General features: G+C 39.1%; 50 protein-coding genes. 3 read left to right on the forward strand and 47 right to left on the reverse strand.

Annotated features, from left to right (window positions below; translation table 11 throughout):
- Window positions 1-128: 128 nt before the first annotated feature.
- From LJD61_RS18980 to LJD61_RS19015, 8 genes are all read right to left on the reverse strand, one after another.
- The gene (locus LJD61_RS18980; protein WP_255229154.1) at window positions 129-464 is read right to left on the reverse strand and encodes a hypothetical protein; all 336 of its coding nucleotides are present in this window, start codon (window positions 462-464) and stop codon (window positions 129-131) included.
- 130 nt (window positions 465-594) lie between these two features.
- Complete coding sequence (locus LJD61_RS18985; RefSeq protein ID WP_255229155.1) at window positions 595-1608, reverse strand: nucleoid-associated protein; 1014 nt, start codon at window positions 1606-1608, stop codon at window positions 595-597.
- A 109-nt stretch (window positions 1609-1717) separates the two neighbouring features.
- Window positions 1718-2155, reverse strand: coding sequence for a C-GCAxxG-C-C family protein (locus tag LJD61_RS18990; RefSeq protein ID WP_255229156.1), 438 nt, complete (start codon window positions 2153-2155; stop codon window positions 1718-1720).
- A gap of 63 nt (window positions 2156-2218) precedes the next feature.
- Complete coding sequence (locus LJD61_RS18995) at window positions 2219-2668, reverse strand: GNAT family N-acetyltransferase (protein WP_255229157.1); 450 nt, start codon at window positions 2666-2668, stop codon at window positions 2219-2221.
- Window positions 2655-3143 (reverse strand): GNAT family N-acetyltransferase, encoded by a 489-nt coding sequence (locus LJD61_RS19000; RefSeq protein ID WP_255229158.1) that lies wholly within the window; start codon window positions 3141-3143, stop codon window positions 2655-2657. The genes LJD61_RS18995 and LJD61_RS19000 overlap by 14 nt, the downstream gene beginning before the upstream one ends.
- Window positions 3130-4044 (reverse strand): sugar phosphate isomerase/epimerase, encoded by a 915-nt coding sequence (locus LJD61_RS19005; RefSeq protein WP_255229159.1) that lies wholly within the window; start codon window positions 4042-4044, stop codon window positions 3130-3132. The genes LJD61_RS19000 and LJD61_RS19005 overlap by 14 nt, the downstream gene beginning before the upstream one ends.
- A 334-nt stretch (window positions 4045-4378) precedes the next feature.
- Window positions 4379-6247 (reverse strand): ABC transporter ATP-binding protein, encoded by a 1869-nt coding sequence (locus tag LJD61_RS19010; RefSeq protein ID WP_255229160.1) that lies wholly within the window; start codon window positions 6245-6247, stop codon window positions 4379-4381.
- Entirely contained in the window at window positions 6247-8415 is a 2169-nt protein-coding gene (locus LJD61_RS19015) for an ABC transporter ATP-binding protein (RefSeq protein ID WP_255229161.1), read from the reverse strand. The genes LJD61_RS19010 and LJD61_RS19015 overlap by 1 nt, the downstream gene beginning before the upstream one ends.
- Before the next feature lie 213 nt (window positions 8416-8628).
- On the opposite strand from LJD61_RS19015, the gene LJD61_RS19020 reads away from it, so the two are divergent.
- Window positions 8629-9069 (forward strand): MarR family winged helix-turn-helix transcriptional regulator, encoded by a 441-nt coding sequence (locus LJD61_RS19020; protein WP_255229162.1) that lies wholly within the window; start codon window positions 8629-8631, stop codon window positions 9067-9069.
- Between the two features lie 67 nt (window positions 9070-9136).
- Here LJD61_RS19020 and LJD61_RS19025 read toward each other — a convergent pair whose 3' ends face one another.
- From LJD61_RS19025 to LJD61_RS19035, 3 genes are all read right to left on the reverse strand, one after another.
- Complete coding sequence (locus LJD61_RS19025) at window positions 9137-9859, reverse strand: amino acid ABC transporter ATP-binding protein (protein ID WP_255229163.1); 723 nt, start codon at window positions 9857-9859, stop codon at window positions 9137-9139.
- Entirely contained in the window at window positions 9852-10541 is a 690-nt protein-coding gene (locus LJD61_RS19030) for an amino acid ABC transporter permease (protein WP_255229164.1), read from the reverse strand. The genes LJD61_RS19025 and LJD61_RS19030 overlap by 8 nt, the downstream gene beginning before the upstream one ends.
- A gap of 66 nt (window positions 10542-10607) precedes the next feature.
- Complete coding sequence (locus LJD61_RS19035; protein WP_255229165.1) at window positions 10608-11393, reverse strand: transporter substrate-binding domain-containing protein; 786 nt, start codon at window positions 11391-11393, stop codon at window positions 10608-10610.
- Between the two features lie 483 nt (window positions 11394-11876).
- On the opposite strand from LJD61_RS19035, the gene LJD61_RS19040 reads away from it, so the two are divergent.
- Both LJD61_RS19040 and LJD61_RS19045 read left to right on the forward strand, forming a co-directional pair.
- Window positions 11877-13283 (forward strand): MurT ligase domain-containing protein, encoded by a 1407-nt coding sequence (locus LJD61_RS19040; protein WP_255229166.1) that lies wholly within the window; start codon window positions 11877-11879, stop codon window positions 13281-13283.
- Window positions 13284-13325: 42 nt separating this feature from the next.
- Window positions 13326-14075 carry a type 1 glutamine amidotransferase gene (locus LJD61_RS19045; RefSeq protein ID WP_255229167.1) on the forward strand — a complete coding sequence of 250 codons (750 nt, stop codon included), beginning with the start codon at window positions 13326-13328 and terminating at the stop codon, window positions 14073-14075.
- Between the two features lie 8 nt (window positions 14076-14083).
- Here the strand turns inward: LJD61_RS19045 and LJD61_RS19050 are convergent, their stop codons facing one another.
- The 36 genes from LJD61_RS19050 to LJD61_RS20845 all read right to left on the reverse strand — a co-directional run bounded on the left by LJD61_RS19050 (window position 14084) and on the right by LJD61_RS20845 (window position 48377).
- Window positions 14084-14560, reverse strand: a complete 477-nt coding sequence (locus LJD61_RS19050; RefSeq protein WP_255229168.1) for a GNAT family N-acetyltransferase — start codon at window positions 14558-14560, stop codon at window positions 14084-14086.
- 83 nt (window positions 14561-14643) lie between these two features.
- Window positions 14644-15510, reverse strand: coding sequence for a hypothetical protein (locus tag LJD61_RS19055; protein WP_255229169.1), 867 nt, complete (start codon window positions 15508-15510; stop codon window positions 14644-14646).
- 65 nt (window positions 15511-15575) lie between these two features.
- Window positions 15576-16094, reverse strand: a complete 519-nt coding sequence (locus LJD61_RS19060; RefSeq protein WP_255229170.1) for a hypothetical protein — start codon at window positions 16092-16094, stop codon at window positions 15576-15578.
- Between the two features lie 54 nt (window positions 16095-16148).
- Window positions 16149-16325: a hypothetical protein gene (locus LJD61_RS19065; protein WP_255229171.1), complete on the reverse strand. Its 177-nt coding sequence runs from the start codon at window positions 16323-16325 to the stop codon at window positions 16149-16151.
- A gap of 70 nt (window positions 16326-16395) precedes the next feature.
- Window positions 16396-16536: a DUF4368 domain-containing protein gene (locus LJD61_RS19070; RefSeq protein WP_255229172.1), complete on the reverse strand. Its 141-nt coding sequence runs from the start codon at window positions 16534-16536 to the stop codon at window positions 16396-16398.
- Complete coding sequence (locus LJD61_RS19075) at window positions 16529-16798, reverse strand: recombinase family protein (RefSeq protein ID WP_255229173.1); 270 nt, start codon at window positions 16796-16798, stop codon at window positions 16529-16531. Before LJD61_RS19075 ends, LJD61_RS19070 begins: the two co-directional genes overlap by 8 nt.
- Window positions 16799-17005: 207 nt before the next feature.
- A complete protein-coding gene (locus tag LJD61_RS19080; RefSeq protein ID WP_255229174.1) occupies window positions 17006-17971 on the reverse strand; it encodes a helix-turn-helix transcriptional regulator in 966 nt (321 codons plus the stop codon).
- 301 nt (window positions 17972-18272) lie between these two features.
- Window positions 18273-19094 (reverse strand): M55 family metallopeptidase, encoded by an 822-nt coding sequence (locus tag LJD61_RS19085; RefSeq protein WP_255229175.1) that lies wholly within the window; start codon window positions 19092-19094, stop codon window positions 18273-18275.
- A gap of 67 nt (window positions 19095-19161) precedes the next feature.
- Window positions 19162-20109, reverse strand: coding sequence for an ATP-binding cassette domain-containing protein (locus tag LJD61_RS19090; protein ID WP_255229176.1), 948 nt, complete (start codon window positions 20107-20109; stop codon window positions 19162-19164).
- On the reverse strand, window positions 20102-21151 hold the full coding sequence (locus LJD61_RS19095) for an ABC transporter ATP-binding protein (protein ID WP_255229177.1): 1050 nt from the start codon (window positions 21149-21151) through the stop codon (window positions 20102-20104). Before LJD61_RS19095 ends, LJD61_RS19090 begins: the two co-directional genes overlap by 8 nt.
- 11 nt (window positions 21152-21162) lie before the next feature.
- A complete protein-coding gene (locus LJD61_RS19100; RefSeq protein ID WP_255229178.1) occupies window positions 21163-22131 on the reverse strand; it encodes an ABC transporter permease in 969 nt (322 codons plus the stop codon).
- Window positions 22131-23075: an ABC transporter permease gene (locus tag LJD61_RS19105; protein WP_255229179.1), complete on the reverse strand. Its 945-nt coding sequence runs from the start codon at window positions 23073-23075 to the stop codon at window positions 22131-22133. Before LJD61_RS19105 ends, LJD61_RS19100 begins: the two co-directional genes overlap by 1 nt.
- Before the next feature lie 90 nt (window positions 23076-23165).
- Complete coding sequence (locus tag LJD61_RS19110; RefSeq protein WP_255229180.1) at window positions 23166-25007, reverse strand: peptide ABC transporter substrate-binding protein; 1842 nt, start codon at window positions 25005-25007, stop codon at window positions 23166-23168.
- A 113-nt stretch (window positions 25008-25120) separates the two neighbouring features.
- Window positions 25121-26410: a diaminopimelate decarboxylase gene (lysA, locus tag LJD61_RS19115; RefSeq protein ID WP_255229181.1), complete on the reverse strand. Its 1290-nt coding sequence runs from the start codon at window positions 26408-26410 to the stop codon at window positions 25121-25123.
- A gap of 247 nt (window positions 26411-26657) precedes the next feature.
- On the reverse strand, window positions 26658-28514 hold the full coding sequence (locus LJD61_RS19120; protein ID WP_255229182.1) for a sigma-54 interaction domain-containing protein: 1857 nt from the start codon (window positions 28512-28514) through the stop codon (window positions 26658-26660).
- Window positions 28515-28587: 73 nt separating this feature from the next.
- Window positions 28588-30549, reverse strand: coding sequence for an HD domain-containing phosphohydrolase (locus LJD61_RS19125; protein ID WP_255229183.1), 1962 nt, complete (start codon window positions 30547-30549; stop codon window positions 28588-28590).
- Window positions 30550-30690: 141 nt separating this feature from the next.
- Complete coding sequence (locus tag LJD61_RS19130) at window positions 30691-32028, reverse strand: DUF346 domain-containing protein (RefSeq protein ID WP_255229184.1); 1338 nt, start codon at window positions 32026-32028, stop codon at window positions 30691-30693.
- Between the two features lie 70 nt (window positions 32029-32098).
- On the reverse strand, window positions 32099-33382 hold the full coding sequence (locus tag LJD61_RS19135; protein ID WP_255229185.1) for an MFS transporter: 1284 nt from the start codon (window positions 33380-33382) through the stop codon (window positions 32099-32101).
- Complete coding sequence (locus LJD61_RS19140) at window positions 33369-34439, reverse strand: nitrilase-related carbon-nitrogen hydrolase (protein ID WP_255229186.1); 1071 nt, start codon at window positions 34437-34439, stop codon at window positions 33369-33371. The genes LJD61_RS19135 and LJD61_RS19140 overlap by 14 nt, the downstream gene beginning before the upstream one ends.
- 5 nt (window positions 34440-34444) lie before the next feature.
- A complete protein-coding gene (locus LJD61_RS19145) occupies window positions 34445-35242 on the reverse strand; it encodes a carbon-nitrogen hydrolase family protein (protein ID WP_255229187.1) in 798 nt (265 codons plus the stop codon).
- 1 nt (window position 35243) lies between these two features.
- Window positions 35244-37031 carry a glycoside hydrolase family 125 protein gene (locus tag LJD61_RS19150; protein WP_255229188.1) on the reverse strand — a complete coding sequence of 596 codons (1788 nt, stop codon included), beginning with the start codon at window positions 37029-37031 and terminating at the stop codon, window positions 35244-35246.
- Window positions 37032-37082: 51 nt separating this feature from the next.
- Window positions 37083-37502 (reverse strand): NUDIX hydrolase, encoded by a 420-nt coding sequence (locus tag LJD61_RS19155; RefSeq protein ID WP_255229189.1) that lies wholly within the window; start codon window positions 37500-37502, stop codon window positions 37083-37085.
- Between the two features lie 47 nt (window positions 37503-37549).
- On the reverse strand, window positions 37550-38050 hold the full coding sequence (locus tag LJD61_RS19160) for a GNAT family N-acetyltransferase (RefSeq protein WP_255229190.1): 501 nt from the start codon (window positions 38048-38050) through the stop codon (window positions 37550-37552).
- Between the two features lie 151 nt (window positions 38051-38201).
- Window positions 38202-38780 carry a hypothetical protein gene (locus LJD61_RS19165; protein WP_255229191.1) on the reverse strand — a complete coding sequence of 193 codons (579 nt, stop codon included), beginning with the start codon at window positions 38778-38780 and terminating at the stop codon, window positions 38202-38204.
- Between the two features lie 178 nt (window positions 38781-38958).
- On the reverse strand, window positions 38959-39405 hold the full coding sequence (locus LJD61_RS19170) for a GNAT family N-acetyltransferase (protein ID WP_255229192.1): 447 nt from the start codon (window positions 39403-39405) through the stop codon (window positions 38959-38961).
- 59 nt (window positions 39406-39464) lie between these two features.
- Window positions 39465-40649, reverse strand: coding sequence for a GNAT family N-acetyltransferase (locus LJD61_RS19175; protein WP_255229193.1), 1185 nt, complete (start codon window positions 40647-40649; stop codon window positions 39465-39467).
- Between the two features lie 225 nt (window positions 40650-40874).
- Complete coding sequence (locus tag LJD61_RS19180) at window positions 40875-41750, reverse strand: hypothetical protein (protein WP_255229194.1); 876 nt, start codon at window positions 41748-41750, stop codon at window positions 40875-40877.
- A gap of 94 nt (window positions 41751-41844) precedes the next feature.
- Window positions 41845-42543 carry a hypothetical protein gene (locus LJD61_RS19185; RefSeq protein ID WP_255229195.1) on the reverse strand — a complete coding sequence of 233 codons (699 nt, stop codon included), beginning with the start codon at window positions 42541-42543 and terminating at the stop codon, window positions 41845-41847.
- 83 nt (window positions 42544-42626) lie between these two features.
- Window positions 42627-43664: a serine hydrolase domain-containing protein gene (locus tag LJD61_RS19190; protein WP_255229196.1), complete on the reverse strand. Its 1038-nt coding sequence runs from the start codon at window positions 43662-43664 to the stop codon at window positions 42627-42629.
- 78 nt (window positions 43665-43742) lie between these two features.
- Window positions 43743-44180 (reverse strand): J domain-containing protein, encoded by a 438-nt coding sequence (locus tag LJD61_RS19195; RefSeq protein WP_255229197.1) that lies wholly within the window; start codon window positions 44178-44180, stop codon window positions 43743-43745.
- Window positions 44181-44355: 175 nt separating this feature from the next.
- Window positions 44356-45126 carry a sugar phosphate isomerase/epimerase family protein gene (locus LJD61_RS19200; protein WP_255229198.1) on the reverse strand — a complete coding sequence of 257 codons (771 nt, stop codon included), beginning with the start codon at window positions 45124-45126 and terminating at the stop codon, window positions 44356-44358.
- A 128-nt stretch (window positions 45127-45254) separates the two neighbouring features.
- Window positions 45255-45698, reverse strand: a complete 444-nt coding sequence (locus tag LJD61_RS19205; protein WP_255229199.1) for a hypothetical protein — start codon at window positions 45696-45698, stop codon at window positions 45255-45257.
- A 56-nt stretch (window positions 45699-45754) separates the two neighbouring features.
- On the reverse strand, window positions 45755-46795 hold the full coding sequence (locus LJD61_RS19210; RefSeq protein ID WP_255229200.1) for a S66 family peptidase: 1041 nt from the start codon (window positions 46793-46795) through the stop codon (window positions 45755-45757).
- A 144-nt stretch (window positions 46796-46939) separates the two neighbouring features.
- A complete protein-coding gene (locus tag LJD61_RS19215) occupies window positions 46940-47290 on the reverse strand; it encodes an SH3 domain-containing protein (RefSeq protein ID WP_255229201.1) in 351 nt (116 codons plus the stop codon).
- A gap of 35 nt (window positions 47291-47325) precedes the next feature.
- Entirely contained in the window at window positions 47326-47985 is a 660-nt protein-coding gene (locus LJD61_RS19220; RefSeq protein ID WP_255229202.1) for a class I SAM-dependent methyltransferase, read from the reverse strand.
- Window positions 47986-48035: 50 nt separating this feature from the next.
- Window positions 48036-48377 carry a flavin reductase family protein gene (locus LJD61_RS20845; RefSeq protein WP_408615912.1) on the reverse strand — a complete coding sequence of 114 codons (342 nt, stop codon included), beginning with the start codon at window positions 48375-48377 and terminating at the stop codon, window positions 48036-48038.
- Window positions 48378-48564 lie beyond the last annotated feature (187 nt).

Below are 48564 nucleotides of genomic sequence, written 5' to 3' on the forward strand. Positions count from 1 at the left end.
CCTGTTTTGTATGCTCGGTAATATATATTATACTATTTTCATCTTCAAGTGCCTTAAAAACGGTTTAAATGCGTCAATCGAAGAGTTACCGCCTTTATTTCTTAAAATAAAAAAGCAGGAAATTAATCCTACTTTACTTTTTTAATATTATATATCTCAGTTTCATTCTCCAGGGTAGCAGTTTCGATTCTTTCCAGTTTATCCAATATATTTTCGTTGATTCTTTCCTGTCCTTCCAGCTGGTTTTGTTGTATCTCTGCTAATTGTTCCAACCTTGTCTGCATCTGCTCCTGTGTTACTTGTAATTTTTTCTGTCCCTCTTGAAGCCCTTTTATATCTTCCTTAACGCTGTTTATATCTTTCTTAACACCGTTTATATCTTCCTTAACGCCGTTTATATCTCCTTTTAGGTCTATATACATTTTCTCTGCTAGGTCAAATAGTTTATCAATCTTATCTTCCACGGCTACTCCTCCCTTGTGGGTTTATTATACCCTTTTCAAGAGAAATATTGAAGCAGTATCTTCAGTTTATGAATTATTTACTTGGCATAGAATTTTAATCATACTTTTTTATATTATCATAGATTCTGATTCATCTTCCGATAAGCTTGCCTACATTCTTTATCAAAATTGATATAGTCCCATCTGTATTTGTTATAAATTCTAGTCTGTCCCTATCCCCATACTGATCAAGAGGAATGTTTATTTCAATTCCCGTATCGGTTTTGATGACTTGCCGCTCCAATTTCTTAAAGCTGCTTTTGCTCTGAATTTGAAATTCCTTTTTATCTAAACCCTGATTCATTATTTTTTCTTTAAATTCATTTTTTACATCTATATTGTTCTCAAAAACTTCGTTAATGACATTATCAACATTAACCGTACCATTGGCTTCATAATTATCTAACAGTATCTTTTTAAACTGCATTTTTTTCTCAATATCATCATTAAAATGCTTTTTATTGATTCGATCTGCTGTTTTTGTTACAATATCAAGTTTAGATTTGGAGGATAGCTCTGGCTGGCACCCAAGGTAGTATTGGGATAAATAATACTCCTTCTCACCGTTTATTAAATATTTTTTCTCAACCAATTTAACTGAAAAATCATCCAAATCAATAATAATAACCTCTTCCAGGCTTTGGGCTTCAGAGGGTAAAACTGTTTTTTGCTTTACTATCGTATTTTTGGTGCCTGTATCAATTGTTTCAACAAAATGGATATATGAGCTCTTGTAGTTCATTTTAAGCATCGAAAAATATGAATCGCCTTCATAATTAAACGTTGTGAAAATAATATCCGCGGCAGGTATATCAACGTTTTTCTTCATAAGGCTAAATAATTGCAACGAAAGGTTCTCAGTTGCAGCAATAAAGTCATTATTGCCCAGGTATGCTTTTAATTCCTTATAACAATAGTTATCATGATCATCTAATTGAGTAACTTTATAATTATCACCGCTTAGAATTTTAAATATATGGATTTTAATAAAGTCCTCTATTTCTTCATTTAAGTCTAATAATTCATTTGATAAAACCGGTACATCTAAGCTTGAATCCAAAATATGAACTATTGCATTTGTTACTTTTATATTTTCTTTATCCATTATATTCTGCTCCTTATCTTACCGCCGGATTCTTTCTATCCCTCTTATGAATTCCAATGAGAAAAACATATTTATATAGAAGGCTGCGTTTGGTATTTGTATAAATCCATTACAATATTTCTTCGATGATTTCTACCGCCCTTTTTACCAATCCGGAGCAGGTATGCTTGAAAGCTTCTGCCTCTTTGGCTTTATTTAGCTCTTCAGCTATGCTTAAATCATATTTGATCAATTCGGTGCATTTTACAGACCCGAACTCAGCTTTAAAACGTCTGGTAAATTCTTGTATAGCTGAATATGTCTTATCTTTGGATACATTATCCTCCGTCCTGTATTTTCCGTACTTAAGTCCAATCAGCATAAACGCTCCTGTGACAGCTCCGCATGTCTCACCGATATATCCCATTCCGCCTCCGAATGCTCCGGCTATCTTCAAAGCCCTTTCCTTATCCAGATTATAATCTTCACAATAGGATGTAAATACCGCTTGGGCACAGCTAAAGCCTTCGCCGAAGCATTTAACTGCTAAATCCGCTTTTTCACTCATAGAGATTCTCCTCTCAATATACTTTAAAACAATCAATATCCTTAATGCTTGTACATATTTATATCATATTATCTTTTCAAATGCAGTCAAATATATATTTCTGCCGATCTCAATATCTTCTGTTTTTTTATATCCATTTTTCAAGTATAAGTTCACCGCCGGTTTATTTTCCTTTCCGGTGCATACCACTACCTTATTTATGCCGGCTTCCGCTCCTTCTATAAAATTCACCATTTTTTGTGCAATACCCATCCTGAAAAAGCTTGGATGTACTGCGACGCGGTGAATATCCAGAGTGTTTCCTATAACTTTATAGGAAATTATTCCGGCTAAGGCCTCATCTTCAAAATATCCGTAAAAGATTTCGCCGGACTTTCTTAGGCTGTCTATAGTATCCTTTAAAGGCGGTATATCATAAAAATCTATGATCTGCGCCTCGATTTTATATGAAGCCGCCTGCAATTCCAGCACCTTCTCGGCTGTCTCTTTGTCTTGCAAATCAAGCCTTCTCATCATGTAGCCCTCCTTCATTCCTCTGCTCCAAAATGACTGTTCTTTTATAGAAGCCATATTTTTTATAAAAGCTCAATACCTCTTCATTGCCTTCTGCTACCCCGATTATCTTCTTTTTCGCATTATTGCAGTCAAGCCACTCTAATGCTCTGCCCATCAAGCGGTCACCCAAACCAAATTTGCGACATTCTCCGTCAACAAAAATAGAATCAATCTCTCCTTCCGATTTTTCATTTATCGTGCTTATGCAATAACCTATGTAAATATCGTTCTCGCTATCTTTTATTAAGTCTACCTTTATCGATGAATTATCATAGCTGTCAAATTTACTTTTTCTTTCCTCAAACTTAAAATTTCTATATTTATCAGAAAAATTCTCTGACTTAATCTCATGATGCTTGTTTAATTTTTCCCATAAGGGCTTTACAAAGCCTAACAGTTCTTTGCCTCCGCTCATGAATTCAAACCTGTTCATACATTATCCCTCCACTCCCTAGGCTGCACAGCCTGTCTACCCATTGATAGCATTCTTCCAGCTCCGCATCGCTTATCAAATGAGACTTATGCTCAAACAGAACCTTATAGCTCCCATTTACTTCATTCAAGGTCCTAAAGTATGCTTCCATATCGCCCCATCCATCTTCCGGCTTTAAAGAACTAAGTGCAGGGTAATGCCCTGTCTCACTGATCCTGGCATTCCATAAATGCACTAAATGAGCATACTTGCCGAACTTTTTAACTATATCCAATCCGCTAAAATTATGATCAATGCAATCCTGCAGGTGGATTCTTCCGAAATCAAGGCATAGCCTGATATTTGGATAATCGTCCAGCAAGCCTTCCAGAAGGTTTGTATCATATATATATCTATTCAGTGCATCCAACTCTAATACCGGGGTAAAATTATGTTTCATTCCTTTATCTGATAATATTTGAAAAAAATTTCTGCTTCTCTCTTCAAAATACTCATAGGGCATTTCGGATTCATAATAGTACTCGGTATCATCTGAAAACCTCCAGATTTTCCAATCAACATTATCATCTAATATCACCGGCTTTGGATAATGAAGCAAAATATAGTCCGGATTTAACTCTTCTGCTCTGACAAATTCATTTTCCATATAACTAATCGATTCTTCATAGGTAACATTGTCTTTAGAAAGATATTGGGGATCTCTGGATCTCCATTGATTCTTCAGCAATGGAAAATGAATGCCTACTTTCAGATTTCTCCTCCTTATATTATCCTTCAATATCTTCAGTTCCTCAACAGACTCCATTTGATTGACTTCAATTCCGAAGAAATAATCCCTGAAATCTCTGTTTTGCCTATCAATATCAAATTTGTCAAACTGACCGATCAGAAATCTTTTCATTTGCTCCTCCTGATAATCTATATAATATAATTCGCGATGCTAATACGACTAGATATTACCATAAATATATAATTTTTTCTACATGTTAATAATGACCTGATTTTCTAACTTAACTCGTTGTGTTGGCTGATAAAAGAGTATTTTGTGAAGAGGCGTAGAGTTTGTTAGTTTTGACACAGCCCTATACAAGCTTACAAAGTCTTAGCCTCGAAGCTCTATACTTGTTATCAGCTAACACAACAGCTTAAGTTAAAAGAAAGGACGCCCAAAGGGCGCCCTGCAAAATTCTATAAAACTAAGCCGTATAAACTAAGGCAAAATATGAAAATATATTTTATGCGCTTTCAAACTGGCTGTTATACAATGAAGCATAGAAGCCTCCCACAGCCAGTAATTCCTCATGATTTCCATGCTCCACAATATCTCCGTCCTTCATCACCAGGATCATATCTGCACCTCTTATGGTCGACAATCTATGGGCGATAATAAAGCTGGTCCTATCCTTCATCAGGTTTTCCATAGCTTTTTGTATCAGAACCTCGGTGCGGGTATCTACAGAGCTTGTTGCTTCGTCCAATATCAGTATTTTAGGGTCTGCCAATATTGCACGGGCTATGGTTAATAACTGCTTTTGCCCTTGAGATATATTGCCTGCTTCTTCATTTATCTCCATGTTATATCCGTGAGGCAAGGTTTTTATGAAGGGATGGGCATGGGCAGCCTTAGCAGCCCTGATAACTTCCTCGTCTGCGGCATCCAGCCTGCCGTAGCGTATGTTTTCCATGATTGTGCCGTTAAACAACCAAGTGTCCTGCAGCACCATGCCAAACATGCTCCTCAAATCATTCCTGCTGAATTCCTTGATATCATGTCCGTCGATCGATATTCTTCCGCTGCTGACATCATAAAATCTCATGAGAAGCTTTACCATCGTAGTCTTTCCGGCTCCTGTAGGCCCTACTATGGCAACTCTCTGGCCTGGTTTAATATCTGCATTGAAGCCCTTGATGATCATATCGTCCTGATTATATCCAAAGCGCACATCCTCGAAGGATACCTGACCCGCAATATTCGTAATATCCGTCGGCTCAAGATTCTCCTCGATTTCCTCCTGCTCCTCCAAAAATTCAAAAACCCTCTCTGAAGCCGCTGCTGTGGATTGGAGGACATTGGATATTTGAGCCACCTGAGCTATAGGCTGGCTGAACTGACGCACATATTGTATAAAGGAGAGTATATCCCCAACCTCGATAGCCTTTTTAACAGCAAGCCAACCGCCCATTATGCTCACTAAAACATATCCGATATTGCCGATAAATGTCATGATGGGCATCATCATACCGGATAAAAACTGTGATTTCCAGGCGGAATTATATAGTTTATCATTCAGATCATTAAACTTTTCTACGGCTTTCCCCTCTCCATTGAAGGCCTTGACTATTATGTGGCCGCCGTATACTTCCTCAACATGTCCATTTACTTGACCCAGATAAAGCTGCTGCTGCACAAAATATTTCTGAGACCTTTTAACTACCAAGGATATAAAGATAAGCGACAGGGGCAATATCAATATTGATGCAAGAGTCATTAACCCGCTGATAGAAAGCATCATAACAACAGTACCGATCAGCATGATCACAGATGTAATTATCTGCGAAATGCTCTGGTTCAGGGTTTGGCTCACAGTATCAACATCATTTGTTACTCTCGACAATACCTCTCCATGAGTTTTTGTATCAAAGTATTTCAAGGGCAGCTTGTTTATCTTTTGTGATATTTCTTTCCTTAAATTATAAGATACCTTTTGTGCCACTCCCGATAAGATAAAGCCCTGCACAAAGGAGAATACTGCACTGATAATATATAGCCCAAGCAAAAGAAGCACCGTGTCTCCGATATATTCAAAATCAATGCCGGCACCCTGGGCGCCTGAAACCTTGCCTATCAATCCCTCAAAAATCTTTGTCGTGACTTTTCCAAGTATTTTAGGGCCTATAATAGAAAAAACAGAGCTTCCCACTGCAAAGAGTATCACTACAATAATTGAAAAAAGATAGGGCTTTAAATATCCTATTAGTTTTTTCATTGTTCCTTTAAAATCCTTAGGCTTTTCCGGAATGCCCCTCATATGCCCTCCGCCCATTGGGCCTCCTCCCATTGGCTTCATGCCTGTTTTGGTTTCATTTTTTCTCATTTCACTCATTATGCAAGCTCCTCCATTGAAAGCTGTGATAAAGCTATTTGCCTATATACTTCGCATTCTTTCATAAGCTCTTTGTGGCTGCCTATGCCTGCAATTTTACCCTCATTAAGGACAATGATCCGGTCTGCATTTATGATCGTGCTTATCCTCTGTGCAACTATAAGCAAGGTGCTATGGGCCGTCTCCTTCTTTAGGGCCTCACGGAGCAGTGCATCGGTTTTAAAATCAAGGGCAGAAAAGCTGTCGTCAAAGATATATATATCAGGCTTTTTGACAAGCGCCCTGGCGATTGAAAGCCTCTGCTTCTGCCCGCCTGAAACATTGGCGCCGCCCTGAGAAATATCGGCTTTAAACCCTTCAGGCTTCGCTTTTATGAATTCCGAAGCCTGGGCTATGCCTGCCGCCTTAACCAGTTCTTCTTCAGATGCGCCTTCATTGCTATATTTCAGATTGCTTTCTATAGTCCCCGAAAAAAGAAGCGCTTTTTGGGGTACATATCCTATTCTGGCTCTTAATTCATGCTGAGGGACCTTGCTGATGTCCACACCGTCAATCAGTATTTGGCCTTCTGTTGCGTCATAAAAACGGGGTATGAGATTGATAAGCGTGGTTTTCCCGCTGCCGGTGCTGCCGATAAATGCAGTTGTCTGCCCGGGCTCGGCAGTAAAGCTTATATGCGAAAGGACATCCTCTTCTGCGCCGGGGTATCTAAAGCTCACATCCCTGAACTCAACATGGCCGCTTCTATTTTCCCCGAAATTCTGAGGCTTTTCAACATCTCTCACCAGTATCTCCGAGCTTAGGATTTCTTCTATGCGCTCAGCAGAAACAGCAGCTCGGGGCAGCATTATGGAAACCATGGAAATCATTAAAAACGCCATGATAATCTGCATAGTATACTGTATAAAAGCCATCATATCGCCAACCTGCATTGCACCCTGGTCAATCTGGTGAGCGCCCACCCAAACGATCAGTAAAGTAACTCCATTCATGATCAGCATCATTGCCGGCATCATGAGAGACATTACTCTATTGACAAACAGATTCGTTTTTGTCAGGTCTCTGCTTGCAATATCAAATTTTTTCTCTTCATGCTTTTGAGTATTGAATGCACGTATGACCAATATCCCCGTAAGTATCTCTCTTGTTACCAGGTTCAGCCTATCTACAAGCTTTTGCACAACTTTGAATTTCGGAATTGCTATATAAAACATAGCAGCCACTATGATCAAAATAGCAGCTACCGCCACTCCAATAATCCAGGCCATGGAGTAATCGCTTTTAAAAACCTTTATTATCCCTCCAATACCTAATATGGGAGCATAGAAAACAATTCTCAAAAGCATTACCGTCAACATTTGAATCTGCTGAATATCATTAGTGGTTCGCGTGATCAGCGATGCGGTGCTGAATTTATCAAATTCGCTGCTGGAAAAGCTTATGACCTTTCCGAATACATCTTTTCTAAGATTCCTGGAAAGCCCTGCCCCAACCTTTGAACCAAAATATCCTACAGCTACAGTGACGCCCATGCTCAGCAATGCTATAAGCAGCATAATTGCACCGGAACGCAGTATATAGCTTGTTTGAATCTTATCAGTATCCATTCCTAGAATTTTATATTCCTTACGGATATAGGAGGTTGCGCTCTGGGTTATCATGGAATCGGGCATACCCGCAAATCTCTCACCGGCGCTGTTTTTCATAGACTCTATCTGAGCCGGCGGTATGTTTGAAAGAGATATGCCCATTTTCTCCAAAGCTTCTGCGGCAAGGATGGGCTTGCTCATGATCAAATTAAGCCGGCTTATTTCATTCTTTGAATTTGCATTCAATGTGTAAATAGGTTCTTCTGATAGACGAGGGTAAATCTTTGTATAATAATTATAATCATTTTGAGATATGCTGCTTTTATCCAAAATAGTATAGCTTTTCGATACCTCCACTTTATCTTCTTCATTCATAAATAGCATAAGTCTATCAAGCTCGCTTTTGCGTATTGCTTTAGGCACTCCATTCTCTATTCCGCCTTGCTGAATCCCAATATTTACAATGTTGGAGGTGTAGCCAGGCAATGACAGATCACAAGCAGCCTGAACCCAAAGCAGCGCGATAATTGCAGTGATAGACACAATAAATGGCCTAAGATAACCTTTCAGCTTTAACATGTTTCATCTCCCTCGACATATTTTTGTAAAGGTGCTATAATATTATAAATTATATTTAATATATATTTATAATAAACAATTATTTACTATATTAAATTACACCTTAAGAATGTATTTGTCAATTGTTAAATTTGAGCTATTATATGAAATAGTATTTACAAAATCATTTGATTTCAGAGAAGATATTGAGTGCATAGAAGGGATTGTGGTAGAATGCCGGATAAAATAATTGAGCAGTTGGCTAACGACCTTTTTCATTTAATGCCCATGTTTAAAAATAATCTTATCAAGCCTTTAGAAAAAACAGCAAAAACCTTAAGCCCTATGCAAATTCACATATTGCTATATTTGAAAGGCAAGGAACCTATCTCCATGTCGGAGCTTGCTGCCGGTTTAAACATTTTGAAGCAGCAGATGACTCATTTGACAGACAAGCTGGAAGAGAACAATTTGATCGTAAGAATTCATGATAAAAAAGACAGGCGCTCTGTCAAGGTATCAATTACACAATCAGGAATAGACTATCTTAATGATTTTCGAAAAGAAGCGCTGGATATGATCATGAGCAAACTTGAGCAATTATCGGCTGAGGATATTGATGAGCTTCATGGGGCTATGCACAGCATATATAAGATAATGAAAAAGCTATCATAGATTATCTTGAGCATCAAAAAGACAGTTAAAGCTGTGTTAAGCTCCAACTGTCATATTTTCTATTGATTTAAAGGACTTTGCTTAGAAATTCCCTGGTTCTGGCGTTTTGAGGATTATTGAAAATTTCCTGCGGAGTTCCCTCTTCTGCTATAAGACCGTTGTCCATGAACAATATCCTGCTGCCGACTTCTCTCGCAAAGCCTATCTCATGTGTCACTACCACCATGGTCATGCCTTCTGCCGCCAGCCTTTTCATTACTTCCAAAACCTCTCCCACCATCTCGGGATCAAGAGCTGATGTAGGCTCATCAAAGAGCATTACCTCCGGCGACATGGCCAGCGCTCTTACTATTGCAATCCTCTGTTTTTGCCCTCCTGAAAGCTGGTTCGGATAACTGCCAGCTTTATCCTCAAGTCCGACCCTCCTCAGCAAATCCAGGGCTTCTTTTTCGGCTTCTTTCTGGCTCTTCTTTTTTAGCTTTATGGTCGCTAAAGTTATATTTTTCATAACAGTCATATGAGGAAAAAGGTTGAACTGCTGAAATACCATGCCCATCTTTTCTCTTTGTTTATCTATATTTGTTTTTTTGCTGTTCATTATCGTGTCTTTAAATAATATTTCGCCGTCATCCGGCACTTCAAGCATATTAAGGCATCTGAGAAAAGTGCTCTTTCCAGAGCCGCTTGGACCTATAACAACAACAACCTCTCCCTTTTCTATATGAGTATTGATGCCTTTTAAAATATGAAGCTTTCCGAATCTTTTATGCAAATTTGATACTTTAATCACTTACTCTCATCCTCCTCTCAAGCAAACCAACAAGCTTGGATGCCGTAAAAGTGATGGAAAAATATATAACCGCAGCTACTATGAGGGGCTCAAAGCCCTTCGCCGTAGCGCCTCTTACAATATCTCCGGCCTTAGTAAGCTCCATTATCCCAATTACTGATACGACGGAGGTTTCCTTAATCAAGGTAACAAATTCATTTCCCAATGCAGGGAGTATATTTTTGAAGGCTTGGGGTACTATTACATACCGCATTGCCATCGACTTTGTAAGCCCCAATGATCTGGCGGCTTCCATCTGCCCTTTGCTGATGGATTGTATGCCTGCCCGGATGATCTCAGCTACATACGCTCCGCTATTGATTGCCACCGCTGCGGCTCCTGCCATAAAATCCGATGAATCATAACCTATCAGCTTTGACAGTGCAGGTATCTCCGGAAAACTGATATATTGTGTCACACCAAAATAAAGTATCATTATTTGAATCAATATCGGTGTGCCTCTGATGATTTCAATATATGCCACTGCGACATATTTCAAGGCTTTATTATCCGACAATCTCAGCAATGCAAACATAAGACCCAATATTATGCCAAAGAATAATGCTATACAAGTAAGAAGTATCGTATTTTTTGCACCGTTTATATAATACCAAGCGTATTTATCTAAAAATAAAAAGCTCAAAGTTTCTCCCCCTACAACTGCTTCCTCACATTTTCAAAAAATTATAATTATTCATTTAAATCAGCCTTATTCTGCAGCTTCAGAAGAAAGCTTTATTGCCTTTGTCACATACTCGTCTATTTTGCCCTCATCAGCAAGTCTTTTTAATGTTTTGTCAACCTGCTCAAGCAGCTTTGTGTTTCCTTTTGCAACGGCTGCCGCTGCTCCCCCGACTTCATCCTGCACCTGTACTTCACTTATGATGAGTTCAGGATTTTCTTTGACATATGCTTTTGCAACAGGCAGCTCCACAATAATAGCATCGCATTTTTTTGATTTAAGATCCAAAACAAGATCTCCAACCTTTTTTAGAGTTTTTAATTGGCATCCTGCCAATTGAGTGCTGGCTATTTTTTCTTGGGAAGTGCCTTGCTGTACTGTCACCTTCACATCTTTGAAATCCTCGGCAGTTTTATACTTATCTTTGTCTTCTGCTCTGATAACGACTCCTTGTTCAGCCTTATAATATATCTCTGAGAAATCTGCATTCTTTCTTTTTTCATCATCAGGAGTCATGCCCGCTAAAACCATATCGATCTTCCCCGCTTCAAGGGCGCCTAACAGTGCTGCGAAATCCATATCCTTGATCTCAAGCTCTTTTCCCATGTCCTTTGCAATCTCTGCTGCGATATCAATATCAAAGCCTACTATATTATCTTTTCCTCCATCCATCATGTGAAACTCGTAGGGTGGATAATCCGCACTTGTACCTACCACAAGTTTATCTGCTTTTTTCCCGCATCCCGCAAAAGATAAAGCTATAATTGCTACAACAGTTAGCAAAATTAATTTTTTTAACATCTTTTTCAACATTTCTTCCTCCTAACATCTCATCATCTATAATTTATTCACGAATCAACATTATACACTTAATCGCATTATTATGCAATACTTTTGTATAAATAATCGTACTTATGTTTGAGGTCCTCGATCTGGAGATATTATTACCATGCTTGAACGAGACTTCATTCAGAGGGGGATTCAACCCCCACTGAATGTTAGTCGAGTCCATAGAAGGTGAATTGCCCCACAGGGGCAAGAGAGGCTGCCCTGGGGCACTGGACTTAGCGGCTCTTGACACCCGCCGCCTATAGAGGCGGGTGTCTTAGAGCGGGTTAGTTCAGTGATCAACAATTAAAAGTGCAATTAAGGGCTTATGGCTGTCACAGCTAATGTTAATCGTACATAATATGGTAGTACTTAGATACTTATTTTCTTAATGCTGCACACTTAAGATAATTCATCGAATATATAGGGATTCTGCAGCAAAATATCAAACTTTTGGCGGTGTTTGACGTGAATATTAAATATAAGCTTGCATCAGTTGTATCAAAGACATTATGCAAGGTGTGCAGAGCTGTGAGATTCGGAGGCACATCTTTTCCCGGTAAAGCCGCATCTATAATATATCCGAACGCATTAAAAGAAGCAGCTAAAAATTATAAAATAATCATGGTCACCGGAACCAATGGCAAGACAACAACAACCCATATTATAGGCCAGATCCTTGAAGAGAACGGCATCAAATATATAACAAACAAGTCAGGGGCAAATTTAACGGCGGGAATTGCCAGCACTTTTCTCAATTCAATAAAGCTTTTAGGAGAATCGCCTGTTCGGACTGCATTGATTGAAGTTGATGAGGCGGCATTCAATAAAATATGTGATTTTGTCGAGCCTGACATTTTGATCGTTACAAATTTCTTCAGAGATCAGCTGGACCGCTATGGAGAGCTTTATTCAACTCTGAATAATGTCAGGCTCGGGGTGCAGAAATTAAAAAACACCAAGCTCATATTAAATGCGGATGATTCCATGTGTGCGTCCCTCGGCAGAGGCAGCGATAAAAAGCTTGTGTATTTCGGGATCGGCCCCAATGCATACAAGAATGCTGAGAAGCCAGCTTATTCGGATGCGATGTATTGTATCTATTGTAAAAATAAGTACATCTATTCTAATTATATATATGGACATCTGGGTGGATTTAGATGCACTAACTGCGGCTATATGAGGCCGCCTTCCAGCATTACATGTTCCAATATCGATGAATTGAACAGTTCTGACTCTCTGATTCAGATATCAATTGAAAGCTCGGAAGGCAATAAAATTAAAAAAGAGTTATATAAGACCAAGATAGGCTTGCCAGGGCTTTATAACATATATAACTCTTTGGCAGCTCTATCTTGTGGGGTTGTTTTGGGCTTGCCCGTAAAAAATTCTTTAAAATGTCTTGGCAGCCTGAAAAGTGGATTTGGGAGAATGGAAGAAATTGACGCAGGGAATAAGAAAATCTGGATAATTTTAGTGAAAAATCCCTCCGGCTTCAATCAGGCTATTGATTTGCTTACAAAAGCAGAAAAACAAAGCCAAATTGCCCTCATAATAAATGATAAGGTTGCCGACGGAACCGATATTTCATGGCTATGGGATGTGAACTTTGGAAAGCTGCAGCGGGCGTCGGAGGAAACCGGCAATATTTTTGTTTCCGGCATCAGAGCAGAGGACATGGCCCTAAGATTAAAATACGATGATTTCAATACAGCGAAAATAAGTATAATAAAAGATTATGACAAAATGATATGCGAAGGCTTAGATAATTCATTGGAGGACAGTAGTTTTTATATATTGGCGTCCTATACTGCAATGCTTGATATCAGGAAGCACCTGAAGGACATGTTTGGGCTCAAGGAATTCTGGGAGTAAAACGGCAGGCTGCGTACTTAGGAAATATAGAGGTGTAAAAATATGTATGAACTCAGGATATGTCATCTTTATCCAAACTTATTGAATTTATACGGAGATATAGGAAATATTAAAACTTTAAAAAAACGTTCAGAATGGCGCGGAATAAGCGCAAAAGTAATAAATTTGACTATTGGCGAGAGTTTCGTCCCCGAAAACTATGACATAGTTTTTCTTGGAGGCGGTCAAGATTATGAGCAAGAAATTGCACAAAATGATTTGCTGAAGCAAAAATCCAATGAAATTAAAAATGCAATAAAAAATGATAAAGTCTTTTTATGCATATGCGGCGGATATCAAATGCTCGGCAAGTTCTACAAAACCTGGGATGGCAAGGAGATCGAATTCCTCGGTGCACTAGATCTCTGGACGATAGGAAGCAAAAAAAGGATGGTAGGAAATATCGTATTTCAATGCGACTTCCTTCAATCAGAGGATTGTGACGGAAGAATAGTGGGTTTTGAAAACCATTCCGGGAGAACCTATCTTGGCCCGGAAGTTAAACCTCTGGGAAAGGTCTTAAGCGGATACGGAAATAACGGCGAGGATGGATACGAGGGTGCAATCTATAAAAATGTATATTGTTCATATTCTCATGGCAGCTTGCTTCCTAAAAACCCTGCATTAGCCGACCATCTGATCACAAAAGCACTGAAGCAGAAATATAAAGATTTCACCTGTTTATCACAGCTTGATGATAAATTTGAAATTTTAGCTCATGATTCAATGATCAAAAGGGTGATAGGTAAATAAAATGCCTATCACCTTGTCCTTTTTATTTCCAGCCACTCTGTTTTCAATAAATCCATATATACTGCATCACTAAAAGCTCCTTTTCTGCTGTCAAAAAAACCTTCTCTGATAATCCCTATTTCCTTAAAGCCCAGCTGCTTATATAATTTATGCGCTCTTTCATTGTCTATCATTGAGGTCAGCTCAATCTTGTTGAGATTAAGCGATCTGAATAAAAAATCTATAAAATGATATAGAGCATCCTTCCCATAGCCTTTCCCCTGTTCCACCATCTCACATATCTTAATGCCAAATTCACATTTCTGGTTTCTTGGACTCCAATCAGCATAATTAATTTCACCTATCGGTTCCATAGTGGCTTTTTTGCAGATGATAAACCTTTTCTTTTCCGGTAAAATATTGTAGTTTTCAATCTCATTAGTGATATTTCTTCTGATCGCTTCTTTGCTTTGCATTGTTCCAAAAGGAAAAGTTGCATGAGCCATCATCTCCCCGTCGTTTCACCATTTATATAGATAATCTTCATCTCCCAGCTCTAATTGTCTGATAATAACATTCTCTCCTATTATCATAGTACACTCTCCTCCCACTCTCTCCATGCTTTCTTAATCTCATTGATCAACCATTCTCCGTAAAAATAGTAATAGCCTTCATGATCCTTTATAATTACCCAATCTAACTGCTCCGTACACCAATAAATATCAAATCCATCTATATAATAAGGATCAAATACAGACAAATCCATTATATATGAAGCAGTACCTATACCCCCCGTATTTATTTCATAGATTTGACTTGTTTCCTGCTGTCTTAAGATATTAATGATTTCATCTGAACCAATCTCTATTTTAAGATCTTCTTCCTTAAAGCACAAAGTCATTTCTTTTTCCAGGCCAGGTTTATAGCATACTGCATGTATTTTCCTTTTTATTTCACTTATTTCATTTTCTGATAATGCCCTTCTATAAAATAAAGGTGCTGCGTTTATTAAATCTTCTTCACATATATTATTGATATACTCATAAAATTTTTTCTTTTCCGCATTACAGATTTCTATTTTTACTTCATCCGAAATATCAAAATGTTTTCGTCCATCTATTTCAGATTCATGACATGAATGTATGACTGATTCTTTAATTTGACTTAAAGAGTAAAAGTTTTCCGGCGTATTGCCCTCTATTTTCCTTAAGATTGCTTCTAATATTTCTATTTTAATATTCCAATAAGGATGGCTTTCACTAAGTTCATCAATCAATCTTTTTACTTCGACATCGTCTTTGAATTCATTCGTTGACTTAATGTAATCGCAATTATTTTTTTTATAGATTTTATTGAACCGCTCACCTATTTCCATGTTTCTATTTTTTATATCAGTCAATATATCAATCAGATATCTTCTTGATATTGTATGAAATCCGGCAATTCTATCCTTCACGCTTTGATCATCTCCTTATGAATTAATAAAAATCCGGGCACCGATGGAGCTGCATTACTCTTATATCAGCCTAAATCATGAGAATACACTATATCAAAATCATTTTCATTTACAATAGACAGTTCCATTTTCACAACTTTCCCACTGAATTGAGCAAATTTTTTTGCCATTTCACCAACAATAGCGCCCAGGTTTTCCGTTTCGCTATGATAAAGAGATATATGAGGCAGCCATAGACCGCTTTCTGCCCTTGTCCACTTATTGCAATAAGAATCATATTCTTGATGGTATTCCTCATAATACCTCAATAGTTTTCCTGAAGTAGAAGGTATACAAGCTATGCAGTCAGTTGTCAGTAATCCTAATGCCGTACAGCTGATATCGAAGGATTCTTTCCCTTCTACAAACTTTTTAGTGTATTGTATAATCTCCTCTACATCAATATCAATAAAATTAGCACAAGTAATATGTCCATAGATAGGGTTATATTCAATATCAAATACTTCTAAAGCCTTTCTGAGCATTTCTAATTTCTGGTTAGTTGTCTCATCTAATACCCAAATAGCACATACCTCATTAACCATTTGTACCTCCAAACTTTATATAAATAATCCTTATGTCACGTAGTATACAAGGTACTAAACATAGTATTTGCTGTACCACCTTGGAATTTTATCTTGAAAGCAATCCTTTAAATAATGCACTTTCTCCGGCTTTATCGACATATCATCGGCTTCCATCATTTTACTTACATATGTAGATATTACTATATATGTTTCGCTATTTCTACATACTATTGCTATTAATCTGATCAACGTAAAAGGACGCCCCTTAGTTAGTCCTTAATAAGACAGTAGTATTCCGAGGTATGGCATAGCGTAAAAGCTACGCCATTTCTTCATGTATCGGGGTATTCAATTCCGGCAAAATCCCCACCAAATCATAGCTGATGTGAATATTCTGCCTGCGCTTTCCGTCCGACTTATTCGGTGCTTCTACAAACACCTTGCTAACCAAATCATTCAAGATGGTGGGCGTTAGTTCCGTTGTTGATGGCAATGAAGCGAATGCCTTTTTCAACAAACAGAACCTCGGTGTAAAATTCTACCTTTAAGTAGTCACGCCCAAGTCTGGACATATCCTTGACGATAAGTGTTTTGACCTTTCCCGCTTCAATCTGCTCCAGCATATCGTTCCAGCCAGGGCGGTCAAAGTTGGTTCCCAAAAATCCATCGTCCATGAAGAAAACCGGGTTAGAAAAATGATTGTCCTTTGCGTACTTACTCAAAATGGCTTTCTGATTGACAATGCTGTTGAAATCCCCTTACAGTTCATCGTCACGGGAAAGCCGAAGATACAAGGCTGTGATTGTTTCAGACTGCCGCATGTTTTCCTCCTTTTCCGGGCAGTTTGCCAAATGACGGCTTTTTTTTATATGCCGTCACAGGCAGAATAGCTATACTATTTCAATTAGCGTTTAGGCAGTAGATTTTATTTACTTCCGCACTGGTCTGATATACTTAAAATGCCGTTCTGGATTAAAATAAAAGTAAATTATTCTACCGGGGGAAGTATCAAAGCAGTAACCAGTACCTGCAAAATCAAAGGTTGCCATTGCCTTTTCAATCTTTTCCTCCACACTACGATTTTCCTGCTCATAGTCGAATGGTCCATGTTCAAAAACAATATACTCTGCTTCTGGAACATCTATCATAAGCATTTGTGGTGGTACTTCGCCTTTATAATCAAAAGGAAGGCGTACACCATGACACTCTGTACGTGGAATACCCCAATCGCAAAGTCTGCCGTTCGGGTCATTGATATACGCCATAATTTGACCACTGCCGCTGTTAGCTTCGCTCCCTCCATCGTCGTCCAATTTGCCCTTGATACTATCGAGCAAGCCGCAAATTGTTTCGTAGTCCTGTCCCGGAATAAGACTTTGCTTTTGCCAAAAATCCCAATACCCATTACTCTCATAGTTTTTAATGTGCAAAAATTTGTGTGCGGGAATGGTTACAAAATAAATTTTAACATCACCTGTAGATTTTATCATTCCAATCTCTCCTAATCCTAAAAAGTAACGGTCGAAAGGGTTTATTTTTGTACGAAGAACGACAGGCGTAGGCTTTTTTCGGTATTCACTTGGAGCTACACCATATGCTCCTTTGAAAGCTCTTGTAAACGCTTCATGTGATGAAAAACCATAATCAAAAGCAATATCCAAAAGGCTTTTTTCACCATCCCGAACCTCTTTTAGTGCAAAGGCTAATTTTCTATGCCGCAGATAATCCCTAAATTGCATACCCGATATTTCTTTGAATTTTCTCGTTGTATAAAATTCGGAATAACCCAGCCTGCGAGAAAGAAAGCGTAGTGTCAAGGCTTCATCATTATAATTTTTAATACATTTGTCAATTTCATCAACGATTATTTGAATTTGCTTCTGCCACTCGTACATTCATCTGTTCACCTCGTTTCAACCACCCTACATTTATTATAAAGAAATAGAGAGGTTACTGCTTGATTTTACTTGCTGTTATTCATATTATAAACGGAGAATTAGTTTGTGACAACAACTAGAGAAAGTGCAGCTTTGTGTATCTTTACGGCTCTATTTCCACGTTCCGCTAAACGGCAAGCAGGGCAAGTGTGCACACACTTGCCCATTTTTAGACATTTTACTTGGCAGCCACCCATAAATAATATAGTTTTCTTATACTGTCTTATGCAGGACTATCTTTGGGCGCCCTGATTAAGCATTATGAAATTGAGCCTCCCAGGTTAAGACATGCTCTAAACATCATGAAAAGCTTTAAATAATCATCGGATTCAAGTCTGATGGTTTTTTCATCAAGCCTCAGAGCTTCCGGAAAAAGCATGGCGCTCTCTGCCATAACTTCTCTATTGAACTCGATGTCCATAGTGATATTTCCTTCGTATTTTACAACAGGTTTTTGCTTTATATTTTTTAAAGCTTCTGCAAGCTTTGCTTTATAAAGCTCTCTTACTGCTTGCTGAGATAGATTGTGAGCACAATATCTTGATATCGCCTTTTTAACTATTATTGTTTCCAGATCACCGATTTCTTCTTTAGCTTGGGCTGCAAGCTTATCATCGCCTGCTATGGCAAGGATCGGCACCCCCCAATATCCAGCCACACCTGAATTTATGCCGCATTCTCCCATCTTCTTGCCGTTTACAGTTATATTGGCTATAGTCTTGCCGGAGTATGTATGGTTGAATAATCCGTTTATTGTGCCGGCCCTTGAATGATATCCTACATATATGACTCCGTCGAAGGCTTCATTTATTCCTTCCATCATGCTTAAAGGCTTTGGACTTCCGCTGATGAGCTGGGCTCTGGGGTCCAGTTCCTCAATAATAAGATTGTCCATATTGCCGTGGGAGTCATTGACCACTACTTCCGTTGTTCCATTATTAAAAGCCTCTTCTATAGCCCAATTTGCTTCCTGTGTCATCAGCCTCCTGGCGCGGTTATACTCCTTTGAGTCCCTGTCCACATGTGTTGAAGAGACTAAACCCCATATCCCTTCCATATCAACAGATATAAATATTTTCATTTAGTTATTGCTCCTTTCGTCTGCATATATACTTATATAGTCTTGCGGAACGCATGCAATGCGCTCCCTACCGCTGGCATAATCTTGCCCTGTATTGCTCTAATTCCTTATGATTCCCCAGCACAAAATGCTCCGGCTCAATCTGTATCCATTCAGGCGGATCATCTTTGTAGTCATGGCAGCCCGGATCGTATATCTCAAGGACCTTTTCCTTCTCGCGCTTCGGGTCAGGCAATGGTATAGCCGAGAGCAAAGAACGGGTATATGGATGCAGCGGATTTTTAAAAAGCTTTTCCGTTTCGGCAAGCTCTACGATCTTGCCTTTGTGTATTACAGCCAGCCTATCAGTAATGAAACGTACTACAGATAGGTCATGGGCTATAAACAGGTATGTCAGGCCCTTGCTTTTTTGGAGCTCAGACAACAGGTTCAATACTTGGGCCCGGATGGAAACATCCAGGGCGGATATAGGTTCATCCGCAATTATGAGCTCCGGCTCCATGACTAAGGTCCTCGCAATTCCGATCCTCTGCCTTTGCCCCCCTGAAAACTCGTGAGGAAAGCGGCTCAAAAACTCCGGGAGCAGCCCGACATCCATTAAAGCTTTCTCTACTTTTGCTTTCCTTTCTTCCTCACTTTTATAATTTTTTATATTATAGAGGCCCTCGGATACTATATAATCAACTTTTGCCCTTTCGTTTAAGGAAGCCATCGGGTCTTGAAATATCATCTGGATTTTTCTAGTCACTTCTTTATCCAATTCCTTGCCGATATCCCCATTTATCTTCTTTCCTTTAAAAATTACTTCACCGGCAGTTGTTTCATTCAAGCGTACAATGGCTCTTCCTATGGTGGTCTTGCCTGAACCTGATTCTCCCACCAGTCCAAAGGTCTCTCCTTTATAAATATGGAAGCTTACATTATCTACGGCGGCAAATCTATTCTTTTTTGACTTGCCGAACTCCACACGCAGATTCCTGACGTCTAATAGGATTTCTCTTTGACCATCATGCATCTTTGCTCAACCTCCATTGCTTTCGAAGTATAGCAATAGATTCAGGCGGCTCCACCTTTGGCGCACGCGGATCCAGCAGCCAGGTCTTTGCCTTGTGGGTAGGGCTTACGGTGAAATAGGGAGGCTTCTCTACGAAATCCATTTTGAGGGCTCTAGGGTTTCGAGGCGCAAAAGCATCTCCTTTTATATCGTAGAACAGGTTCGGCGGCGTACCCTTGATAGAATGCAAGGGCTTTCCCTTGACTCCCAGTTGGGGCAGCGATGAAAGAAGGGCCCAGGTATATGGATGCTGGGCATTGTAAAAGACCTCTTCGCAATTTCCTATCTCTACTATATCCCCGGCATACATTACTGCTATTCTATCGGCCACATTAGCCACAACGCCTAAATCGTGAGTAATATATATGGTAGTCAAGTTGTATTTCTTTTTCAATCTTTTTAAAAGATTCAATATCTGTGCTTGTATCGTTACATCCAAAGCCGTAGTAGGCTCATCACATATAAGTATCCTGGGCCTGCACGCCACGGCTATGGCTATGACGACTCTTTGCCTCATGCCTCCTGAGAATTCATGAGGGTACTGCTTATATCGCCTTTCCGGTTCAGATATGCCTACATCATTCAGTATTTCAATCACAGCTTTTTTAGCTTCTTCTTTTTTCAGGCCTTGATGGAGTTCAACAGCTTCTTGAACTTGCTTTCCGATCGTCTTCAGAGGGTTTAGAGAGGTCATAGGGTCCTGAAAGACCATCGCGATATTCTTGCCGCGAATTTTAATCCAATCATCTTCCGTTTTAAACCTTGCCAGGTTCTCTCCATTATAAAGTATGCTTCCCGAAGCTACCCATCCGTTTCCATCCAAAAGGCCCATAAAGGTCTTGGTAAAAACCGATTTGCCTGAGCCTGATTCCCCCACTATTGCCAAGCTTTCTCCCTCGTATAAATCCAGTGAGGCTTCTCTGATTGCCGTTAAAACCCTGCCCCGCAGCTTAAACTTTACAACCAGGTCTGAAACAGATAATATGATCTTTGAATCTATCATATCAGCACCTCCTAAACATGGTTTCGCGGGTCAGCTGCATCCGCAAATACATTGCCCATCACATAAAATGATATTGTAACCATGGATAAGACTATGGCAGGAAAGATCAGCTGATATCTCAGGGATTTGACCATCATAAGAGCCCTGCCCTCGTTGATAAGGTTTCCCAGTGATGGAATGCTGACAGGCAATCCAAGGCCTATATATGTCAAAAAAACTTCATATCCTATTGCTGCCGGAATAGCCAAAGCCATCCGAAGCATGATAACGGATACTAAATAAGGGAGCAGATTTTTCGTTATTATCCTGCCTGTAGGGGTTCCAAGACACTTTGATGCCAGATTATACTCCCTGTCTCTTATTATGACTATCAGGTTCCGCACAAAACGCGCCATTCCCAGCCATCCTGTCATACACATGGCAATGATCATGGTTGATAAGCTGGGTCTCATTATATATGTCATAAGGATCAATATAATGGTTACAGGTATATTGTCCAGCACGTTATATATTTCGGTTATGGGGCGATCCAAAACCCTCACATACCCCCAAAGAGCTCCTATCATTATTCCTGCTATAGCTTCCCAGATTCCTACCGCAATCCCTATCAAAAGCGAAGTTCGGGTTCCGCTCCATATACGGGACCATAGGTCCTGGCCGATAGAGTTGGTTCCAAACCAGAATTCAGAATCCGGCGGATGGTTTCTTAGCTGCATATTGGTTTTCGAATCGATATATATTTTGGTGGGAAGCTTCTGATCCGGCAAATATGGCTGTATTATTGTGAACAATATCAATACTGTCATCAATACTAAAAGAAACAAGGCCACTTTATTTCTTATAAATACTTGCCATGTAGAGCGCCAGTACGAATAGTTTGAGTATCCGGCTCTTTGAGCCTCTTTATCATCAAATTCCGCAAATTCAAAAAGGTTTTCATTGAGTCCGTCAGACAGCTTATTGACCTTTGCATTACTCATTACCTGGCACCTCCCTTTTTCTGAAGGTTGATTCTTGGATCAAATATGGCCATAAGTATATCTCCTAAAAACAAACCGATTATTCCAATGGAGGAATATATGAGCACCAAAGCCTGCACTACCGTATTATCCTGTCTTTGTATTACGTCAACCAGCAACCCTCCCATGCCAGGTATCGAATACAACGATTCAATATATATTGAGCCGGATATGGTATATAAAAGGGTGCTGGGCAAATACTGGGCCATGGGGACAAAGGCATTGCGGAAAACATGCTTGACCATGATTGTCTTATTTCTTAAGCCTTTGGCTCTGGCCAGCTTTACATAATCCTTATTCAATTCATCCACCATATACCGTCTCATCCACATTGCATAGGATGCCGTGCCTCCCAATGACATGGATATGGCAGGCAGAATCCAGCTGACAGGTTGATCCGGCTTGAACAGAATCGGAAGCTTCAGTATGTCTGTCACATACAACTGTAGAAACAGGTAATAAACTGCGGCGGGAACCGCATTGATGAACACAATATAACCGGTGCCCAGTTTATCCCATATCTTGGCCTTGCTTCGCGCCATTATGATGCCCAGAGATATGCCTGCCACTAAAGATATCGCCACAGCAGTCAGACCAAAGTATAGCGAATAAGGAACTTTAACTTTTAGAATTTCTGCAATAGACACCTTAGGCCTGTATATCATTGATTTGCCCAAATCCCCCTTTAATAAAGACGCATAAAAATTCTTCAGCTGTATAGGTATGGGATCTCTAAGCCCCATGGAGGTCAATATGGCCTCTCGCTGTGCCGGGTCAAGCTTTTCGTAGGCCTGGCCAAAATATCCTTCCTCGGGCATCAATCGCATGAGAAGAAACACGATGGTAAGAATTATAAGAAGCGTTGCCAAAGACTGAGCAAGCCTCTTCAGCGAATACCTTAACATTTTTCTCCCCCTTTAGAATGACTAAAGCCTGCATTTGCCGAAAGTATATTGCAGGCTTTAGTTTTAGAAGCTTAGAAAGGTCTGTCTAATTTATTTCGCTGCCTTCAATGCTTCAGCACGTTCTTTTTCCCAGATTGCAAGTCCTTCTGTATATTGCTCCGAATTCATAGGCTTCTCCATGACCTTTTGTCCTTTATATCTTTCAGAAGAAAGTCCAAAAGGTGAATATTGGGATTCAAATGGATTTAATTTCGAAGCTAAGTATCCGCCTCCGCCTGCTGCATATGGTATAACGAAAGCCTGATCTATGAAAAATGCTTCAGCTTCGGCAAACAGGGTGTAGCGTTTAGCCATATCCAATACTTCAGCCTTAGCTGCATTTACCATGTTCTCATAGGTATTTTTCCCGTTAGCTTCTTTATAACCTTCAGCCAGGTGAGGCCAATTGTAGTTATTGTCTGGAGTGAAAGGATCCGTATAGGTCTCCGGATCAGCATAATCCGGTCCCCAGTTGCACTCCAGGAAAGCATAATTGCCCGCACGTCTTACATCCTTTAAGAATCCCGTTGGGGGCTTGGGATCGAGTATTATATCTATATAATCTGTTCCCAGCAGGTTTTCCATCTGTTGTTCAATTACTTGTGCCCTATTTGTCCATTCAGTCATGCCGGTGTTGTAAGGCATCAGCACTTTGACCGGGAATTTGGCCTTGCCTTTTAATTCAGTTAGGACTTTTTCCTTGAATTCCAGGGCAAGCTTTGAGTTGAAAGAATCAGTATTTGTAAAGTCGGCCAGCTTTCCGATCTGGGTATAATCTTTACCATCCAGGTCAACAAAGTTCTTGGGTGTAATCGTGTTTAATATCCTCTTTTCCGGATCATAAGGCTCTGATGTAAGCATGGCAGCTTTCCTGTCCAGTGCATGGAACAGGGATTTTCTGAAATTCAGATTATTTACAACCGTTTTCCAGTTATCCGGCTCAAATTCCGCAGGGAACTTAGGATCAAAGTTGAAGCAATAGAAATAAGTATAGAAAGTCGTTCTTTGGGGACGCAGCTTATCTTTCTTTGTTTCATCCTTCATCCACTCATCGATTATTGATGAAGGCAGCTCTGCATAATCGATTTCTCCGCGCAGCACCAGTTCCGGGGCCAAGGTGGCGGCTTCTTTGTTATAGGTTTGAGTTATTTTCTTGATGTATATATTTTCTTTGTCCCAATAGTTCTCATTTGCTGCAAGGACCCTTCTGGTTTGAGGCTCATATGTTTCCATCATATAAGCTCCGTTGTACAGGATATTTGCATTGTCAGTACCGAATTTGTCTCCAGCTTCACTTAAGAATTTTCCATTGACAGGGAAGAAGCATACATAAGTAAGCATCGATAAGAAATATGGCGTTGGTTTTTCCAGAGTATACTCTAATGTGTATTTATCTTTAGCTTTTATTCCTACTTGTTCAAAATCTGTGATCTCTGCATTGTAGAATTTTTCAGCATTCTTGATAACGCTATAGGCAATATTGGCAGTTTGCGACTCATTTTTGCTATCCAGAACATACTTCATTGCATCTACAAAGTCTTGTGCCGTAAGCTCTGCATATTCCTTGCCTTCATGAGTCACCCATTTTACGCCTTCACGAAGCTTGAGTGTCCACACTAAACCGTCGTCTGATAGCTTCCATTCTGTTGCCAAGCATGGCTGTGCTACTCCATATCTGTCGTAATCGATGAGAGAATCCACAAAATTGGCTGCCAATGCAAATTCATTTGTGCTGGCAGTTGTAAGATAGTTAAGGGTGGTTATCTCTCCGGAATAGACCGTCCTATACTCCTGAGGTACCTCAGCAGGTCCTGCTGTTGTCGGCTGCTTCCCTCCCGTGCAGCCTGCCAAAACCATTAAAAGCGCCAACATTAAAGCTATTACCCTTTTCATTTTTACCCTCCTCATTTTTAAATTCCCTTGTGATTCGGCAACACACTGCAAGAATTTATCCTATTAACTAATCACCCTTATAGGGGCCTTAGCTTAGGAGCGGTTTGGTTTAGTTAAAACGGCACTACCTCTTTTCTTAACAAGTCTTCATAGGTTTCTCTCTCTACTATTACCTTTTCACCATCCTTGCTCAGCAAGAGCACTGCTGGTCTTGGTATCCTATTATAGTTGTTTGCCATTGAATAGTTATATGCTCCTGTGCTCAGCACTGCCAGTATATCTCCTCTTTTTATTTCCGGCACCTCAAGATCCCAAATCAATATGTCGCCTGTCTCACAGCATCTGCCTGCTATGGTCGCCAATCTATCAGGCTTTAAACCGTATTTGTTGGCTACTACAGCCTTATATTCAGCGCTGTATAATGCAGGTCTCGGATTATCCGGCAGGCCTCCGTCCACGCTGGCATAGGTCCTAATCCCGGGAATTTCTTTAACGGCACCTACGGTATACAGTGTGATTCCGGCCTCGCCTACTATCCATCTGCCCGGTTCTATTATTACTCCCGGCATATCCAGATCAAGCTCCTGGCAGCAGTCATATATAGCTTTCATGATGGCATCTGTGAAATATTTCAAAGGTTTTACGCAGTCTTTCTCAGTATAATATATTCCAAAGCCTCCGCCTGTATTTAACTCTTTTGCAACGAAGTTAAAATCATCCTTAAGCCTTTTATAAAGATTCATAATTGTTTTTACGGCAGCGACATATGAATCGTTCTCAAACAAATTTGAGCCGATATGGAAGTGAAAGCCCATCAATTCGATATGTTTGCTTGCAATAGCCTTTGATACGGCTTCATCAATAGTGACCTTATCTAAGGGTATGCCGAATTTAGAATCCTTCTGTCCTGTGGTTATATATTTATGGGTATGCCCTTCCACCCCAGGCGCCACTCTTATGAGTATTTTTACCGTTTTGTCCATTCTGGCCCCAATCTCTTCTATAAAATAGAGCTCGTCTATATGGTCAACTACTATTCTGCCTACTTCATTATTGATTGCCATCTCGAGCTCATCATAGCTCTTGTTGTTGCCGTGAAACATAATTCTGTCCATGGGAAAGCCTGCTTTTATTGCAGTATATAATTCTCCTCCGGATACCACATCCAGCCCTAGGCCTTCACTTTCAATGATTTTGCACATGGTCATGGTTAGAAACGCCTTGCTGGCATAAACGGCTTTGCTATTTTCATATTTCCCCAAGAAATCAGTGCTTATCTCTTTACATCTGCTTCTTATGCTCTCTTCAGAAAGCACATAAAGGGGTGTGCCGTATTTTTTTGCCAATTCCACAGTATCATAGCCTGCGAACATATAATTGTTTGTTTGCTTCATCTTATTCATAATGTTAACTCCTTAATATATTAGTGTAATATGAATAAGATTTTGCAATTATCATGCCAATATGACCAAGGTTGTAAAAAGGTTAAAAGAAGCAGTTAACTTTCCGTTTTTTCGGACTGGTTTTCTAGAAATGTTATTAAAAAGAATGAAAAAGTGTTTTTATATATTATAAATGAGTGTTTTTAAGGCGTGCAGGTTCTGTTTATTGTTTTCCGGAATATCGGACTGTTTCCGATATTCCGGACTATTATATTCCATATTTATTTATTTTTTCATAAAAGCTTGTCTTGCCTATTTTTAATGCATTCATAGCGGCTTTCTTATCACCGCCGCTGATCAATATCGCTTCGGCAATAGCTCTTTTTTCCGCTTCATCCATGACTTCCTTCAATGGTCTTATATCCGCCATTTTTGGTCTTGCATAATCCATTATCCTATCAATGGTCAGATGGGTTGACAGGATTGTGTTTCCCTCTGCAAGATTCACTGCCCTCTCCAATATGTTTTCAAGCTCCCGGATGTTCCCCGGCCATTCATATCCTGTCAGCACGCTCAGAGCTTCTCCGGATATCCGCTTTGTTTCGCAGCCGAGCCTGGAACATATCAAAGGCAGCATATTTTGAACCAAGGGATAAATATCTCCCTTTCTCTCTCTCAAGGGCGGTATCCATATTGGAAAAACATTAATCCTATAGTATAAATCCTCCCTGAATCTTCCCTTTAACATTTCTTCCTCAAGATTCTTATTAGTAGCTACAATAATTCTTACGTTTACTTCTATATTTCTATTACCGCCTATCTTAAAAAAAGTTTTATCCTGTAAAACCTGAAGAAGCTTAACCTGCAAAGATAAGGAGATTTCGCCTATTTCATCTAAAAAAATAGTACCGCCCTGCGCCAGTTCAAACATTCCTGCCTTGCCTGCCGCTCTGGCACCGGTAAATGCACCCCCTTCATATCCGAATAACTCGCTTTCCAGCAAGGCTTCGGGTATAGAACCGCAATTCACATGGATAAATGGTCTGCTCTTATTTTTGCTGCTGTCGTGTATGGCTCTTGCGAGCAGGCTTTTGCCCGTTCCGCTTTCTCCCAGCAGAAGAACTGTAGAATTGGTCTTTGATGCCTTGATAGCAAGTCTTTTTACATCGATAATCTCTCTGCTCTCTCCGATTATTTCGGGCATCAGCTTCTTTGCACTTTCTTCTTCTCTGAACCTTCTCTCCATTTGCTCCAGATTGAGCAGGGCCTCGTCTCTTTCCCTTATAGCCTTTTTGATCTCAGAAATATCTTCAACCTTTAGCACGGCCCCTACTCGGCCTCCATCCTTATTTACCGGAGACAAAGTGCAAATAGTAGGCCTGCCGTTTATTTCCTTAAACTCATTTACATAGCTTATATCTTTTCCTGTAGCTGCTTCATAGAATTCCTCAATGGTCGAGCCGCCTTTATGGATTTCGAAGATGTCCTTCCCGATGACATCAAAAAATTCCGAATCACCCTTAGCCCTATATCTCTTCCCCATCAGCAGGTCGTATAATCCTTCACCTCTGGCAGTATAGCCATGGGTCTGATAAAATTTCAGTTTTTTTGTATTTCCATCTATAACTACAATATGTCCGATGCTATTGATATAGTCCATGATATATTTTTCTTTTTTTACTTCCAAATTTATAAATTTATTTTTAAAGTCTATGATCCCGTATATCTCAGTGTCAAGGTAAGTATAACCAAGCTCCAATGCTTTGGTATCATAATCAGGTGTGATATGCCTGTAAACCGGTTTCTCACCTTTTCCGCTTTTATATGTCCCTATGGCAATCAGTGCATCTCCGTTCTGGATCCCGCTATCCCTGATGCCTATGCAGCTTAAAGCCTCAGGCGTCATATTTCCATCATCCTTGCCAAGACAATTATCGCCAATGATGATTATATCTCCTTCTTCGATTTTCCCGGCGCTATGACTTATTCCATAAATGTATGTGATACCGAAAATTTCTTTGGCCTTGTTGTTGTAGATTTGTATTTTCCCTTTTGTATCTATGAATATAAAGCCTTCGGACATCATGTCCGTAAATTTTCTGGCGTAGCTATCCGGCTCAAACATAAATATCATCCTTACTGCTAATGCTTATTTATAGATTCTACATGCCATATTCAAATTCCTTTTTTGTCATTGTCTATTTTTGATCAATGTCCTTAAAATTATTGTATACTTCAAATATTTCTCCTTTATGCTTTATAAAGGAATCTACGATATAAGGATCAAAATGCTTGCCCTTTCCGTCAATTATCATATTAAATGATTCCTCAAAAGAGAAGGCTTCCTTATAGGGTCTTTTGCTCGTTAGAGCATCAAAGACATCTGCAACCGCTACTATCCTGGCACTCAATGGAATATCGCTCCCTGATTTGCTGTAAGGATAGCCTGTGCCGTCCCATTTCTCATGATGCCCCTCTGCAATTTCAATTCCTGTCTTGAATAAACCTCTGTTTTGCTTTGCCATATTTTCTTCAGCGGTTCTCAATACTTCTGCTCCATAAATCGTATGCTTCTTCATATCGGCAAACTCTTCATGAGTAAGCCTTCCGGGTTTTAGAAGTATTTCATCTCTTATAGCCACCTTGCCGATATCATGCATAGGGCTGAATCTTTCTATTTCCTTTATAAAGCTTACTGAAATTTCATCTGAATATACATCATCTTCAAGCAAAAATTCTGTTAGCTTTGCTGCATATTGCTTCATTCTGTCAAGATGATCTCCCGTGTCTTCGTCTCTGGATTCGGCCATTTTGGCAAGGGCCAAAACCGTACTGTATAAAAGCTCGTCTATAAAAATATTTTTATTTAAACTAATAGCTATACTGCTGGAAAGGGTCTCCAAAAAAGCTATATGATGCTGCTTGTATGTATTTTTAACCGTACTTGAGAAAAATATAATGCCCACAGGTTTATTATTCAGCTTAAGAGGCAAGGTTATAGAAGCTCTTATTCCAGATTCCAGTAAAATTTTATTGTACAGGGCATTGCTGTTCTTTGTATACTCTTCAAGGTCATTGATTACCCTCGGAATTCCTTTAGTTACAATACCTTTCAAGCTGGTTTCATCAAGTCTGGCCTTTATGCCCACCAGCTTTTTGGGCAAGCCGTCCAATGCTGGATCTGAAATCCCATATGAGGCTTCTACAGCTTTTCCGTTATCCTTTAGCAATGCTATCCCTATGTGAGAATAGGGAATGAATTCTGAAAAGGATGTATATATGTACTTAAGTATTCCTTCAAAGGAGGTATCATGATTGATATTTTCTATCAACTCGATGAGCTTATTCAGCTTGCCGAAGGCCTCGTCCACTTCTTTGATTACCGGTGTCAATTCATTTTTAGTCGGTATGGATATGCCTGCACTCTTTTTTAACGACCCAATGTTGTTAATGCCTATGTATAGTTCATTCAAAGGTATTACGATATATTTATACAGTTGGAATATCAATACCAGCAATGAAATCAATAAAGCGGTAAACAGCCCAAAGGCAATCATTATGATAAGGTTTGCATTCTTCTTGTGAAGGTTTATAAGGCCCTGGGTTATTTCATCACTATACTGCAGCAATTGTTCCTCGTGTGTATTAATATATATTAGGGCTTCGGCAGTTTGCTTATCCACTTGCTTGCTTCCTATGACTTCACGAACAGCCTGACTGAAACCATCCCATGCATCATCCGTGATCTCAATGATTGAACCCATCTTATCAATTGAATTCTTGAGATTTATTGATATGTCACCCTTTTCCAGGTATCCGGTACGCAAGGAAGACAATGTATTTGAAAATTCATTATGCGCTTTGGCTAAAGAATTATTCAATAGCAAAGTTCTATCATTAAGGGCCTCATCTGTTTCTATCAAAGATCCATTTCGCAAGGACTGCAATATTGCATATTTACGATTTGCATCTTTGGACAGCTGTTGAGTAAGCATCCGCTGCCTGCCGAACACATCAATCAATACATATTCGTCTTTGCTGCTTTGGTTCATAAAAAATATGATCATCATGAGAAATAGCATCAATAGGCAGATCAAGGTAATCATAACTATAATTTTTTTACTCATCAGCTTGATAAAGCTTGTACTTTTAGCAGGCATATCATCACTCATCCTTTCCTTCAAGTTTTGCTGCTATCTATCCGGCGTTTCTAAAAATTATACCATTTATTGCAACATTTTGTCGATATAGTATGAAAAGCCAAGTAAAAAAAGGCCGGCACTTCTGCCGGCCCCGATATATTAAGGTCTCCATATATGCCAAAGGTGATTATCCTGGCCCCTTCCAAATACATCAAGGCGATTTCCGCCCCAAGATACTGCCGCAGGCTCTGAGGTGATGATGCCTCCAAGGGATTGCCAACCGCTCCACCTGGTTCCGTTCCATGTTCTCATGAGCAGTTCATTCCTTGGGCCTCGCGCAAAGACTTCCAATCTGTTCACGCCTGTTGATGAGGCTGCAGGCCCTGAGCTTATAGCTCCTCCGCCCAGATCTTCCCAATCACTCCACCTGGTACCGTCCCACCACTTATGCCATAGCGATTGATTCTGCCCTCTTCCAAACACATCTATTCTGTTAGGTCCCCAGGATACTGCTGCCGGAGCAGAGGTCAGCACACCTCCAAGATCCTCCCAATCACTCCATCTGGTGCCATCCCACCATTTATGCCATAATGCATTGTTCTGTCCTCTGCCAAACACATCCAACCTGTTGGGTCCCCAAGAAGCTACTGCAGGAGCTGAAGTCAATACACCGCCAAGATCTTCCCATTGACTCCAGCGGGCTCCATCCCACCATTTATGCCATAATGCATTGTTTTGCCCTCTGCCAAATACATCTATTCTATTGGGACCCCAGGATACTGCTGCGGGAGAAGAAGTCAGAACACCGCCTAAGTCTTCCCATCCGCTCCAACGGGAACCATTCCAGTATATGTGCCAAAGCGCATTATTCTGTCCTCTGCCAAATATATCAAGGCGATTAGGCTGCCAGGATGCCGCTGCAGGCGCAGATGTCAAAACGCCTCCCAGGTCCTCCCATCCACTCCAGCCGGTTGCCGGCGGCGTCGGTGGCGTCGGTACTCCCTGACTGATATTCTGGAGTGTAAAACGAATTATATCCCTGATTATCTGATTGATGCGATTGTTTGGTACACCAAATCCTCTTAGAATAGTAAATATCCAGGGCATATCCCTGCGTATCGCATTAAAAAGCTGATCTGTTCTTTGTTCGATCGTACCCGTGTAATTCTTCTCATTTCTCAAAACGTAGCTTACAACAGCCCTGAAAATATTAAGGCTTACAAATCGTTGCACACCATATCTTTGAAGCTCTGCATAGTAATTGGCAAACTCCCTGTTTATCAATTCCATTATTCGATTGATGTCCTGAGGGCTTTGGCGCATATACTCATCTTCACGAAAATCTTCATCCATATCTTCATATAGTTCTTCATAGTCATACATGTCTTCGTCTCTAAATACTTCGTCTGACATGTATGGATTCATATTGTTATACATCGGGCAAATGTAGTTTGGATTCATGGGACAAACAAAAGGCTGCCCATATAAATGTCTCATTTTTATCAACCTTCTTCCATAAAGAATCATTACATCATATGCAGAAACTTCATGGAAGGTTAAGGAAATATCAATAAGATATGGAGTACTTTTTCAAGAATATCAAGCCTATCATTATGGCTGCTGCTGCTATAGGCCCCCCAAGCTGTATTCCTAAATGCCTTGCGGAGCTGTAGCCAAACAGCCCGAAAAGCAGCGGTGTTACAAAGGAGGACAGGCCTATGACTATCTTGATCACAAGCCCTTGAGCGCCAAAAAACATGCCTTCCCTTCTCAATCCCTTTTCAATGCTGTCCAGCTCAGCAATATCGGCTATCATTGCATTTGGAATCACAAATATGACTGAGAGAGGTATGCCTGCCAGAATCACTATGGCAAAAGAAATGTTAAGCGGCAGGACAACTCCGAAAAATCCTGTAAGAAAAAGAATAAGAGCAAAAAGTACAGAAGTCATCATAAGAACTTTTTTCTTCCCGTATTTAACTGTAATCTTAGGAAGAAAAGGCATGCACAGCAATGCTGCAATAAAGGCACCGGCAATCATATACCCTGAATATTCCGCTGAAACTCCCAGCAATACCTCGGCTATATAAGGCATAGTAATGGTCAGGGTATTTATACCGAACCAGACGGAAATATAAGATACCAAATAGAATGCAAAATTTCTATTTTTTAAAGTGAGTTTTATTGATTCCAATAAGCCCATTGCAGGAACGCTGTCCTGCAGCGATAAATCTTCTTTGACAAATATGGGAGTCAGTATCAGCGACAAAAAGGCTATGGTTCCCATTACGATCCCCATGGTTCTGAAGCCGTAAAGATTCATAACAACACCTGAACCTGCCTCTGCCGCCATTACGCCTATTATCTGGGTGAGGCCCTGCATAGTGGTAAGCTTTATTCTGTCACTGTTTGTCTTTGACATCTCGTTGATAAGGGCTAGATAGGGAGCAACCACGATGGTGAAGAATATGAAAAATAGGCTGAGCATAGCTGTAAGGTATATAAAATTAGTTGTTGATTCATGATTTACAGGCGGGAACCAGAGCAGTATAAACGTCAATGCCAGAGGCAAAGACCCGAAAAGCACAAAGGGAATCCTTCTCCCCAATCTGCTCTTTGTTTTATCCGAATAGTAAGCTACCAGAGGGTCCGATATGCCATCAAATATCCTTGCTATGACCATGGCCAAGCCGATCATTCCAACAGGCACAAGGATTTGAAGCCCTCCTTTGTTCCCCTCCGGCGGAGTATAAAAGTATTGATACCATTTGACCGTAGTCTGTGTAAATATGGATATGCCCAAGTAACCCATGGCATACATGAACATGATGAAATTTTTATTCTTTCTCATCCTCAAAACCTCCTCCATAGGTTTTTTCATAATAATCTTTTTCAAACACAGGATTTATGTCCCCTGAGTATTCAGCCTCCTCTCTCAACTGATAAATATCTTCCAGGTTTATGCACCCTGTAACAACCTCATCGCCTTCGTGGTTTTTAGCAATTGATATGACGCCATTTCTTTTATCCGTTAAGTCTATGGGCGCAAATATACCTGCTTTTCCCGTAAAATGCAGCCCAAACAACCAACCGTTCAAAGAAGGCTTTATTCCGTAGACGCAGGATTCCTGCACTCTAGGCCAAATCCCTCTCATCGCTCTATAAAGATTATATTCTTCATTATTGGCGATAGGGAGAATAACTATATCGCACCCCAGATTCCTGGCAATTTTGAATGTCTCATAATAGGTGGCATCCATGCATACCGGACAGCATACTCTGCCAATATCCAGGGAATATGCCTCAAAGGAATTGCCTCTTTTTATTCCCAAAAGCTCCTCAAAATCAGTGAGATGAAGCTTCCTTTGGGTGCCGATCATTTTACCGCTTCCTGATATAAGGGAGCCCCCGTTATATAAGCCATTGCCTTCTCTAATAAAATAGCTGCCCGTATAGATATATATTCCGTATTTTTTTGCCAAAAGGCACATTATTAATTCAACAGCCTCTTGTATAGGCTTTGAAACGGCATAAAAAAAGCTGTGCATCAACCCACTGCTCCCACCCGTGCCCCCTCTGTCTGAAGCTCCGGCCTTTTTAGTATTCAAAAATGCATTTATGAGCTTAAAGCCGGGAAAAAGCCCTAAAAGGTCAAAAAAATTATACTCCGGAAAGGCAATGATGATGCTGCCTCTACCTGCTGCTATGGAAACAAAGCCTTCCAGCATATCTATATACTCCTCCACACTGCCCACAAGGCTAATGCTTCTTTGCACGCAAGAGACCAAAGCATCGCAGCCTGGCGTGCTTATCTCCGATTTTTTTGGACCTTTTGCCAAATCTATATGCTTCACTATCCTATTTTCATTCAATTTTCTTTTAAACCAAAGCTCAATAAAGTTACCCATGGCAATCACCTGAAAATATCCTTATACAAACCTATATTTAAGCTGGCAAGAGTATCGAATTTCTTTACAGCTTTTTTTCTTTTCTCATTATCCAATTCGGCAGTTATGATATTATCGATACAATCATTGCTTTCAAATTTTATAAACCCATTTTCTCTGTCCGTCATTTCCAGAGGGCCATGTATTATGGAGCGGCTGTAAAAATCGCTGTCAAACAATCTTCCCTTAAAGCCCGACTCTACGCCAAAGAAAAGATTCTGCTGCACATTCTGCCATAAGCCGCTTAGCTGAAAAGATGCATTAGTCCCACCCCTAATGGCTGCCGGTGCCAGCACCAGATCCGCACCGGATAAGGCCAGATGCCGGGATACCTGGGGATAGAACAGGTCTGTGGGAAGCATTATGGCTGTCTTAATGTTATTGATGTCCCTAATTGCCGCATATTCACCTCGGGACAAGCCAAGCTTTTTTTCCCATTTTGCCAGGTATAGCTGCCTTTGAGCCAGGCATATGTTCCCGCTCATCAAAACACAGGATGAGTGGTAGGTCTCTCCTCCTTGATATTCAAAATAGCTGCCCGGACATATATACAATTCTTTATATTCCAGTGATATTTTCAAAACAGCATCCAGATATTTTCCACCATCTGCATATATACAGCCTATAAGCCCCGGAAGAACAACTATATCCGCACTTTCCTTCATGCAGTTGTCCAGCCATTCCTTGATCTTATATTCCAATGCATGACCTTTTTGCAGTTCCTCCGCATCCCTTTCTTTGAATACCACAGAGGCAGCCTTCATATCAATCCTCTCCAATCAAAGCATGGTGCAAAGCAAAAGCGAGATAACCGCTTCCCGTAGCAAAGCCAACGCCTGTGCGGGCCTCGCCAGTGTCTCTGTCAAAGCTCTCACATAAAAGTCCATAATCCATCTCAGCCTCCATCAGCCAAGAAATGGCCTGGCTGCGCATCATTGGATTCAATATACTGCCGCACAATCCCAAGCCGGAAGGCGTATTGGGATGGTGATCGCAAGCAAGCTCTCTTATTCTGCTTTCCTCATAATAATACTTATAGCGGTTAGAGTAATAATATTTAATAGTATTTTGAAAAATTTCGTCCTTTTCATCTACAAAGCCATAATAGAGTAAAAGCCCCAAATTTCCCGGTGGATCGTTGTACAGCCTGTAATTGCCATTACCGTCTGTCGACCACAGAAACATCTTCGCTCCGTCTACTTCTCCTACAAGGTATTCATATATCCCGCTGCGTATGCCCTCAATCCTTTTTCGCAGCAATTCGACCTTGTCAAGCATATTTAGCTTCTCATATACTTCAAGGAGATTGATAAAGCCTTTCCACAATATTACATTATCAATGGTTACCAGGGGGTACATGCATGGATCATCCGAAGGCAGCAAAAACGTCTTGTAAAGACCTGTTGAACCGTCATATTCCCTCTCAATGCGTTTATAAACTGTATCCAGCGTTCTCAATAATCCCTCATCGTATTCTTCAATATCTTTAATCAGTATAAAATAGCTGGCTGCCTCATCCAGCTCAAAGCCAGGATACAGCACTGTTCCATCTATGTAATGTGCATGATCTCCGGCATTTTTGCCATGCATCAATATCATTTCTCTTGAAAGCTTCAAATACAGTTCCTCGTCAACAAGCCTTATCGCGGGGAAGGACCACAAAAAGCTGTCCCTCTCCCAAAAGGCGCCCGATACATAATATCTCGGACTTCTTGATGTCATCGCCACATATTGATCGCTTCCCATATCCTTTCCTATTGAAAAGAAGTAATTGAAAAAAAGATTCTCATTGATGATTTTCTCTAGTTTTGGGTCCTTAGAGTAAGCTATTTGCTTTTCCCTAAGCCAGCCGGCAAGCTGAGAATAAATATCATGAAAGCCTTTTCTCCTCAGGTGAATAAGCGTTGTAGAAGCTCCGTCCATATCGGAATTTACGGCAAAATAAAATGCATTTTTGTTTTCTTTTTCGAGATACAAATTAAGCCTCAAACCTTTTCCATCATCCGCCTGTTTGAAGCTGAAATTCCTATCTCCGCCAAAAGCCATGCTGAAGGATACATTGTAAGAATAGATATTCATAGCCGGATTTTCCAACCATTTGTCTACCTTGATTTCCTTTTTGAAATCGATGCTATGGGAATTGAACCTTAGCAAGCTCAATCTCTCAGCCCTGCAAACAAGCGCGGCATATATCTCCTCAGAGCTTTCAAGCTCATATATGAGGCCCTTTTCATTGATATCCGCATATATCCTTGCCTTTACCTCCAGTCCCCCTCCAAGCTTAATGTGAAACAAGGGTATGTAATTCAGCTCGATTTCCGTTTTTACAGATTCTACATCAAGGGGCCTGTCTCCCTTATAAAGCTCCAAGGATAAAAAAGCTTCTTCACCTGCCAGCTCAACCAACCCCTTATTGAACATGCTTATGATATTAAAGCTCCTGATAGATGCATCAGCAGAGCTTATTGCAGGTATGCTTATGTAATGATTTCCTGCATAAAGCACCCGTGAATCATTGTGTATTTCCTTCGGAACAGTAAGAATTTTGTTCATAGGCTTACCTCTCTTCACTTTTTGCCTTCAATATATCAGGACTCTTCATATCTACATGATCTGTCTAAAGTTATTTGATAAATATTCGAACAGCTTAGGGGTTATATCTTTATATGTCAGATTGGACGGCAATGTTTCAAAACATCCTATCCTTTCCATTTCGCTTTCCGGCAAATTTCCCAGTTCATTTATCTCCGCATAAAAAACCATTCCGTTTGCCTCCGAAGTTTCATCTGCCGCCCAATAATCGAATACAGGCTTTATATCAAATGAAACGGCACCTGTTTCTTCAAACAATTCTCTTTTGGCGGCGTCCATGGGAGTTTCACCTGCTTCTATATGCCCGCCGGCTGTTTCCCATGTGTCCCTCTTTTTATGTTTGCATAGGATCCAGTTCCCGCGGTACTTTCCTATTATTACTACATACTTGTATCTTTTCAAATAATTTAGCTCATAAGTTTCACATTTCATAATTTTCCCCTCTTTTTCTGCATAAGTATTCCAGCTATTTAAGCTTCTTATTCTTCAGTTGCAGCTGCAATCATAATACTAAATATTGATTGTTCTGCACCAAATCTTTCTATCGTTTCCTCTAAGCTCATTCCAACTTTTTTCAGCATCTGGCATGATGCTTTATTGGCTGTTTGCGTTTCTGCCACTACTCTTTTCAAGCCTAATTCTTTAAATGCATAATTGATGATCCCCTGAGCTACCTCTGTTCCATATCCGCATCCCCACCAACCGGGCAGCAGCTGATATGAAATTTCCGTGCTTATACTATCATGATGCAAACTAAGAGAAACTAATCCGATAAATTGATCACTATCTTTTTGTCTGATCACCCAATACAATCCCTTGTTATTTACATCGCACATATCAGTAAACTTAGCTCTATATATTTGTTCCTCAACGATTCCACCTAAAAATTGCCTTACTCTCTCATCAGTATAGAGCTTTTTTACCTCTTCATAATCTGTTTCTTGTATTTTCAATAGTTTGCATCTGTTAGTCCCGTGCATATTAATCCTCCATTTTTAATCCAATATTCGGAAGCTCTGTTTCATTTGTCATAGTAATTGCAATAATAACGCTTGCCAATGTAATAATTTGAGTTATAACAGCTATATGTCATATGTAAGAACTGATAGAGGAGCAATATAACCTACAATTTCAGACAGTTATTTTAAACCTGCATTCTCCCTTTCCTGACATGCAAGATCCTTCAAGCTCCACTGTGACATTTCTCTCTAGCACTCTTTCCCATGTATACTGTACAAAAGCCCTGGAGCACTCACAATATGCCTGAGGCAATAAAGCCCCGTCAGAAAGCTTTCTTAGCAGAGGACAATAACATCCTACTTTAAGCTCTCTAGTCTTGTATGCTAAATAAAGCTCTTTTCCATCTCTGAAATAATATAATCCTGGAGTTTTAGTATTGACTAGCGAATCAATATATTCATCTATGGATCCTTTCTTTATATACTCAGTTCTCTTCTTTTCTATATCATTCATATGAGAATTAGCACAATAGCAACCACGCTCAAACATAATGTTTAAAAAAGCCTTCTCATCAACAGCTTTAATCAAAGTATTAATAGCTTCTTGCATCTTTATGGCAACATATTCTAGTTTGCTATTTTCTTTGATGCTTTTTAAATCATCCTTAACCAGCTCCCATATATCCGCACCGGCATGCTTCCTTATGGAACTTTCAAGACTCTCTAAATGAGATAAAACAAGCTTTGACATATCATATCACCCACTAATAAAATATAAGAACCGCTGATATAATAGGTTATAATTCATCATGAACGCTTATATACCCGGCATTTCAAAATCGTGCTTTGCCGGAATGAGTAATTATCATATGCATGAAACTCATGCAATCAAAGAGCTCCGCTCCGGATTGTATATTAGATTTGTATTGCTAAACGAGTGCTGCTTGGTATATCCGGGAGCTTTCACCCCATGGATGGTATCCATCGGCAATGTAAGAAAAACCATATTTCTCATAGTATCCGATATGGTCAGTACATAGATATAAGTTTTTAAAACCAAATTTTGCGGCATCCTTCTTTATTTTCTCTATCAGCAGATTTCCATAAGCATTGCCTCTATAATCATCTTCGATATATAGGGCACAAAGCCATGGATATAAATCTCCCCTGCTGATAAAATCATTGGAAATCAATCCGGCACAGCCAATCGGACTGCCCTTGTCCATAAGCAAATACCAATTCGGAAAGGGAACAGCACAATGTGATATATTATCTTTGTATACATTATACGTGTTCTCACTGCCCCATTTTGAGAAAATATATTCGAATGCCTTCTGTGTATATTCCGGGTTTTCCAATACAGATATAATATTCATTCCAGACCTCCAAATAGATATATATAATAATACCTTATCACCATCTGCGTTACTATGCATTATATTGCTATTTTAAAAGTGCATTGTTCACTCCCTGACAATACTGTTTCAACCGGTTCTATTGAGATATTCTTCCCAAATAATGGGGCAAAAAGCGGTTCAAAAAAAGTGGCTGCACATTTACAATATGAAATTGGGAGGTCGCAGTTTAAGTCATTGACATACTCACAATGGCATCTCTGCCTGATATTACAATTGTTTGTACTGCAATCGCTCCCACATTCACATGAATAGAGTTTTGTAATATAGACTGCATTTTCTCGCTCATTGTACCAAATTGTTTTCCCTATGACATGCTGTTCATTCATTTTATTGATAAAGCTTTTGACATCGCGGCTATTGCAAAATATATCTTGTGCCCGGGCAATCGTTTCATCGTCAATACGACATGGGCATGAATCCTTATACACCTTATCCCAATCACATGATGCAACAATCCGCTTAAAACAGTCTTTGAATCCTAAATGCTTATATAAATTAACACCATCTTTTTCAGCTCTTAGGGAAATTGTCTTTATGCCGGATTTTTTCAAATCATCAAGAGCTTTATTTATTACAGCAGTTGCCAGACCCTTATGACGGTATTGCTCTAGTGTGGCTACCATTTCTAATACAGAAGTATCGCTGTCTTTTATTGTCATGCAAGCTGATGCCGGTATGTTGTTCAGCAATCCAATATAAAAATGTACGTTGCCAAGCTCGAAAATATCCGTAAATTGATCTACGGTTATAAGCTCACATCCAAACAGTCCTTCATTTACGATCTTTACCCATTCCGGCAATAGTTCATCTTTTTCAAGCTTCAGCACTGCAATGTCCTCATTTAGGTTTTCCTGACAGTTGAAATCATCTAGCTCCAACATCATGCACGGATCGGAATCATCTATGGAGAATCCTTTTTTAGCCAGTATTTCAGCAAGGTTTATAGGAGTCGTGTTAGGTGTTATCAGCATGGAGTGCGGCATAATACCAGCCTTTATGTGCGAAATCATTTTCATTATCTTTTCATCTATATCCTCGCCGCAAAATCTTATTTTAAATATTCTTTCCGGTCCTTCGTTATTGTCAGACTTTACATAACATACCTCACCTAAATTTAATGTGGAATCGCGCATTTTCCCCCAGGTTGTCCACGAGATATCGATTCCCTTTTCTATGATATCGCATTCATACTTTGAAAACACAGTATATCACCCCTTATTTTTAATATCTTTGATGATCAAACCTTACTTGAGGTTTAGCTTTTATTGCTCTGGATTGTTCTTATACCCAATTTTACCGGTCTATATTTGACAATAGTATGTCATATTTAAATTATGTACATCATTTTTTTAAAATAGCATCCATCCCAATCATATTGAACGCAATAATCCACTTATCTTTCTTCACTATTTACATAATAGATAATATTACCAAACAGGATATAATACTCCTGTCCCGCTGCTTGTACCGGAGCTATGCTCCCCCTCATAGTTAAAAGAAGCAACTTGTTCACGATAAAAAATACCGCCCTCTGTCTTAATCTCTATCCATATAGTGAATGCATCTTTCTTTTTTTGATATTCGCTTAAATCTGCATTAAAGGAAATAAAACCTAATGTTTTGCTTTCTGTCAGTTGTATTTTCTTGCGGCCTATCTCAGCATCTGTAAAAAGATCTTGAATCACAATTGTGGCAGCAGGTGTCTCGCTTAGCAAAGAGCGTGAATTTTCATTGAGAGTATATATCTTAAGCATAAACATCTCATTATTGTTTTCCAAAGAATTGCTTTCCATTTCCCAACTGCTCTCATAACCTAAGGAAAGCAGTTCATCTGGATATATTTCAGGCAGAACTTCCTGCCTGACACCTGTTGATGATTCAAATGAAACAGTGGGAATAATCTTTTGGGGCATTTTAAGCGCAAAGGCTGCCGTATACTCTAAACCATTGACGGAAATAGTCTCTTTCTTTTCGCCTCCTAAAGACAGAAATATTATTTCGTCAGTTCGCTTCTCTTTTGGTGCAACTTTAACGGTAAATACAAGCTGTCCGTTTTTATACTCGGCCTCTGTTTCAAAGCATGACAGCAGGCTTTCACCCTTTTCGATTTTACTTACCAAATCATCTCTCAAATTATTTATACCTTGGCCCGTATTCATAACTGTATTGCTTAGATTAGAATGCATTCTTCCAATCTCATTTTGCAAATTTTTCACTTGTTTTTTCAGCGACATCGTCGTCCAAACATTCGCAATCATAAATACACATAATATAGTTGCAATTATTTTTTTACTTCTATCCATCTTGTTATCTCCTATATATAAATCATACTTATTTCAAACTTTTCAACTGATGTCTCAATCAGCAATTTCACATAAGTGCTAAAATGCGAAATGCTCAATTGCCTTTGATTTCACGGCTTTCAATCTTGATAAATTCTTTTCCGTTCCATTCAAAAGCATCTTCAAAATATTCTCCTTTTGAGTTATCATAATACTCTATCTTGAATGTTCCATTATTGCCTTCTGTAAGCTTTGTAGAGTAGTATCCTGTCGTATTGCTTATAAACAATGAGGAATAGCCGTTAATTGGCAGTTCCTCTATCCTCCCATTCTTTCCCAATGTAAATAACTTATAATCTCTGCCATTGCTTGAGGCATACTGGCCTATCGTAAAATCAATATTGCCATCATTATTATAATCACCAAATTCAATTTGAAATTGAGAATTAAAAAGCAACGGCTCATCGTATATTTTGCTTAGGTCTGTTTGGGCGATAGTATTGCCCAATTCGTCTGCCAATTCGATAATGTAATAGCCCTCCCACAGCGTACCCATGTATGCTCCCGGATTCCAATCCTCATAGTATGTTCCCTTAACCATTTTCAACCTTAAATATTGATGCTGCCCATTGATAGGAAGCATATCATTATTTGATAATGTCATTGGTGATTGAATCGAAATATCCGGGCTTTCCTCATTATTTTCGCCAGAACCATTCAAAGAAGCAATATTAACCTCAGCTTTAGAAGAGCAGGATGAGAGTAACAAAATTATTATAAAAACTGAAATCATCATGCCGATTATTCTTTTCAAAAGATTACCCCTTTCCTATGTTAATTCGCTATTTTCATAGCTGCGGCTCAGTTTATAAAGTGTATTAAGTGCGGTTATGCAATTTAATCAAAACAATGCAGCAATAAATATATCAATTGAAAAGGATGTTTGTTTATTTGATTTATCGTTCCTGTTATAAATAAGCTTTTAGACGGGCAGTAAAAAGCAAATGTTCCCGTAGAACCGGAGTGTCCGATGATCTCAGGAGCAGGAAACAATGGTGACATTAATCTTGACATTTTACATCTCATCATGCCCATACCATATTCCATGGGAAACCATTGAATCCGATTCCATTGATAGAGCATCGGCAAGTAAGATTTATTGAAAAGCTTTCCCGTATAAAATGACTTTAAAAACTTCATGGTATCTTGCGCTGTTGAAACAATACCGCCTGATGCTCCAGCAGACGCCACAAATAAAGGACGATTCAAAGGATTTGTATTCAAATAAATTGGTGCGAAGATACTTGTTGCTTTGCCTAAAGAGGTGTGCTCCAATCGCAGTGGTTCTATAATAAACTGATTATAAATGCATTCCAGTTCTTTATTAGCAATTTTTTTTGCAATTTCCCCAAGCAAGTCAAAATTGATATCTGAATAAAATGCTTTGCCTTTTGCTCCGTTTATAAAATGAGGGCTTAAGCTTTTGGTTCTTTCAAGCGCTTCATCAAAAGTCAATGCCCTATCCTTTTCACACATTTCATCAAAATATGACTTGCCCTTTACATTTTTTTCTGTATACCAATCGGGTAAACCAGTTGTATGGGACAGTAATTGTCTGATGGTAATAGAGTAGGTATACTCCTTCCCTTTGTAAATGTGCAGCCCTGAAAGATATTCTTTTGGAAAGAAACTATCAATAGTATCATCAAAAGACAACAGCTCTTCTCCTATTAATTTTATAATAACTGCCGCAGTATACATCTTTGTAATGCTGGCTATAGCATATTGGGTATCTGTCTCCATTTTTCCTGCTGCCTTTATCCATGAAAACTCACCGTCAGCTGATTCAATATTAATAACTGAACCAAATACTTTTTTATTATCAATTGCTTTATTTAATACTTTGTCAAGCTTATTAACTATACTCGTCTCCATTTCAAACCTCCGTTTATAAATGATATTCCTAATATATATCATAACGCATAATCGAGGCTATGCAATAAGGCTTTGATATTACTTATTCATCAATCTATGATAAGCATCTAATACTTCAATCATTTTCTCACCGCTGCCCCCGCAGTCAGGATGATATTTTTTAGCTAACTCCCTGAACTTCTTCTTTATATCGTCAACAGAAGCTCCGGGTGCCAGCCCAAAATAACTTAAAACGCCAGGATCTTGTATTTCATCAAATTCCAATCCCATATCTTTATACTTCTGAAAATATACGCTGTAAAAATATTCTTCAAAAGCCTCCTTCAATGCCTGCTTATCGAATTTGAGCAATTTCCAGATAGGGTACTTGACAGTCAATTCATTAATCGATTTTGTAGAAAAATACTCATCCCATACATACTTTTTAGGAGTAGTGTCTGAAATATGCTCAAAGCGTATCTTGGCTTCGACTTTTTTCAATTCCCTCAGCTTGCGTTTTAATTTATCAACATCCATTTAAACACATCCTTATCTATGAACTTTTAAATACATAAATACTACAAAGGACGTCTTGAATCTTAGCAATGGAATATACATCTTTCATTTCAGCTTCACGAATAATCAATTTATTAACTCCATTAAGCTCAATCACTTCAATTCTATTTTCATCTCTATTATAGAATCTTCATTCTCACCAATAATTCATATCTGCAAGAAATCCATGTGCTGAAAGCCATTCCAGCGATAGGGAATAATCAGCTTCAATAGTATAGGTTATATCCGACGGTATTTTTGACTCAAAACGATGAAGGATTTGCTCCATATCAAGAATGCCCTTGCCCAGCGGCCAGTGATAATCCCAATTCCCATCATTATTATGTATATGTGCATGACCAATAAAATTGCTACAACTGCTTATCCAATCGACAACATCCACATTTGAATTAGAACAAGCGTGACCTGTATCCAAGCAAAGCATTACTCGTTTATCATCGATTTTCTCACAAAGTTCTGCCATCATATCAGGATTATTGTCCAAAAAGTTTTCAATGTAAACATGTAAATTCTCCGGCTTGTCCGACATATACTCTTGCCACAAGGCTATAGATCGAGGAAGCCATTCATGCCTGTTGCTGTAGCCTGGAATATAATCCGAGTGGAATACTATATGGCTGATTCCAAACGACTTTGCGATAACAAAAGATTGGTTGCATAATTCTATGATATCTGATGGGGATGCCTCTGCAAGCATCTTCAAATCCGTCCCAAGAATAGTTCCGTGAAAAAACAGCTTATTGCATCCCTTAATCAGCTCAGCACAACGATCAAACAGCGCTTTGCCCTCATCTTGTTCTATGCCATTAAAGTACACATAGTCATCCAGTTCAATGCCAAAGCCGCTTTTTTTCGCAACTGCGGCAGCATTTGGATCGTGGGTGTTTAAATAAAGCCTATCTTTCATAACCCTTACTCCTTTGAGATTTTTTCGTTTTGCAACTTCTGCACCTTTCTTACTTCGTATGCTAAAAGACGCTTTCTAGAAAATCTGTCCATAAAACTCTTCTAGCTTCGCTCGATCAAGGCTGCTAATCACTTTGACAATTTAAATACGCTCATGATAATCTCCGAACCGTCTGCAGTATTATCCACATATGAAGCGATATACATGGAAGCTGAAGAAGCATATAATCTCCAATTAGTTTTGTCCCCATCCTTACTATATATGGTATATTGGTATTTAACATCATCTAATGGAGATAAATCGTTCTGGATTTCTTCCTTTACATAATTGGGAGAATTGATTTCAACAGTTTTATCTGTATATTCAATTTTGAATAAATCCGCTTCAATAGTATATTTACTTCCTGCCATTCTTTCATTCATATAGTCAATGGTTGAAGACGATAAAGGTGATAAATAACTTACCTTCTCAAATGTGTATGTGCCATAGAAATCTTGCTTATCGCTGTTGCTGCAGGATGATAAAAATATTAACAAAATCAGCCCGGTCATAAGTATAAATACTTTTTTCAACCTTAACCACCTCACAAAATATAAACATTTATGGTAATTTTAAATTTTTGATAAGATTAGATTACGCCTGATTCAAGTATCGAAAAAGTTTGTTTGTCACAATTTATTTCAGCTAATGCTCCATAAGGCAGACACATCATTGGCTGGTTATGTCCAAATGTCATATTGTAAATTATAGGGAAGTCTGTTAACCCGAGTTCATTTATAACTACTTTTATAATTGCATCTTTGTATTCCTCATAATACTTTCCCTGATAAGGCTTTCCCCATAATATTGCTCTTGCATTTTGTAGAATCCCTTGGCTTCCATAATTTCTTAACCAATATTCTATATAAGTGGGTTCCGGCATATCTTCTGAGGTTTCAAAAAACAAAACGGAATTTTTAAATGCATCAATAGATGGCCATAAGGAAGTCCCTTTCATCATTTCAAGCACTTCTATACAACCACCGATTAAGCGGCCTTGCACTTTTCCACTTCCTTGTATAAACTCATATTCTTGATTTGCTTTCATTGTTTTAGCTATATTTTTATTCTTTTCGAGCCATTCAATGCGCTCACCGGTCCACATATCTGCTGCAGGAATATTGCCAATAGCAGAGTTTTTGAACAGTGCTTTTTCAAACCAGTATTTCGTATAATCAAATATTTTGATATTTTCCGCAAACTCTGCCAAAATAGAAGGCCCGTAAAAGCTTGAAAGATTGCCTTTTATACACATAAAATGTGCAATTGTACTATCAGAATATCCTATAAAAATTTTAGGATTATTTCTAATTATGTTAAAATCAATGTAAGGCAACATCCTAATGCTTTCTTCTCCGCCAATGCACGAAAAAATTGCTTTTATAGATGGGTCTGAAAAAGCCTTCATAAAATCTTCCGCCCTTTTCTCAGGATGTTTGTATAGATATTCAGACCCTTTTAATGTATGAGGCATTTCTACAACTTCTAATCCAAATTGTTCTTCTAATCGCTTTTTACCCAGATCATATCTCCACCGTAAATCGGCATCTCCTGCACCACCCCAAGAAAGGCTTACGGCAGCGACTTTGTCACCTTTTCTTAATCTCTGTGGTTTTATTAAGTTTAGCATTTTTAACACCCCATTTTCTTAGTTTAACGTTTTAATATCAGCAAATACCCTGCGTTAAGAGGATAATAAAATTTTTTTAATCATCATTAAGTAGTCCTCCTTGTATAACATTACTTTTCTTTATAAAGTAATCATTGAACCCAATTAGCAGTTAATCAACTTCCCTTTTGGCAGCCATCCTTCGTCTCTTTCTGTAAGTTTCACACACCATAACCACCCATTAAGTTCTCTTATGCCTTCTACTATTTCATCCTTCTCAACATTTAGCTCCTTCGCTGTATAATCCTCCAAGATTGTTCCATGCCCATCTTCAATAGCAAGCAACTGCTCCGGAATCCACCCATTCATCTCATTATCCAATGTGTAACAATATCTCCAGTTCTCCCAATTCTCTGGCCCATTATATTTGTTCCCGACTTTCAGCTTCGTACCTTTTTTGATGGTGATGGGCTTTGGATAATTGCTTTGATGGGCCTCAACTACCCTATAATTCATTTCCAAAACTCCTTCCTTTCACCTTAGAGCAACGCTCATATAATTGTCTTATCAGCAACAATTATCGTCGTGTTTTCCACTCGCCAGACCATTTCAACTTTCTCAAATCTTGCCTTGCGCAGCATTTCAATTTGATTGGATATTGTGCAGGGCGTGTCAAAGTGATAAAACTCATCATCCGAAATATTTTGCTCTTTTCGTATTCGTTCATTCTCCTTAAATAAAAAGTCCTCATCTTTTTGTTCAATCAACATGTAATCACATTCAATATATCTTCCGCCTGGCTTTAATGCTGAATAAACCCTTGAATATAGTTCTATCTTTTTATCATGAGGGAAATGATGCATAGTTTGAAAGGATATGATTGCATCGAATTTTTCGATTCCAAAATTATAATTAAAATAACTTGCGTTGATAAGCGTCAGATCCTTATCGGGATGTTTTTGCTTGAGCCTGTCCAGCATTGCTTTTGTTAAATCAACACCTATCACTTTAATATTGGGATAAATTTTAAATATTTCATCAAGCTCCAAGCCCGTCCCGCAGCCTAAGTCTAAAATATTAGTAACCGCATCAGGCAATAATTCTGCCATTTTCACATATCCATCTTTGCACCCTTCTACATCGTTTAGCATATGAGCATCATACCCATCTGCTCGCGCGGTAAAAAAATCGCTCATTTTCTCTATCATAATTAATTTCTCCTTTTGAAAAATATAAATAATGCTCGCTTCATCTATCAAAGTCATTTCTTTAAAAGATCATCATTGCTGGCCCCTTCAATTATCCCACCCACGGTTCTAAACTGTCCAAGCCAAAACATTAATGCATCATCACGAATATAATTCTCATCTATATGAACTTCTTTTATCTCTCCAATAAACCACTTATGACTGCCTTCGTAGTCAATATGATGTACTACTTGACACTCAAGATTTACAGGGCATTCCTCTATAAAATAGCTGTCGACCTGGTTTCCCTTTAGCGGTGTGAAGGATGCCTTCTGATACTTATCTTCATTCCGCCCTGAGATAGTACCGCAAATATGTATTTTATCCAGCTGTTCCTTTGTTGGTATGTTTATTATGAACTCTTTGCTTGTTTAATGTAATATAAAAGTGTAACAAAGTGCAGTTCAAAAGTGTAACGGTCTGCGATGCAAAAAGTCCATTGTAACACTCCTCAATTTAAGTTATCCTTTAGTTTGTCTAACGAACTGAAGGAGGAACAGAAAGGATGTTATCAATGGACGATATAAAGTATATCAGAAGAAT

The organism is Lutispora saccharofermentans (assembly GCF_024363565.1).
GTDB lineage: Bacteria > Bacillota > Clostridia > Lutisporales > Lutisporaceae > Lutispora > Lutispora saccharofermentans.

What these genes read in the sequence shown, in the direction of transcription:
- LJD61_RS19000 (WP_255229158.1), bottom strand. Translation starts at nt 3,143, where the DNA reads ATGAACAGGTTTGAATTCATGAGCGGAGGCAAAGAACTGTTAGGCTTT.
- LJD61_RS19050 (WP_255229168.1), bottom strand. Translation starts at nt 14,560, where the DNA reads ATGGCTCATGCAACTTTTCCTTTTGGAACAATGCAAAGCAAAGAAGCG.
- LJD61_RS19005 (WP_255229159.1), bottom strand. Translation starts at nt 4,044, where the DNA reads ATGAAAAGATTTCTGATCGGTCAGTTTGACAAATTTGATATTGATAGG.
- LJD61_RS19150 (WP_255229188.1), bottom strand. Translation starts at nt 37,031, where the DNA reads ATGAACAAAATTCTTACTGTTCCGAAGGAAATACACAATGATTCACGG.
- LJD61_RS19095 (WP_255229177.1), bottom strand. Translation starts at nt 21,151, where the DNA reads ATGATAGATTCAAAGATCATATTATCTGTTTCAGACCTGGTTGTAAAG.
- LJD61_RS19135 (WP_255229185.1), bottom strand. Translation starts at nt 33,382, where the DNA reads ATGAGAAAGAATAAAAATTTCATCATGTTCATGTATGCCATGGGTTAC.
- LJD61_RS19200 (WP_255229198.1), bottom strand. Translation starts at nt 45,126, where the DNA reads ATGAAAGATAGGCTTTATTTAAACACCCACGATCCAAATGCTGCCGCA.
- LJD61_RS19155 (WP_255229189.1), bottom strand. Translation starts at nt 37,502, where the DNA reads ATGAAATGTGAAACTTATGAGCTAAATTATTTGAAAAGATACAAGTAT.
- LJD61_RS19015 (WP_255229161.1), bottom strand. Translation starts at nt 8,415, where the DNA reads ATGTTAAAGCTGAAAGGTTATCTTAGGCCATTTATTGTGTCTATCACT.
- LJD61_RS19160 (WP_255229190.1), bottom strand. Translation starts at nt 38,050, where the DNA reads ATGCACGGGACTAACAGATGCAAACTATTGAAAATACAAGAAACAGAT.
- lysA (WP_255229181.1), bottom strand. Translation starts at nt 26,410, where the DNA reads ATGAATAAGATGAAGCAAACAAACAATTATATGTTCGCAGGCTATGAT.
- LJD61_RS19165 (WP_255229191.1), bottom strand. Translation starts at nt 38,780, where the DNA reads ATGTCAAAGCTTGTTTTATCTCATTTAGAGAGTCTTGAAAGTTCCATA.
- LJD61_RS19210 (WP_255229200.1), bottom strand. Translation starts at nt 46,795, where the DNA reads ATGCTAAACTTAATAAAACCACAGAGATTAAGAAAAGGTGACAAAGTC.
- LJD61_RS19080 (WP_255229174.1), bottom strand. Translation starts at nt 17,971, where the DNA reads ATGTACGAGTGGCAGAAGCAAATTCAAATAATCGTTGATGAAATTGAC.
- LJD61_RS19180 (WP_255229194.1), bottom strand. Translation starts at nt 41,750, where the DNA reads ATGGATAGAAGTAAAAAAATAATTGCAACTATATTATGTGTATTTATG.
- LJD61_RS19125 (WP_255229183.1), bottom strand. Translation starts at nt 30,549, where the DNA reads ATGCCTGCTAAAAGTACAAGCTTTATCAAGCTGATGAGTAAAAAAATT.
- LJD61_RS18985 (WP_255229155.1), bottom strand. Translation starts at nt 1,608, where the DNA reads ATGGATAAAGAAAATATAAAAGTAACAAATGCAATAGTTCATATTTTG.
- LJD61_RS19085 (WP_255229175.1), bottom strand. Translation starts at nt 19,094, where the DNA reads ATGAAAATATTTATATCTGTTGATATGGAAGGGATATGGGGTTTAGTC.
- LJD61_RS18990 (WP_255229156.1), bottom strand. Translation starts at nt 2,155, where the DNA reads ATGAGTGAAAAAGCGGATTTAGCAGTTAAATGCTTCGGCGAAGGCTTT.
- LJD61_RS19100 (WP_255229178.1), bottom strand. Translation starts at nt 22,131, where the DNA reads ATGAGTAATGCAAAGGTCAATAAGCTGTCTGACGGACTCAATGAAAAC.
- LJD61_RS19045 (WP_255229167.1), top strand. Translation starts at nt 13,326, where the DNA reads ATGTATGAACTCAGGATATGTCATCTTTATCCAAACTTATTGAATTTA.
- LJD61_RS19140 (WP_255229186.1), bottom strand. Translation starts at nt 34,439, where the DNA reads ATGGGTAACTTTATTGAGCTTTGGTTTAAAAGAAAATTGAATGAAAAT.
- LJD61_RS19170 (WP_255229192.1), bottom strand. Translation starts at nt 39,405, where the DNA reads ATGAATATTATATCTGTATTGGAAAACCCGGAATATACACAGAAGGCA.
- LJD61_RS19190 (WP_255229196.1), bottom strand. Translation starts at nt 43,664, where the DNA reads ATGGAGACGAGTATAGTTAATAAGCTTGACAAAGTATTAAATAAAGCA.
- LJD61_RS19195 (WP_255229197.1), bottom strand. Translation starts at nt 44,180, where the DNA reads ATGGATGTTGATAAATTAAAACGCAAGCTGAGGGAATTGAAAAAAGTC.
- LJD61_RS19010 (WP_255229160.1), bottom strand. Translation starts at nt 6,247, where the DNA reads ATGAGTGAAATGAGAAAAAATGAAACCAAAACAGGCATGAAGCCAATG.
- LJD61_RS19130 (WP_255229184.1), bottom strand. Translation starts at nt 32,028, where the DNA reads ATGAGACATTTATATGGGCAGCCTTTTGTTTGTCCCATGAATCCAAAC.
- LJD61_RS19110 (WP_255229180.1), bottom strand. Translation starts at nt 25,007, where the DNA reads ATGAAAAGGGTAATAGCTTTAATGTTGGCGCTTTTAATGGTTTTGGCA.
- LJD61_RS19145 (WP_255229187.1), bottom strand. Translation starts at nt 35,242, where the DNA reads ATGAAGGCTGCCTCTGTGGTATTCAAAGAAAGGGATGCGGAGGAACTG.
- LJD61_RS18995 (WP_255229157.1), bottom strand. Translation starts at nt 2,668, where the DNA reads ATGAGAAGGCTTGATTTGCAAGACAAAGAGACAGCCGAGAAGGTGCTG.
- LJD61_RS19060 (WP_255229170.1), bottom strand. Translation starts at nt 16,094, where the DNA reads ATGGTTAATGAGGTATGTGCTATTTGGGTATTAGATGAGACAACTAAC.
- LJD61_RS19120 (WP_255229182.1), bottom strand. Translation starts at nt 28,514, where the DNA reads ATGTTTGAGCCGGATAGCTACGCCAGAAAATTTACGGACATGATGTCC.
- LJD61_RS19215 (WP_255229201.1), bottom strand. Translation starts at nt 47,290, where the DNA reads ATGAATTATAGGGTAGTTGAGGCCCATCAAAGCAATTATCCAAAGCCC.
- LJD61_RS19020 (WP_255229162.1), top strand. Translation starts at nt 8,629, where the DNA reads ATGCCGGATAAAATAATTGAGCAGTTGGCTAACGACCTTTTTCATTTA.
- LJD61_RS19035 (WP_255229165.1), bottom strand. Translation starts at nt 11,393, where the DNA reads ATGTTGAAAAAGATGTTAAAAAAATTAATTTTGCTAACTGTTGTAGCA.
- LJD61_RS19090 (WP_255229176.1), bottom strand. Translation starts at nt 20,109, where the DNA reads ATGCATGATGGTCAAAGAGAAATCCTATTAGACGTCAGGAATCTGCGT.
- LJD61_RS19105 (WP_255229179.1), bottom strand. Translation starts at nt 23,075, where the DNA reads ATGTTAAGGTATTCGCTGAAGAGGCTTGCTCAGTCTTTGGCAACGCTT.